Below are 44,620 nucleotides of genomic sequence, written 5' to 3' on the forward strand. Positions count from 1 at the left end.
AACGGATATTATGATCGTCACCGTCATCATTCTGGTCGTGATCGTTCAGGGCCTACAGTCCTTAGGAACTGCCCTAGCACGTAAACTTTCTCACTAAGTTCAGTAGTACCTGCACTCTCTCACACATACTTATCATTTTCTGCAAACATGGAAAAATCAAATTTTAGGAGGAAAAAAATATGTTCAAGCTTAAGAATCATCGTCTTTTTACCTTATCACTCGTTATCTTGGCTTCTCTCTCCCTTGGTCTTGCCGGGTGTGGAACTTCAACTGCCCCGAAAGCTACGTCTGATACTCCTGCTAAAACCGTACTCAAAGTTGGCGCGACCCCAATTCCCCACGCGGAAATCCTCGAATATGTTAAACCCGCCTTAGCTAAAGAAGGCATTGACCTAAAAATCGTCAGCTACACTGATTATGTCCGACCGAACTTAGACCTAGATTCGGGAGATATTGACGCCAACTTCTTTCAGCACACTCCTTACCTAGACTCCTTTAACAAAGACCATAACTTAAACCTAGTTTCCATCGCCAAAATACACATCGAACCAATGGGCGTCTACTCTAAGAAAATTACAAAAATTGGCCAGTTCAAAAATGGCGATACCATAGCTATCCCCAATGATCCTTCCAACGGCGGTCGGGCCTTAGCCTTACTAGCAAAAGCGGGTCTCCTCCAGTTAAAAGACGGGGTCGGGATCAAAGGAACGGTCAATGACATCGTAGGTAACCCTAAACAACTCAAAATCACCCCGATTGATGCCCCTCAACTTCCCCGTGTTCTTCAAGACCCCAAAGTCGTCGGTGCAGTAATCAACACGAACTACGCTTTAGAAGGTGGACTCAACCCGATTAAAGACTCCCTCTTTACGGAAGACAAAGACTCTCCCTATGCTAATATTTTAGTCGTCAAAGACAGTCGTAAGAGCGATCCAGCTTTGCAGAAGCTAGCGAAAGCTTTGACCTCTCCGGATGTCAAAAAATTCATTGAAGACAAGTACAAAGGATCGATCGTTCCTGCCTTCTAAAATAAAACCATTGCGTTTAATTAACTCTTTATACCCGACATAAATCAAAGAGGACGAAACTCCATGCATCAGGGGATTTCGTCCTCTTTGATTTATGTTCTGAAGACATTTTTGGCTCCATGCTTTAAAGGCCAATGGTTAAGCGTCAAAAAGAAAATCTCTTGGATATACCAAATAGACAAAGAAAAGTAGCAACAGTTATATAACACACTGCGAAACCCTTACAATCAGAACATAAAATAGCTCAATAGTCTAGCGGGTATCCATAGAGTTAATCGATTGTAACCATATCTAATGACTATAGACGCGATGCTTGTAGTAATGCTATTCTTCAATTGCAGGAAATTACAATCTGTTTCTGCAGTAGGCTCACGTTAATGCCAGAATCGGCGACTATCATACCGCCGTAACGTGTTGGTAGTAACCATAATTACTGAAAGGCGGGATTTGTTTTGTCCAGCTTAACACATAATAAAAATACACCTTTAGTTGAGAAGATGAAGAGGGAGTCGGGAGAAAGAACCTTTCCAATTTGGCTATTATTTAACCCCAAACATCCTGTTGTTCGCCACTATATTTGGACACTTGTTTTGACTGAAATTCAGGACAAATTATATAGAGAGCTGCATACAAGGATTGATACCACTAATATTTATATTCGGAACGCTGTTAGCGATAGCAGAATTGTTCCAAATACAGTAACTTGGTGGGGTGCCGAATTAACGACAGAAATAGCTGTGTTCAGGGAGATTGTTATTGAACATCAACCAAAGATTCTAATTTCTTTTGGTTCATTTCCATTTGAATTTGTGAGGCGCGTCTACGGGATCAAACCCGAAAAGGGGCCTAAGTATTGGTGTACTTCTAACTTGGGAGATGAATTTGGAAAATCAATTGAGGACTTTGATGTAACCAAAACCAATAGGATTCCCTTACTTCGCCGCGTGGTAGAGAGTGATAAGTTCATAGAAGATCAACGTTATTTTGAAAATTATTACCATTATGTAGGAACAAAGATAGCTGAAAAGATTATTGAGAACAAGGACAGTCTTAATATTTGGATTTAATAAATGAGATCTAACATTTATGCTCTCTCAAAGTTATAATCTTCCCTACTACAGCCGCTCACCTATCCTCATGTGCTGGAATGTCTCCACTTAAACAGGAAATTTTGCATACCAATCAGCGATATGTGCACGGAAGCAGGGTTCAAACCTGCTTCTTTGTTATTTAGCGTGTTTGAAGTGATATCTTACTACTTGTAAATTCGTTTTTAATGAAAATAGTTAATCACCTTGAGAAGGGACATTTCTGGTCCATTTTAAGGCCTAGTTAAGCGCAAATGAGAGAATCTCTCGAATTTATCGAAGAGACAAAGTGAATTAGTAAAAGCTATATAGCACACTACGAAATCCGTACAATAAGAACATTATATAGCTCAATAGTCTAGCGGAGATCCATAGAGTTAATTGATTGTGACCATATCTAATGACTATAGACGCGATGCTTGTTGTAATGCTAATCTTATATTTGTAAGTAATTTGCAATCTATTTCTGCAGTAGGCTCAAACCATTCTTCACTCCATTAACTGACAGAACTTTGGCTGGATTACGCCGGAGTCGGCGACTATTATACTGCCGTAGGTTATTGGTAGTAACCATAATTACTGAAAGGTGGGATTTGTTTGTCCAGCTCAAAACTTAATAAATATACACCTTTAGTTGACAAGATGAAGAGGGAGTCGGGAGAAAGAACTTTTCCGATTTGGCTATTATTTAATCCCAAACATCCTGTTGTTAGCCACTACATTTGGACACCTGTGTTAACAGAGATACAGGATATGGTATATAGGGAATTGCATACAAGGATTAATACTACTGATATTTATTTTCGAAATGTTGTTAGCGATAGCGCAATAGTTCCCAAAACAGCAAATTGGTGGGGTGCCCAAGTAGGTGCTGAAATAGAGCAGTTCAGAGAAATTGTTCTTGAGCATAATCCAAGAATTCTTATTTCTTTTGGTGCATTTCCATTTGAATTTGTGAGGCGTGTCTACGAGATCAAACCCGAAAAGGGGCCAAAGTCTTGGGGGAATTCTAACTTAGGGGATGAATTCAGAAAATCAATTGAGAACTTTGATATAAACAACACTAATAGGATTCCTTTACTTCGACGCATGGCTTCGAGTGGGAAATACAAAGAAGACCAGAATCAAAATTACTTCGAAAATTACATTCATTATGTGGGTACAAAGATAGCAGAAAAGATCATTGAGAATAAGAATAGCTTTAATATATGGATTTAATAAACGATATTCATTACTAACCGCAATATGCAGTCCCCAAGCCATTGATTTTCATCGATGGCTTTTTTTGACTATAATTATCAACTCTCATTAATTTTTTCAGAAAAACAACTTATCTCATAAAAAATCGACATTGCAATTATAAGTCTCGTTGCTTTAGTTAAAGTGAGATTACATGCCTAAAAGTCAGTATCTCTTTCGTTGTGAGGTTGAGGAGATTCCCTTTATAGAGACACTTGCATCCTTTTTTGCAGGACGAGGTTAATCGTTGACGACAAAATATTCAGAATAGTTTAACTTACGGAATCCGCATAATTAATACAGAAAAACTTAAGTTCTAACGAATATTCAATAGTATATCCTCATTGTGACCATAATTTATGACTATAGACACAAGGGTAGTACTAATGCTAACCTTCAATTGTAAAGAATTATAAACCGTTTTTGCAAGTCTCACACCCTATCAAATAGCGGAGGAGGGGAGCATGTCTGGAACTTAAACCTAATCGAACTTGTGCTATATTTCTCGAAATTAAAATCAATGAAGGAGGGAAAGGTTATGATGAAAAAGTTATACGAATCCATTATGCAAGCCTCGAGGGCGCATGCCCAGTGGGAGATTAAAACTTCTTTAAACATTCTAAAGAACCGGAAAAAACTATTAATACTGTTCGTGATGGCCCTACCCCTACTCATTCCGGCAATGGCCCATGCGGCATCCGTCCTACCGGCCGTTATCGGCGGCAAATCAGCCTACGGCCCGTCCTTTTTTTCAGCATCAACTTTTTATGGTTCCATTGCTGTGGGTGTCATAGCTGGTCTAATCACAGGCTGTATAGGGGCAGGCGGGGGCTTTGTCATCACCCCGGCACTGATGAGCCTTGGAGTAAAGGGTATCCTTGCGGTAGGTACCGACATGTTTCACATCTTTGCTAAGGCCATCATGGGCACAGTCCTCCACAAGAAAATGGGCAACGTCCATTACGGTTTAGCCTTGGCCTTCGTAATAGGCTCTGCAATTGGGGTCACTGGTGGAGGTCAGATAAATCGAGCGTTATTTAACTTCAACCCCGTTTTGAGTGATTTTGTAATAAGTGCTATATACGTGGTTCTGCTGGGATTCTTAGGATTTTTCGCACTAGGTGACTTTTTTAAAACCAGGAAAAGCGCTTCCAAGGACAGTTGCGATGCTCACGGCGGCCCAGTTGGCATGACCTCTCTGGGAGTTAAACTACAATCCATTAATCTTAAACCCATGATTAAGTTTGATCAGGATCTGGGAGGAAGGAAAATTTCGGGTGTGTTTGTAGCAGTTAGCGGAGCTATAGCGGGCTTTTGTGCCTCAATCCTGGGTGTGGGCGGCGGATTCGTAACGTTCCCAATGTTTGTATACGGATTAGGGATTTCCACCGCAACTACCGTGGGAACCGATATATTCCAAATAATTTTCTCAGCTGGTTACGGTTCTATAACGCAGTACGCTTTGTACGGTTATGTTTTCTACACCCTGGCCATGGGTTGTCTATTGGGTTCAATATTTGGCATCCAAATAGGTGCCATCACCACTATGGTGGTCCCTGGCCGGCAGATCAGAGCTTTCTACGCAATTGCAATTCTTGCGGGGTTTATCAATAGGCTCTCTGCTCTACCTGAAAAATTAGGGTCAATGGGTTACATCACCCTGGCCCCTGCCACTGGCGCCCTGATTAGCAATTTAGGAGTATGGATATTTTTCGGGTTGGTTGCCTTTTTCGCCATCTGGATTATCGGAACATTTATTGTTAACCTACCAAAACTTCGAGCCCAATCTGACCCTGAGTTTAAGGCAACTGAAGGAGGTGTTTCTCAATGATTAGAAACGCAAAATCCTTTGCCATCGGTCTTGTACTGCTTCTGAGCTTTGCACTGTGCTATATTGGCATGATGTCACCCAACTTCGGTAACGGAAGAAACGGCTTGAACTACGCCGATGATATGTTTAACTCTTTCTCCAAAGGCTCTTCCAACTTCATCAAAGAGTCCACAAAAATTGCTCAATCCCAAAATGGAACCAACATTAATCTCACTATTAAGGCATCATCAGCTGCCGACGCCGTAAAATGGGGTAAATTGTACACTGGAGCCGGTGCCACTGTAACCATTAAAGATTCCGCACTGACCATCAACGGGGATTTTGGTAGAATTCTAAACTCCGTCGTGACTGACAGCGAATCCATGTACAATAATGATGGTAAAGTAGTAGAAAAAAGATACGGTTACGACCCACGAGAAGCGATCAACAACTGGAACAATTCTTTCAAGAAAATAGATAGCGCACTGAAAACTAAATCGCAGTTTAAAGAAGAAGCTGCCTTGGCCAAAGTGGTTCAAAAAGCACTTGAACCTGGATATAATTACTACGGAGTGGAAATAAAGAAGGTAAGTGATAATAAAAGCAGTCTCGCCTTCCTGCTCAGCTTCTATCTTTTGTACACCGTGTGGTACGGGTTCGGACTCTACTATCTGTTTTCCGGTCTGGGTATAACCGTAACCAAACCGAAGAAGAAAGCCGAGGTTTAAATTGAGAAGGGCGAATAATTAACTTGACCTTTTGTGGCAACTAGTGATCCCGCTGGTGCACCACCAGTTGCCGCAAGAGGTTCCTCACTTAAAATCTAGTAATACAAACCTATGTAAAAAAGTGAAGTTTTGATATGATGTCGATAGGGCATAAACCGAAGCAGGATCAAGAGAGGAGGGTTTACAATGATCGAGGAATCTGCTGATTTTGGGGTCAGGTACACTCGGGGTAGATTTTTAACTGTAGAACCAGTACCAGTATCTCAACTAGAAGGTGAACGCCATTATAAGTTTGAACTATTTAACAATAGGGCTAGGACCAAACGTCCCGTAGCAACTCTTACCACAAGGGTCGGGACAGTTCTCCAAGTAGGCAATGTCAAACCATCATTTATCGGTACTTTGGAGATCAGACCGGATGTGCCATTTAGTCAGGAGGAGCTACAAATGTTACCGGCTGACGTCGCTACACTGATGTTTAGGGTTTTAGGGGGCAATCCAACCGAAGAAAAATTTATAGTTAAAATAACCTGTTCGGTCCTTGATGATCAAGACGAAGAGGAAGTTAAACTAATTTCCGAATCATGGATAGATGGGACAATAAATTTCAAACACTACTCAATTTTTACCGGTCGGTCTGTCATAATGCCTTCAGGATAGTAGTTTCGATTAATTCATCCCCACTTTAAATACCGCCAACAACGTCAGGGAGGACAAAATCCTGTTTATCTTAGATTTTCGTACTCCCTGATGCTCCATCACGAAGAGATGCATCATCCAACCATACAATGGACAGAAGTGTAATCGTTTCCTAGAATGAACTAGTGTTCAAGCCTTTAAATGTTGATTCAGAATCTAATATAGCACACGCAGCTGATTTCTTTGCGATAGCACTAGTTTCACAGTTTAGAACAGCTCTTGCTCTTGCTAACGCGTTGTTGGAAGAGGCGAAAATCTCATTTTCCGACATGAAAATGTTTTCAACATCAATATCAGAAACAAGATTTGAATTCTCAAGCATTGAGCTAAGATCCGACTTTACACCACTAATAATAAGGATTCCGCCTGCTTCCCTTACCATCCTGACAAAAACTTTCAAAGCATTAAGTGATGTCAAATCAATAGCTGAAACATATTTCATTCTTAAGATGAACACTTTGGATTTATCAACCAAGCCATCAAGTTTCTCTTCAAGATCAGATGCCGAACCGAAGTAAAGGTTTCCTTCCAATTGAATGATTAAGATATCTACCTTTTCCTTGACTGTGGTAATTTCTTGCTCAATAATTTGCGATTCTTTCCCTTGTGTCGGGATAAGAATTTTGACAGGTACCTTGTTTGTATCTTTCAGGTACAAGGCAATTGAAAGCGCAATTCCCGTATAAATTGCATAATCAAGGTTAGGGAGCAAAATTGTTGCGATACAGGTTACCCACATGGCAATAGAATCAGATTTCAATTTACCTACTTTGACTACTTTCCTAATTTCCTTTTGGTCGATCAAGTTATATCCAGTCAATATTAGTACTCCCGCGAGGCATGGACTGGGAATATATTTGGCATAAGGAGCAAAGAATACGAGAACTAAGGCAACGGCCACGCCTGATAGGATTCCTGAGAATCTGCTAATTGCCCCGTTGTGATAATTGATTGCAGATCGCGTAAAGGAACCCGAGGCAGGAAAACACTGGAAGAAAGATCCCCCTATATTTGCTATACCCTGTCCGATAAATTCCTGATTAGCATCGATTTTCTGCCTTGAAGTGCTGGCAATGGATTTTGCGATCGATATGGCCTCTACTAATCCTATGACGGCAATCGCAAAAGCCCCACTGAACATATTTTGCATCGAACCAAGGCTGAATTGAACCATCTTGAAGGGGGGCAGGGAGGAAGGAATCGCGCCTGTAAGTTTTACACCCTTCTTTTCTAAAGCAAAAAATATAATGAATATTATAGGAACAGTTATTCCAATTAATGCGCCCGGCAGGTTTTTGTTAATCCTTTTACAAATTAATATAATCGCAATCGTCATAAGCCCCAATCCGAGTGCATATAAGTTAGTTTGGCTTAAATGGGTTATGACGTAATATAATTTTTCCATAGTTGACATATTTGCCGAATTTTTGATTGATATGCTCAATATTGTATTCAGCTGTCCGAGCGCAATCAATACACCCGCCCCGGCAGTAAAGCCTACAATTACAGTATGGGAAACGAAATTTATTACCTTACCCAGCCTAATGACTCCGAAAATGATTTGAAAGAAGCCAACAAGAAACGTCATTAGAAAGAGCAATTGATAGGCGTTTTCAAGTCCCATATAATTCCTCATTGACCCTGCCACAAGTAAACATATCGCATTGGTCGGTCCGGTAACGAGTTGGTTTGAACTTCCAAATATCGAACCGAGAATGGTTGATACTATACCCGTATATAGACCATAAACCGGGTTAACACCCGCGATTAGTGCATAGGCCATACACTGTGGAATTGCCACGACTGCCACAGTCAAGGCCGCAATCAAGTCTTTACTAACATATTCCTTTTTATACTCTCTTATAGTTTCAACGATGGGTATATATTTACTGAGTGTTAAGCTTGACAAACCAATCCCACCTTTCGGTATTATCGTTACTGTTGCCAAGGATCAAATTTCTTAGCTCCTTTCAAGGCAGCTTTTTTTATTCTCCTGATATCATGCAAATCATCGACCGTATTTTGGCCTTTCCAGGAGCCTCGGCCCATTCAGAGAGCAAAACTGAGGTTTGCTTTCCGGCATACGGATCAACTTGTTTTGACATGTTCTCGTCCTCCTTCTCTCGTTTAGAGTAATGTGTGATTTTACTCACAAATAAAGGGTATCACTGTGTAAGCATCATGTCGATAGCATATCAATATGACCATAATCATTTTGCGTTATGGCCAATTCGTTGAAGATTGAGCTAATATAGCGAAATTTGGCCGATCTTATCGTTTCAGATTGGTCTTTGATTTCTTCTCAATGTCCAAGAACATTGTGTAACCCCAAATTCCTCTCTTCTGAGCTCATATAAGAAGGTTTTTAATAGATTTGTGATTGTTGCATCAAAAATGCCAATATTGTAATCTTTGATTATACACAATAGCCCTCGGACACCAAAAAATCCCGAAGAGTGTTTTCTCTCTTCGGGACTTACTAACTTCCTATACAATGATAAATTTCGATTAAGGCTTGTGAATTTAATCATATTCCGAATCTTAGAATGTTCATGGATCTTCGCCGATCAATGGAAACACTCGATAACTCGCAATTAGACCGAGCGGTCGCCCTTCTAAACCATGATTTCACAGAGAAAATCTTAACCCATGAAAAACTTAATCCCCTTAAAATTGCCAGTCTCCTTCTTAGACCATGGGTATCCTTAAAACAGAAAACTACTCGTCGCCAAGTAAAACGGTGACCTTTTTCAATCCCACACCGTTTTGGCGATTGCTAATTCTTGACCCATTTCATCGAGTATTACGTGCCCAAACTCAGGATTTATTTGCTCTAAGCCCTTTACATAGCATTTCGAGCGAATACTCGATCCATACGTTGTTTCCTTCTTGTATATGATCTCAAGGGAGGCAAGATGATTATTCTTGTAGACGTCTTCAGGAATGACTTCGAGCATCCATTGAAGATAATTAGCGTTATTGACATGCCCATTAGTATCAATATCACTGCGTCTGACCAAAAAAGCCTGTTCCCCTTTACTTCCGCCCTCTCCTTCTTTCACAGCGTGTAGCTGATTAAAGTGGTCTTCAATCGCCCGTACTGCGTCCAATCCATAAGCATCACGGAATTCAAGGCCAATTCTTAAAGGTCGCTTTGTCTGGGTATTAATAAATATCCACAAGGACGTCGCTCTACCAATAATCTCCTGTTTGTGATTTCTTATTATAAATTCCCTCGTGGCATAAAAGCGTTCAAAATTAGAAGGCCAGGTTTCAATTATGACCTTTTCTCCATAGATAGGATACCGTTCGATTTGGAGGTTCCAACGATTTAAGATCCAAGCTCGTTGTTCGGTTTTTAAACGTCCTACCCCATATCCGACTGCCTCAGAATGGGCTATGGCTGCGTCCTCCAAATAATGGAGCATAGTTAGGGGCGTGGCCTCCTCAAGAGGGTTGACTTCATGATAATGGACCTCAAATTCAATTCTAAATTTCTGATTACCCACTGTTAAACCACCTACTTTATAACTTGTATTTAGTTTGACTTTATCTGCACTTTAAACTGTGTCTCATAGATCATTCTATAGAGACCGTCTTTTTTAATTAATTCCACATGTTTTCCACATTCCGCCACAGTTCCATTTTCGATCACCAAAATTTGATCCGCTGCTAGAATTGTTGACAATCTATGCGCGATCACAAAACTTGTGCGATCCTTTAACAACGGAACCATGGCTTTTTGAATATACATCTCAGATACAGAATCTAAAGATGAAGTGGCTTCATCAAGAATAATAATTCTCGGGTTTTTTAAAATCACCCTCGCAATAGACACTCTTTGCTTTTCTCCGCCCGACAGCTTAATGCCTCTATTCCCCACCAAGGTTTTATAGTTATCCGGTAACGTCATGATAAAATCATGAATATGCGCTGCTTGACATGCCTTAATGATTTCTTCCTCCGAGGCATCTTTTTTCCCGTATTTCAAATTTTCTTCGATTGTATCATTAAAAAGATAGGGTTCTTGCATAACAGTTCCTATCTGCTTTCGAAGGGACTCCAAGGTTACATCTCTTATATCCTGACCATCTATTTTTATGCTTCCTTTTTCTACTTCATATAGTCTGGGAATTAAATTGGTAATGGTGGTTTTCCCTGCGCCGCTGGAACCCACTAAAGCCACCATAGTTCCTGGATTTACTGAAAAACTAATATCCTCTAAAACTCTAATCTGACGGTTGTAAGAGAAATAAACCTTTTCAAAGTCAACCTTGCCCTTTATCAACTCTAAACTAGTAGAACCCAGCCTATTTTCAATCTCCTGTTTCTGATCGAAATACTCAAAAATTCTTTGAAATAAGGCCAAAGACCTTGTTACATCAATATGAATATTTGAAAGTTGTGAGACGGGCAGATAAAGTCTGCCGAGTAGCGCTACAAAGGCGATGATGCTACCTATTGTTATCTCGCCTTTAATATATAAATACCCACCATAAAAGTAGATAAGCATCGGTCCAATGGAAATAAATGTGGTTATCGTCATTCTAAACCATCTACCTACAACAGACTCCCTAATTTGCAGGCTGATAACCTCTTCGTTTGTCTTTTCGAATTTCTCATATTCGTCCTTTTCTTTGGTAAACACTTTGGTAAGTATGGTTCCACTGATACTAAGGGTCTCCTGAATAATCTGGTTAAGTTCGCTTATTTTTTCTTGACTCTTTGTGGCTATTTTCCATTTTACTTTTCCTACTTTTCTCGTAGGGATTATAAACGTTGGTAGGATGATCATGCCAACGATGGCGAGCTTCCAGTTCATCATTATTAAGACAACAGCCGTAGAAAAAAGAACAAAAAGACTACTAAGAGCATTGACCACAGTTGAGTTGAAAATATCCTGAATTCCATCGACATCGTTCGTTATTCTAGTAATAATCTCCCCAGGCTTGGCAGCGGAATAAAAATTCAAGGACATATGCTGCAAATGGGAGTACATTTGATTTTTCATGTTTAATACTATATGTTTTGAAATCCAAATGCTTAAGTAGGACTGTGCTACTTGCAAGAGTCCAAGGAGTATCGTGATAACTATTGAAATAACAATATAGAACGTCAAGATTTTTAAATCTTTTTGTGGTAAGGCTCTGTCTATTATTGTTTTAATCAATATCGGAGGGACAAGCCCAAGTACGGAAGTTGCTATTATTGAGCCAATGACCAGAAGCATTTGTATCCAATAGGGAGTAAAATACCTCAATATTCTGGCTAACATTTTTTTCGTAACCTTAGGCATTTCTACTTTTTCATCAGCAAATCTCATTCTGCCGATCCCTTGTTTCATATAATCAGCTCCTATAACCTTGACAACTGCTAAGCTTCAATAATTATATCATAGTTGCAGACTTATGGAATTGCATGATAAAGGTCATAAAGAAAACTTGGCTGGCGCCAAGCCTTAGCGAAGGCGGCCGCCTTAGTTGCACTGATGCGCTGGCCAAGGATGGCGAGAGGGGACCCACCCGAAACTTATGCTTTCTGACTGGTATGAAAAATGCCAACCCATTCATGGATTGGCATTTTTCTATATTAGTAACCCGACTTTTTACCCATCATCGAACTAATGCTCAATTTAAAAAGAGTGACCCCTGACAACGCGGCATCCTCAATGGCCGCCTTTTCATCCGTATAATGCTGCATGATGATTTTCATTCCCTCTCGCTTAGCATCTAAATCCTCTATGAACTCTACCTCGCCAAAACCAATGACACTCTGATACCGCATTGTCCAGTTACACGGCAGCTCATTGGGAACAATTTGGGTTTCAACCTCCACTTCAAAACAGGCTTGAGGGTTTTCTCGCAGGATCATTAATTTAAGGCCTGCTTGTGAGGAATGAAAATATAACGCTTTATTCTCGTATCCAAAACTCATTGGAACTATGTAGGGCATATTTTCATAGGATACGGCTAATCGACACACCTGAGCCTTCTTCATAATCTCATCGATGACTTCTTGTTCAGTGATTTCTTTATCTTTTCGTTGCATGTCTTTTCCCTCTTCTCAAATGGTTTGTCATGCCAAATTATGCATATATCAGATTTTTCTGTTTATTTATAGGGACGAGCAAAATTTCTAGGATAGAACCCCACAAATAACATAAACTACACCACAGAACACTCTAATCCTTATGCTACGGAGGAGGTGCCTTCGATGACTCACAGGGATCATAAAAAATCCACGCCGATATCTGTACATCCTGAACTGCGGCGCAACTTGCTTACCAATCCGACTCATGAATCTCTAAGCACGATTATTGAATATCAACTTTTTGATCAACCCTATCCACCTCTCGTGGACGATATTCTCTGCCTATTACCCTATTGGGAGCAGCAGGCCTGTGAAGGGAACGTGGTATTAGCTGCCTTGATTCAGTACCTGACACAACGCTCCCCCCACTTTATCAAAAACGAGCCCATGATTCAAGCAAATCTCCTACGAATTCGAATTTTAGCCTCAACACCAGGGATCTTCTCCTTTCCACCGTATGAAATTCAAGAACATCTCGTTCAATTCTTGCAAACGGCTGACGTCTTAGCCGACCTTCCAACCTTAGAGGTGGTGTCCTTTTCGTCCGCTGAAATTACTCCCCTCGCATCTGACCTAACCCGTTTTCGCCTAACTCCTCACAGCCGACGCTATATACAGAACTTATTTCATGCTGAACGACGTGAAGCCGTACTATCTGTTCTAGCCCATATTGCGAAACTATATCCCATAATTTCTACCTGTCGAAAAGCCTATGCCCTCATGCTTTCACTCGATAATCCCGACATCTGGGGTAAACACCCCTTCTGCCTACGCCTCATCGCCAATCGTTTCTGGGACTATCAATTAGATGAATGCAAATGAAATTGGCGTCACTTCCCCCCCGCTACTTCAAATAAATACTACGTTCCATACTGGGAATATAAGGGGACCACTCATCATCTGGATGGTTCTCTTTAGCATGTTGAAACTGAAAGAATTCAGCATCCATGAGATCCGCGTAATGGATCACAAAAGCTTCCATCAATTTCGGTCGTTTAGGGGATTGCCATTCATATCTTCCATGATGGCTTGTTATAAGGTGCAGTAACTTTGAGCGCAGCTGACGCGGAAAATCTGGAATCTTAGCAATTTCCTCAGTAACGAGTTCAATTCCTAAGACTATGTGCCCCAACAGCCGCCCTTCCGTTGTAAACTTAATTCCCCGCTCATACGAATACTCAGCAATCTTTCCCACATCATGCAAAAGCGCCCCCGTCATGACCAAGTCGCGATCCATTTCAGGATAGTGCCCGGCAATCCCATCCGCAAGCTCTGCCACTCTAACGCTGTGTTCCCAGAGTCCACGCAGATAGGCCTGATGGACTTTCATGGCTGCAGGGGCTTGCCGATAAGCTTTTCCCCATTCCGGATGGGCTAAAAGTTGTTGCAGCAAGGCCCTTAATTCCGGTTGCCTGATCCGCTCTAAAATCGTCGTTAATCGCTTTTCCAACTCATCCGCTGTGACCGGTGAACTCGGCAATAGATCGGACAAGTCCACATCTTCCACGGGAATCACGCGAATCGTTTCAATAGTTAGATCCAATGTTCCACGATACTCGGAAGCAACCCCTTTGACGCGAAAGATATCCTGATCTTTTAACCAAGCAAGAACTTGCGGACTATAATCCCACATTTTCCCTTGAATTATACCCGATCGGTCTTGGCACGATAAGGAAAGATAAGCTCCAGGCTTTTGCCGAAAGGGGACTTCTTTCCACTCATTGACCAGTAAAGTTCCTTCAAACCGTTCACCATTTTTACAATCTTTCAGCACTAAGCTCATCCTCTCTTTAGCGGACCTTTTATGAATAGTGTAACAGAGTATGGAGACGTTTCGATGAATAGTTCTTTAACGTTTCTCGAACCCGCTCAAGAATAAGTCCGCGAAGTTCTTCCGGCTCTAAAATTTCAGCTGCCGATCCGAACCCTAAAACCCAAGTAATAAATTCGTTGACCCCAATGATGTTATCTTCAAAGAGAAGCGAACCGTCATCTAATGTTGTTAATTCACTTACGCGATGAGCTACGTCTTTACGTACTTTCTCAAGGGTTTGCGAACGGTTGATAAAGCGTACTTTGACCCGGATTAAATCTCCATATTCCATCCCCCAACGTGGCCCAAACCAAGCCTTAAGGGAAAAACCTTCCGGATAGATAAACAATTCATTGGTTTCCTTCACTTCTTGAATGTTGTTCATATGAAAGGTTTTAATAATATCTCCGTGCCGGGCAACCAAATACCAATTTCTTAAACGTGAATAGTAGACAATACCCAAGGGATCCATAGTAATTTCACGACCATTAAATACTATTTTCAGGCGCTGGTTATTACGAGTTGCGGTTTCAATCAGGGGAAATGTTTTCCCCTGAATAGGTTGTATGGGGGTGAATTCCCCTTTAATATAGCGATAGGTTTCTTCCTCTTCCAACTCAAATCCAGACAAAATTTTCTCCCTTAACCCTTCTTTTAGAGCATTCTCTTCTTGAAGAAAATCGAGTGTACCCAAGACCCCGACCGCCTCGCGTACGTTCAGGTGAATGGGAGTGTAACGTTTTTCCGCAGCAGCCATAAACCATTTAACCTCAGGCTGAAACAGCTCCTCCCCATATTCATCGCTTTCTTCATCGTGATCCGTAAACAAGGGAATCGAATTTTCAATCGAAAAAGCCAACATTTTTAAATCCTGCTTCATAGTCCCCCAAGGAACACCGCAAGCATCCGCTAAGGCTCTCCCGGATACCCCGTCAGGATGGGACTCAATGAAGGCTAGAATCTTTTCCATACGTTCAATCGAGTTCAAGCGATCCACCCCCATACATTTGTTGGAGTCGCATAAATTCCTCCACTACCTTTTTGCGGAGTGCCGAAGGTTCAATAACCTCTGCCCCCGCGCCGAACCCTCGAAGCCAAACCGCTAACTCATCAAGTCCTTCAACTTGATCTCTCATCAACAGACCGTCTTCATCCTCTGTTAAGATACAGGTTTCTCGATTGGTTAATTCCGCTCGTACACGACTTAAGGTTGAATAATGATCATAAAAACGTATAACTACAGGTACTGGTTTTTGATCCCGATAAACTCCCCAAGCATATTGGTACCATGTATGTAAATCAAACCCTTCCACTGCAGGGAATAACTCCGTCAACAGGGTAACATCCAAAATTCGATTTACCAAATACGTTTTAATCATTTGATCTTGTTCGTCCTGAGCAACAAGATACCAATTATCTAGGACCCAATAATAGACGATCCCCAATGGGTAAAGTCTAAGTTGGCGCGCTGGTTCCTCTTCTTTGCGATAGAGGATATTGACTTTACATTTATTGCGCGCCGCTTCTTCAAGTTGAAAACAACACTGGCTGCGATGGATGTCTTGGATCGGTGTTCTCCCGTGAACAAACATAGTTTCACGAGTATTGGCATCCTCCCCAATCGATAGTTTCAATTTTGCTTCGAGGGATTTCATTTCGTCTGGGATGGGAGCTAAGGCCCGTGCGACGTTTAGCGCTTCGAACAGAAGTGTTTTTTCTCGATCCTCTAACTGAAGAGGAGGGAGTATGAGTTCCGATCGAACCACATACTCTTCCCCCTTTCGTGTGATGAGGTTCTTCTTCTCCAGATCTTTCATAGCCCGTTCCAATGTTTTGCGGCTAATTTCTTCTTCATCCCCGCGATTAAACCGCTTATAGATTTCTGTAATGTTTAACCCTCGAAAGGCGGAGGTTAACATCCGCAAGATTTCCATTTGCCGAAGCGTCGCCGACTTTACAGGCATAACCCCATTCCAGCCGCTCGAATGCAGATAAAGCATCCCTTGTGAATCTTGTTTAAAATGAAAGCCGTTGTCCTTCATCTCGTCAAAATCCCTCAAAATCGTAACTAGGCCGATCTCAAGGCTCTTTGCCAGGCTAAGGCAAGAATGTACCCATGGTTCTGTCGCAATATCTTTGACGATTTTGCGTTGACGCATTAATTTATCCAAACTGAATACCCCCAAATCACTTGCAACCGAAAGCAGACATGTTAAAATGAGATAAAGTTAAACGATCGAGGAGATGAACCCATCGTGGATCTTGACCTTAAAGCGAACATGAAGATGAAGATTAACATTACACAGAGGGCCATGGAATTCCTTCAAAGGACTAAAAAAGTTGAACTTTACGTCGAAAACATAGTCGTTTCACAGTGCTGTATTCCCCTGTCTACTCCCCCAAGTGTACGTAAAGGACGCCCTCGCAAACCAGAGGATTTTTACGCATATGACGTAGAGGGTATTACTGTGTATTATGACCGTAATCTCATCAACAAGTCGGAACTTACCATTGATGCTCAAGGATACGGATTTGTCAGAGGGCTTTTCGTTTCAGATTGGGTTATAAAATACTAAAGTCGGCCTTCAGGCCGACTTTTCAACGTCATAAGAACGTAACGTTCTTTCGCTTATTATTACTCCAAGACTTGCAAACTCATCTTATACTCGTAAATCAACTCGTTGTATTCCTCCGGCGAATTAGATTCGCAGATTAACATCTGTGCTTTTTGCAACAAACGTTTATGTACTTCTTCCCTAGTGATCAGAAAATTAATCATCCGCTTCATATTTGGATCCGTGGTCATCTCCAGATGTTGACGATATAGTTGGCTAGCCCTAGTTTCTGCCTGTACATCCACCTGCAGCATGTCGATAGAATCAATACTTTGATCAATATAGTTGATCACCCATGGGGCCCCTTGAGAATTTATACAGGTAAGCGGTGGCCCTCCTAATTTAAGAATCGCTACAGATATTAGTTCCATATGTCCTAGTTCTTCTGCAGCGATTAACCCAAGTAATTCTCGAATATATCGATTTGACATATTGGATCGATGGTTTAAGTACTGAATTGACGATGATAATTCACTATTTCTACCCGCATAATGTTCGAGTAACACCTTGGCAAATATCGGATCCTGACGTTCAACATATATTGGATAGAATAAATGCTTGCGATAATTAAACACGTTTATCCCTCCTCGTATAATAAAATTAGTTCCTCTTATAAGGCGTATCCTGCCTTTATTATATGAAAATGGGATTCCAGTGGTCACAACTATCACGTCACACTTCTCATCCATCGCTCATAAACTACTTTGAGGATGTGAACGAGAGTGATGTTGCGTTGTCCAAATTGCCAGAGCCTAGACCATTTAAGCAAGTGGATTCAATATACGGCTCAAACCTTAAAAATGAATATTATTCTAGCCGCCAATAGCGCAATTTATGTCTGTCCGAAATGCCTTAATTCATCTCCAAGTAAAGTCCTCCCCCGTATCGATCATTAAAGGTAGGCAAATTTAAACTTCACGCGGAAAACATAAAACTAGAGGCTTTTCAGAAATTCAATGAATTAATGAGAAGCCTCTAGTTTTTAAAACCAATGTGTTCAAGCAAAGCAAGAATATTTTTAGTTTAAAGCCCTTTAACTCCAATATCTCGACGATAATGAGCCTTGGGAAAATCAACTTGATCCACGATTGCATATACCTTTTCCCGTGCCTGCTGGAGCGTTGTCCCTTCAGAAGTTATCCCTAGCACCCGACCACCACTGCTCAGAATCTGTCCCTCACTTATTTCCGTTCCGGCATGGAAGATGACCGAGTCCTGATCTTGGAGCTCAGGTAGGTGAATGGGGACTCCCTTAGCATAAGCCGAGGGATAACCAGGAGCCGCCATGACAACACAAACGGCCACTTCCTCTTTCCACTCCAGCTGAACCTCGGACAAACGTCCCTCCGTACAGGCCCAAAGAATAGGCAAGAGATCGGATTTTAGTCGTTTCATCACAACTTGCGTCTCCGGATCACCAAACCGAACATTGTATTCCAATATTTTCGGGCCCTTCTGAGTCAACATTAGTCCCAGAAAAAGCACGCCTTGAAACGGAGCCCCTCGTTCTCGCATAACCTTTAAGGTCGGGGAAACAAGGTCGTGCATGACGATATCTTCAAGTTCAGACGTCCAAATTGGAGGAGGACTATAAGTTCCCATTCCCCCAGTGTTAAGCCCCAGATCGCCATCTAAGGCCCGTTTGTGGTCTTGAACTGGAACCATAGGACGCGCCGTTACTCCGTCTGAAAAACAAAGCAAACTGATTTCTTCCCCTTCCAGAAACTCTTCAATGACCAGCTTCCTGCCTGCCGAGCCAAAGCCACCCTCCATGATTTCATCCACTGCCTGGAGAGCTGTTTCTAAATCCATTGCCACAATAACACCCTTGCCAGCGGCTAACCCATCCGCCTTTAAAACGCAAGGTGCTCCGATGGTTCTCACGTAAGTCTTCGCTTGCTCTGGATCTTCAAACATTTCCCACTCTGCAGTTGGGAGCTTCGCACTTTTCATAATGGTTTTAGCAAAAGACTTACTCCCCTCAAGCTGAGCTGCCGCCTGGGTCGGCCCGAAAATTCTCAGACCTGCCTTTTGAAAGGCATCCACAATCCCTAAGCTCAAGGGGTCTTCTGGTCCGACAAGAGTTAAATCAATCCTCTTTTGGAGTGCAAAGTCCACTAACGCTGAAATGTCATGAGCAGAGATTGGAACATTCCATAAAGTGGTTCCTGCGTTCCCCGGCGCAACAAAGAGAGATTCTAGTTCGGGGCTTTGCGCCAACTTCCAAGCTAGAGCATGTTCCCGTCCTCCGCTGCCTACGATTAACACGCGTTTGTTGCCCACTGCCTCACCTCGTTTCCCCATCGATGTTTAATGTTGAAAATGTCGTCGATGCGTAAAGACCATGATCATTTTCAGCCGATTAGCAGCTTCAATGACCGAAGCATCGTGAATGGATCCGCCCGGTTGAACGATTGCCCGAATCCCGGCCTTGGCCGCCTCTTCAACAGAGTCAGGGAAGGGGAAGAACGCATCGGAGGCTAAATAACCCCCTTTAACCTTATCTCCTGCTTGTTCAATGGCAATCTTAACCGATCCCACCCGATTCATCTGTCCAGCCCCTACACCCAGGGTCTGTTCATGATTTGTAACCACAATGGCGTTCGACTTGACATGTTTTACAACCCGCCAAGCGAAATCAAGCGCTGATAGATCCTCTTCAGTAGGTTTAGTGTCTGTCACAATGTCCCATTCGCTGACTGGGGTTGTCCCTCGATCAACTTCTTGAACGAGATATCCCCCGTCAATACTTTTAAGCATCCAGCCTTGCTTCGTTTTTTCAGTGTCTCCTCTTCTAACCACAAAGAGCCTAAGATTTGTTTTTGCGCTCAGTATTTCTCGGGCTTCGGGACTGAACTCCGGTGCAATGATAACTTCATAGAAACACTCTTTAATCTGATCTGCACAATCCCCGTCAACCACCCTGTTAAAGGCAATTATCCCTCCGAAAGCGGAAACCGGATCAGCTGCAAAGGCACTCTGATAGGCCTCGAGAGGGGTCTTGCCCAAAGCGACTCCGCATGGGTTAGAGTGTTTAATAATCGTGGCCGCACACGCTTCAAACTCCTTCACAATCTTCCAAGCGGCATCCATATCGGCCCAATTATTGTAAGACAGTTCTTTACCTTGAAGCTGATGCCCACTGGCCAAGCTTCCTTCTGGAGCTTCCGAATTGATATAAAAGGCTGCCTTTTGCTGTGGATTTTCTCCATAACGCAGCTCTTGTACTTTTTGAGCCGTTAGACGCAGAGTTGTCGGGAAACCATCTAGGGTCTGAAGCTGTCGTTCTAAGTACCCCGCGATGAGTCGATCATACTCCGCCGTGTGAGCAAACGCTTCGGCAGCGAGTCGCTTGCGCATACCCGCCGAAACAGTTCCCGTTTCTCTCAGCACGTTCAGAACTTCTCCATAGGATTTTGGATTAACCAGAACAGTAACCCGTCCATGATTTTTGGCTGCGGCACGAACCATCGTCGGCCCGCCCACGTCAATATTTTCAATCGCCTCTTCGAAGCTTACCCCAGGTTTAGCGATCGTCTCCCGAAACGGATAAAGATTAACCACCACTAAATCGATAAAACCAATTCCGTTTTTCTCCATTTGTTCACGATGTTCCACACTGTCCCGTGCTAAAATCCCCCCGTGAATCAAAGGGTGGAGCGTCTTAACTCGGCCGTCCAAGACTTCTGGGAATCCCGTAACCTCACTGACATATTTCACGGGAACATTGGCCTCATCCAGTGCTTTATACGTTCCCCCAGTTGAAATCAATTCAAACCCTAATTCCACCAGCCCACTCGCAAAAGCAACAAGTCCCGTCTTATCTGAAACACTTATGATCGCTCTTCGTTTCATGCCAACCCCTCTTTCTGCAAAATCTGAACCCGGCGCCCAGTCCTCTCCACTTTTCCTAAAACCAAAAGACGGACAGCCTCCGGATAAATACGATGCTCCACAACTAAGATTCTCTGAGCTAAACTCTCTTCCGTATCCCCTGGTAGCACAGGTACCGCTTCCTGTAAAATAATCGGGCCGCTATCCAAACCTTCATCCACTAAATGCACCGTACACCCGCTCACCTTGACCCCATACTCAACGGCCTGGCGCTGGGCATGGAGACCTGGGAAAGCTGGAAGAAGCGAAGGATGGATATTCACAACTGGAAAATTGGCTTGACGAATAAACTCTGAACCCAAGACCCTCATATACCCCGCCAAAAGTAATAGTTCCACCCGATTTTCCCTCATCCAGATCAAGAGATCCTCCTCTTGGGCTTGTCGATGAGGATAATCCCTAACTAGAAAAACGCGGGTAGGGATTCCTGCCGCCTCGGCTCGTTTGAGCGCGCCAGTCTCTAATTGATCCGATCCCACAGCCACGATTTCGATCGGGAGACTACCATTTTGGCAGGCCTCAATTAAGGCCTGAAGATTACTCCCTCGACCCGAGGCCAGTATTGCGGTTCTCAATAGGATACACCTTCTCCTAGTACGACACTCCCTATCACAAAGCTTTTTTCTCCTAAATCAGCAAGCTTTCGGCTCACTGCACCCACATCTTCTGGGCGGACTATAAGGACAAAACCAATACCCATATTAAAGGTCCGATACATTTCCGGCCAGTCCACTTCTCCTAAACGTTGCAGCAAGGTGAAAATTGGAGGACGATCCCATGCTGAGGTGTCAATCTTAACTCCAAGACCAGCTGGCAAAACCCGGGGGACGTTATCCGTTAACCCTCCCCCCGTAATATGGGCCATGCCTAGAACTTCTCCCTCTTGAAGAAGCGGCAAAATCGATTGCACATAAATTCGCGTCGGACGAAGTAAGGCCTCTCCCAACGGTTCACCTAACTCTGGAAACACTTCCTCCAAAGAATAGGGTTCAAATACTTTCCGAGCCAAGGAATACCCATTACTGTGAAGCCCTGTAGAAGGTAAGCCCATGAGCACATCCCCAACTCGAATCTTTGAGCCATCAATTAACTGATTCCGATTCACGACGCCCACTGAAAACCCTGCAATATCATACTCATCCTCGGCATAGAAACCTGGCATTTCGGCCGTTTCTCCCCCAATCAATGCGCAGCCGGCCATTTCACACCCTCTCGCAACCCCACCTACAACCTTAGCGACCCGTTCAGGCGCCACTTTTCCCACAGCAAGATAATCGAGAAAAAACAAAGGCTCTGCTCCTTGAACCAAGATATCATTGACACACATAGCCACCGCATCTTGACCAATGCTATCATGCCGATTCATTTGAAAAGCCAGGCGCAACTTTGTTCCCACGCCATCCGTTCCAGAGACAAGAACTGGGTCCGGATATTTGCCCAGATCCAGTTTAAAGAGTCCACCAAACCCTCCAAGCCCACCGAGAACTTCCGGACGAAGTGTCCGAGCAACCGCTGGTTTGATGCGTTCCACGACTTCATTTCCTGCTTGAATGTCAACGCCCGCATCTCGGTATGAGTATCCCAACGTTTATATCCCCCTTACTTTCCGTCTTGTCCTCAACATTATTATTGAATCTATATCATCAGAAGTTTAGTTGAACGTTTCAAAATTGTTTTTACCCTGCTTTAGGCTTGAAATAGGAATAGGATACGTACCATTAAAACAGGCTAAACAAACGGTTGTCGTGCCAAGCGCCCTCAGCAAGCCTTCCTCAGAGATATAGTGCAGTGAATCAGCCCCCACGAACTCCCGTATTCCCTCAACATCGAATTGATTGGCAATGAGCTTTTCCCGTTCTGCCGTATCTATCCCATAGAAACACGGATAGGCGACTGGAGGAGAACTAATTAAGAAATGAACCTCCTTAGCCCCCGCGTTCTTGACCATCTCGACCAACTTGGAACTAGTGGTTCCACGAACAATCGAATCATCAATCATGACAACACGCTTATCTTTCAAGACACTAGTGTTCGCATTAAGTTTTAGCCGAACCCCCACTTCTCTCATGGCCTGGGTCGGTTGAATAAAGGTTCGACCGACATAACGGTTTTTAATAAGCCCTTCGCCAAAGGGAATCCCGAGCGCCGTAGCATATCCCAGGGCAGAAGCGGTCCCAGAGTCTGGAACTGCCATCACAAGATCAGCCTCTATCGGACATTCACGAGCCAGTTCTATACCCATCCTACGCCGACTCTCGGAGACGTTTAACTGATCGATTGTGCTATCCGGTCGAGCAAAATAAATATATTCGAAAGCACAAAATGCATGCTCAACTTTGGCAAGTCCCGGACGCGAGTGTAGTCCCTCTTCATCAATCACGACAATTTCGCCTGGTTCTACATCCCTCACAAACTCTGCGCCAATGGTATCCAGGGCACAGCTTTCCGAAGCCAAACAATACCGATCTCCCATCTTCCCAATACATAACGGGCGAACACCATGAGGATCTCGGATGCCAAAAAGCCTATCCTCTGCCAATATCACCAGAGCATACCCTCCCCTTAGATCCATCATGGTCTTGACTAATGCATCTTCTAAGGAATCTCGGCGATACCGAGTAACTAGGTTAATAATCACTTCACTATCAATCGTTGTTTGGAAAACCGCCCCGTTCTTTCCAAGTTCCTCCCTTAGTTCTAGAGCATTGGTCAAATTCCCATTATGTGCTAAGGCCATCATTCCTTTTTGATAGTGTACAACCAAGGGCTGGGCATTGGCAAGTAGACTTGACCCCGTGGTAGAGTACCGAACATGTCCAATCGCCATTTTCCCTTTCAAGCTTACTACATCTTGGTCAGAAAACACTTCTGACACCAAACCCATTCCTTTATGCAATGCAATGTTATGTCCATCTGAAACCGCGATTCCGGCACTTTCCTGTCCTCGATGTTGCAGAGCGTAGAGCCCGTAGTAAGTTAAACGGGCAACCTCCTGATTGGGAGCATAAATACCAAAGACACCGCATTCCTCTTTTGGTTTGTCCTCTCCAAATTCGAACATTATTGGCCTCCCTTTTTCCCGTGTTTGACACTTACGACTAAATACGTTCACAACATTCTGACGATCTTTGCAACAATGTCTTTCTTGCCCATTCATTCTTTACTTTAGGCCTGAGTGAGGACCTCTTTTACCCGACGAAAAACTTCCTGATACGCTTCCTCAACTCCTCCAAGATCACGACGGAAGCGGTCTTTATCTAACTTCTCCCGTGTTTCAATATCCCAATAACGGCAAGTATCAGGGGATATTTCATCCCCAAGGTAGACCTTTCCATTTGCGAGACCAAATTCTAGTTTAAAGTCGATCAGTTGAATTCCTGCCTTTACTAAGATGCCCTGTAATAGTTCATTAATCTTCAAACCCAAAGCCTGAATTTCTTTGGCATCTGCCATACTTGCCCAACCCATCGCAGCAACATGAGATTCATTGACCAGAGGGTCTCCTAATTCATCATCTTTATAATACAATTCAACAACGGGTTGGGAGAGAACAAGACCCTCTTCCACACCGAGGCGCTTCGCTAAACTTCCAGCTGCAATGTTGCGAACAACCACTTCAAGAGGGATCATGTCTAGACGACGCACGAGCATGTCTCGATCACTTAACAGTCGCACATAATGTGTCAAAATGCCTGCTTTTTCTATCTCCTCAAAGAAGAGTGCCGATAATTGATTATTGACCTCTCCCTTATCCGCAATTTGTCCTTTTTTCTCTCCATTGAAAGCGGTTGCGTCATCTTTGTAGGCCACCCAAAAATACTCACTCTGATCTGTGTCATAAACCTTTTTCGCTTTTCCCTCATATCGTAATCCTAACTTTTCCATAATCTTACCCCTTCCTTATTCCACAGAATTTAAATTTCTTTTCTCGTCAAGCCAATGAACGAGCAGTTCCGGGTGCTTTGGTGAACGTGCAATTCATTTCATTCATTTCTTCTAAACAAGTCCTAACCGCTCAAAAATATCTGCTACATGCTTAGTATGGTACGAGTAATCAAACAGCCCGCTTATCTCTTCTTCGCCTAAATATTCACGTATACTAGAGTCTCTCAAGATTAGGCTTTGAAATTGTTCTTTGGTATTCCAGGCTTCCATGGCATTGCGTTGAACCCGAGCGTAGGCCGTTTCCCGACTGACGCCTTTCTCAACTAAGGCAAGCATCACGCGTTGCGAAAAAATCAAGCCACATCCCTTATCGATATTTGCTTTCATTTGTTCAGGGAAGACTTGCAGTCGGTCAATAAGCTGGGTCATTTTGTAAAGCATATAGTCAAGCGCAATCGTGCTATCTGGTAAAATCATACGTTCAGCAGAGGAATGAGAAATATCCCGTTCGTGCCATAAGGCCACATTTTCTAAAGCAACTTGGGCATTTGCCCGAACCACTCGAGCCATACCACAAATACGTTCTGGCGTGATAGGATTTTTCTTGTGGGGCATTGCTGAGGATCCTTTTTGCCCCTTTCCAAAGGCTTCTTCTACTTCATGTACATCGGTTCGTTGTAAATTACGTAGCTCTGTGGCCATTTTATCCAGGGAACTGGCGATACCAGCAAGGGTTGTCATAAAGCAGGCATGCCGATCGCGTTGAAGTATTTGAGTCGATATTAGAGCAGGCTCTAAGTGGAGGACTTGGCAAACATGCGCTTCAACTCGAGGATCTACGTTGGCAAACGTCCCAACTGCGCCAGAAATCTTGCCCACCCTTATCTCCTCACGGGCAAAGGCTAAGCGTCTCTTTTGACGCCTAATTTCGTCGTACCATAAAGCAAATTTCAGTCCTAAAGTAATGGGTTCAGCGTGAATCCCATGTGTTCGACCCATCATAAGGGTGTCCCGATGTTCTAACGATCTACGGCGCAGGACCTCTTCCAGCCCTTTCAGTTTAGCCAGCAAAATATCGGACGCTTCAACCAATTGCAGGGACAAGGCTGTATCAAGGACATCCGAAGAAGTAAGACCTAGGTGAATGTGTTTTGCTTCATCTCCCACATTTTCGGCAACATTGGTCAAAAAAGCCAACACATCATGTTGGGTCACTTCTTCAAGGGCTTGTACCCTTTCCCAAGAAAAAGAAGCCTTTTCTCGAATGACCTCAACGGCTTCATTCGGAACCTTTCCCAGTTTAGCCCACCCTTCGCAAGCTGCAATTTCTATTTTTAACCATAACGTGAGGCGATGCTCGTCAGTCCAAATTCCTCCCATTTCAGGTAGTGTGTACCGTTCAATCAAGTGGAAGTCCCCTTTCTATCAATTATAATTCCCATCACTCAAGCGTTTCTGTAACGCTTCATCCTTCGCCTCGATATCCTTCAGCATTTGGGCTCGAAAGTCTTTAACTTTCATACTAAGGGCTTCATCCTGAATGGCTAGGATCTGTACCGCTAGCAACGCCGCATTGCGTGCCGCACCAATGCCTACGGTTGCAACCGGAATTCCTGGGGGCATTTGCACGATGGAGTAAAGGGCATCGATTCCTTCCATGGCTCCACTACTCAATGGAACACCGATCACTGGTAAAATTGTTGCCCCGGCTACAACTCCTGGCAAATGGGCCGCTAACCCTGCTGCCGCAATGATAAGTTTTCCGCCTTGGGCTTCAAAATCCTTCACCCACTCTACAGTTCTTTCTAATGTCCTATGAGCGGAAGAAATCTTGACTTCAAAATCAAGTTCAAATTGACGGAGAACTTTCATGGCTTCCTCCATGATTTTGTAGTCTGAATCACTTCCCATAATGACCCCAATCAGCCCCATATTAAGTTTGCCCCTCTCCTTTATTCTTGAGTAAACAGAAACCCAGGCAGGCAAATCCCACCCAAAAAATAGAGTGAAACCTACCCGCCTGGGCTTTTATCCCTTCGGTGTAATTTGATCTTTCGATCAAACCTGTACCACTCGGACAAAGAAGTACAAATCATTTGCCCTAGGTACACTTTCGCTCATAGTCAGGCCATTTACGGTAGCCTGGTAGAAACTTGCGGACCATATTTCCGCGGTTATATGAACTCGCTTATGAATTTTATTAAGTTCATTTTACAAGAAGGCGTTATGAAGGTCAATAGAAAATCGAACATTAATATATGTATTACTAAAAACGTTCGGTTAGTCTCAGAAATTTTAGATCCTTGTTGATCCCATTTGCTTGCAATCTCTTATCATGCAGGGATATATTAAAACCGATTTGGTCCTATCTTTCCCGTTTATGTAAAATAATTTCATTAAATTTTTAACTATCATCTTTATAAGTCCATTAAACCCTGGCTTTGATGGTTTTTATAATCCAAAATAGCCCCGCAGAAATGCCTAGTTCTGCTGGGCTTTGCTAACCTATTTTCTTATTTTAACCGTTTCATAAGGACGAGTTCTTCGCCCTAGGCTGTGAGACGGCTGTCAATTTTCTTAATGTCTATGAGATCAACCTCTCCACAACCAGCACTCCTTACGTTGAAGTCAGCGAGGGTGGGGTTTGGGGTATGCAATGTATTAGATATTGGAAACGACTACATCTCTGACTGGTCTTCTGGGGCTGGGGAGCACTTCTATCGTTTGATAGCCCATTCGAAACTGAATTATACTGTGCCATCCTGAAGTCCCTAAGATTTCGCGTAGCTTATCTCCGAATCGTGATGTCAAGTTGATTGAACACCTACACCTCAAAAAACACCAAAATCAGGCATGAGGTCTGATTTTGGTGTTTTAAGTGTGTTTTAGGTGTTTTTTTAACTTCATTTCACAATTCTTCACGGAAATGTCTCTCCTGATTGGACTTCTCTGATCGCCAATTATCATGGCTCTGTCAAATGCAATACGCTTCTTTAAATCTGCCACAAAATCGTTCGAGTTTGGAACAGTGATTGGGCCATTGTTTTTGAAAACATGAAGTATCTCGGTATCCACTTTTAAACAAGACCGGATATATTACGGGATAAATCGATATGTTTTCGAGAAGATGTACCTCTGGCACTTGTTTTTGAGTAAATTTACCTTGTGAAAAGAATTTAAGAAAATAAACAACCCCATCCAAATACACGTCAGATCTCGAATTATTATGATTCTCTTGCCAAAATCTCATTTATCTCTTTTTCGGTTGCTTTAACCAGAGTCTCTACCTGCTCCTCCGTATACTGTCCCCCAGCCTCCAACGACACTAAAGTATTATCAAATAGGTTGACCAACAAGCCATTTATTTTTGTATATCGTTCCTGGGCATTCTCAGGCTCTATAACCTTTCCGCCCCAAATCCCAGCCATACGATCGAAAAGGAAATTAGTAATTCTCCTCATGATCATGGCTAAAACCGCAATTTTAGGATCTGTCAGAGCCACAACGCTTTCATAAGTCGATGCTTGGACCTCCAGACGCCCAGCACTCTGTAGATCTCGGTGGGCCTTCGTTCCTTTCAAAACAATCAGGTGGTGATAGAGCAGGTTAGCAGTTATCGCAAGATTCTTTAATAAGTCATTTCGCTTTAGAAATTCGAAGTTGACCCGGATATCCTCCAGGGATGAATCAGGCTCAAACATGATAAACCCAATATTGGGTTCGATCCCATATTTGCGGAGGATTCTAATAGCCCTTTCATTCTGGGCAACCGTCGTCATCTTATTTATCCGCTTCAGCGAACGGTCACTACCGCTCTCCAGTCCTATGAGAATATGGCGCAGGCCTACTTCTACAAGCGCACTTACGGTTTCGTCATGAATATCATTAACCCGGGCCTCGATGCCAAACCGGATGTTCCTGGATTTAAGGAGAGTCGCCAAGCGCAAGGCCCGTTGCTGCCCTCTTTCACCCGGACCGAAAAAGTTCGGATCTGTAAAATAAAAATCCTCTATTTTATGTTTGGCAATTAAGTCATCAATTTCCGCTATGATATTTTCCGGAGTTCGCCCACGCCACTGTGAGCCCTGACCATAAAAAGGGTTGATATAGCAAAAAGTACATCCCCCATAGCATCCCCTACTTCCCTGCAGGTTTACTTCAGGCAGACGGAACAGGGCTTCTGTTCGTACGGGAAAAGGAAGAGCGTTCAGATCACCCACCAGTTCGCGCCGTTGAGAAACGATCGCCCGCGAGTTATCCCTCTGGGCAAGACCGGGAAAATCTTCAAGACTAGCTTGGCAAGTTAAAGCTTTTGCAACCTCAGCAAAGGTCAGTTCTGGTTCGCCCAGGATCACAGAATCAATATCCTGACACTGCTTTAAGATGTCTTCGAAGTCAGTGGTCGGATAATACCCGTAAGCCGTGATATAAGAGGATAGTTGTTCAGCCTTAACCTTGTGGAGAAAATCGTACAAGGCCGAATCCGTCTGCCAATGGTAGACCATATGAATTCCCAGCATGTCGGGTTGCATAGCTTTTACCCTGCGTTCAATTTCCTGGTAGTCGAGCCCATCCAGGAATCCTTCAATGATTTCGACATCATGCCCTTCACTTGTGAGCATACCGGCAATATAACCAGAATGGAGACAAGAGGAAAGGGGAGTATTGGCGATGTCGTTACATCGTTCAGGGCAGACGGTTCGTGGGTGCTCTAATAATAGTATCTTCATTTTACTACTCAACTCCCTGCCACATGAATACGTTTCTGCACTGCTGAATTGTTTCCAGCTTGTATCTGAAGGTATTAAACGGTTTAGGGTTGTAATAGGTCGGATAGAGCAGATCCGTTTCTGCATCGATGACTCCGTTCGCCCTGGCCATCCCTTCGATCGCTGTGCCTGGTAGAATGCGAATATTATTCAAAATGATGGTTCCCAGATTCTTTTTCCTGCTGTGCAATTCATACAGCCGTTCGACAAACTGGATACTTTTTTCACAGGTTTTTTCCGTCTCTCCAGGTACATTGACCATAAAATGATAGACACTGACTACGTCCGTTTGAGCGACGAGACTTGCTGCTCTTAAAATCTGTGCTTCACTAAGATTTTTACCTAAGACATCCAGTGATTCCTGGCACAAACCGTCGGGGGAGAAGGAAAAACATTCACACCCGGCCCGTTCAAACAAAGCGACATTCTTTTCATTAAGCTGGTCTTCCCGCATGAAACCGTCCCACCGAATCTTAAGCTTTCTGCGCAGTATCTCCTCACAGATTCCCTCAAGGTGACCGCGGGGAACGTTGAGTACAGGATCGGTAAAATGAAAACTCTCAATGCCATAGTCTTTGTGCAGGAGTTCCATCTCATCCACAACGGCCGCGGTCGGGCGGCACCGCAATCGCTTCCCTTGCAGTTGAGGATAGACACAATAAGCACAGTTGAGCGCACAGCCCCTTTTTGCCTCAATTCCAATGGTGGGAACGTAGTTGTTAAGCCCTTTATAAAGCACAGGATTCAGTAATAACCTATTAGCAGGGACATAATCCGCCATGTCAAAATTAGTTGCAGGCGGTGAAATTCGAACCTTCAGGCCCTCCCGTCGGCAGAGCCCTGGCAAAGGCGGTGGATTGTCTATAGAACGGAGAAGAGCTGGGAAGGTTACTTCTGCTTCACCTACGATTCCATAATCAAGTTCCGGCAAATCCAGCATCAGTCGTTCCGGAAAAAGGGAAAAACCGGTTCCGCCCACAATCAACCAGGCTTGGGGCAGAACAGCGGCGATCATTCGAACCGTGACAATAAAGGGAGAAATAAGCGAGCTGGTTTTATTACCCAGAGGATCAATATTTCGTAGGGATAACCCAATCCCCTCAGGTTGGAATGTCAAAAGCTTCTCCTTCAGCGCTCCGTAAGGGTCTCTTTCCAGGTTCATGTCCAAAATACTCACCTCATGGCCATAGCCTTGAAGGCGTCCGGCCAGGAGGACAATCCCGATAGGATACACTCTTTCCTGAGAAATGTCTTCTACGGAAGGGGTTTGGATCATTAGAACACGCACGATAATTCACTCCAATAGCAACAGGGCAAAATATCTGACGAATTCGCCCTTGTCACGCAAAATTCGAAGGTTAAGTCCCGCCCGTCGGACGGTTTCATAGACATCGATACCTGCTCCCTCCATTGAAGGCCTGGCATCCCGTGTATTGCGACATGTCCCGTCAGGAGTGTTAGCCACGCAGGTAGCACAAAGAACGCATGGACCGGCCCAATAAGCGAATGCTTTATGGAAGCCCGCCAAAAAAGCCTCTCTTTCGGCGTCCAAAACCCGGGTCTGGAACATTTTGCCCGGGGGCTCCCCCTCCAGAAGTAGAGCGTATGAAAAGTCTTGCAAAACGTCCCTTGTTTTTTGGGGAGAGGGACTATTGGGTGGGCAGTGGCCATGTCCGTAACGATCACAGCCATACTGGCAGCGGAGATCCGTCCAGTCAGCAACATGGACTTTCTCCGTGGCAATAGGAAGAACTTCCCCAAATCCCATCGCTTTAATCCTGGCAATCAGACGGGTTCTCTCATCCAGGTGGAGATTCGCCAGATTCTTTTCGTCTCTCGCGGCGAAGATTAGAGCTGTGTCCGTCGCTAAAGGGATGAGCTCGGTTGTGTACAGTTTTGACATGGCTAATTGTTCTCGGACCCAAGTTCCGGAAAAGATCCTGCCATTATAGGTATTAATAAACATATTTAAATCAAGCAGAGCAGCCTTGGCAGAACAGTGCTCAGGGAAGAAATCATGGATGACCAGGAATCCTCCTGGCTTGAGACAATTTGCAGCTCGGTCCAAGATCAGAGGAATCTCTTCTTCTGAATAGGCGTGGATAATATTTGAGAGAATGACAAGGTCAAATCCTTCCTTAGCTACGGACCAGGGTTCCAAAATATTGGTTGGTATGTAGGAAACCCGTTTTCCAAACCCCTTCTTGTCCATCAACTCCCGTGTATAGTTGAGGACTTCCTGAATGTCCACTAAAGTTGCCGATAGAAAAGGGAAATTCTCCAGAAAACCGCCGGCAATCGCCCCAGAGCCTGTCCCTACATCGAGTAGCTCCCCCTTCAGGTCAAGTCCCTCGAAAAAGGGTAGAATTTCCTCTACTTTGGTTCTGGCTACATTATCCATAGCGTTGATATACCTACGGATCCGCCGGGCTAACTGCTCTGGACCCTCTTCTTCCACTGGAAAATTCACTCTGCCGCCGGCCTTAAGGCACTCGGCAAGATCCTGCCACCCTTCCCGTAGGCCTTTACGCCAGAGAATCGAATCTCCTTGGTACTCACTCTTGCCTGCCACAAGATAGTCACTGGCCAATTTGGTATTAAAAAAACGTTCACCATCGCGAACCACTAGGCCTATGGCGCCAAGGGCCTGAAGAAAACGCTCCAGACCAGACGGAGGCATATCCAGTGCACCAGCAATTTCGGCAGTCGTCATGCCTTCAGACTCCAGCAAAGTAAAGACTTCCAGTTCAACGGCCGTAAACAGTGCCTCGGAAAACCAGTACCCTGTTGCCAAGTCTTCCAAATACTGAGGTCCTACATCCTGGGGATTATGCCGGAATAAGGGTGTTAATCCCATCTTTTATTACCTCCCCGTAGGATTTCCAATTGGGTTCACTAAATTTTATCAAAATCGTTTGCCCCCCGATCAAGTTAAAACCGGAATGGGATACGCTCCGTTAAAACAAGCTAAGCAAACGCAGTCCGTCCCAAGTGCTCGCAGCAAGCCCCCCTCAGAGATGTAGTGCAGCGAGTCCGCCCCAACAAACTCACGAATTTCCTCTATTCCCATTTGATTGGCAATGAGTTTTTCTCGTTTTACCGTGTCAATCCCAAAGAAGCACGGATAGGCTACTGGAGGAGAACTGATTAGAAAATGCACTTCTTTGGCCCCTGCTTTTCTGACCATTTCCACCAGTTTCGAACTGGTGGTTCCTTGGACAATCGAATCATCAATCATCACGACACGCTTATTTTTCAGGACGCTCGCATTAGCATTGAGCTTCAGTCGAACGTCCATTTCTCGCATTTCCTGTGTCGGTTGAATAAAGGTTCGATGAACATAACAGTTTTTTATAACCCCATCTCCAAAGGGAAGCCCCAGTTCAGAGGCATACCCCAGGGCAGAAGCGGTCCCTGAGTCTGGGACCGCAATCACAAGATCCGCATCAACTGGATATTCACGGGCCAGTTCAATGCCCATCCGACGTCGGCTTTCCGATACACTCAGCTGATCGATTGTACTGTCCGGCCGGGCAATATGGATATATTCAAAGGCACAAGACGTGCGTTCAATTTCAGAAAATCCCTGGTGTGAGTGTAGCCCATCTTCATCGATCACCACAATTTCACCGGGTTCCACATCCCTCACAAACTCTGCACCCGTGGTATCGAGAACACAACTTTCTGAGGCCAAGCAATACCCATCGCCCATCCGCCCAATACATAAGGGACGAACGCCATGAGGATCCCTGAGTCCAATGAGTTTATCCTCCGCCAAAATAACCAAGGCATACGCTCCACGTAGATCCAGCATGGTCTTAACAAGCGCATCTTCCAAGGACTCCTGGCGATAGCGAGTAATGAGGTTAATAATGACTTCGCTATCAATCGTGGTTTGGAAAACTGCCCCGTTTTTTCCCAATTCCTCGCGTAGTTCTAAAGCATTGGTTAAACTTCCATTATGAGCCAAGGCCATCATGCCTTTTTGGTAGTGTACCACCAAGGGCTGAGCATTCGTGAGCAGGCCTGAACCCGTGGGGGAGTAACGAACATGTCCGATTGCCATTTTTCCCTTCAAACAATCCACAACACGGTCTGAAAACACTTCCGACACCAAGCCCATTCCTTTATGCACATCAATGCTTCGTCCATCCGAAACCGCGATTCCAGCACTTTCCTGCCCTCGGTGCTGCAGAGCATAGAGCCCGTAGTAAGTTAGACGGGCAACCTCCTGAGTGGGGGCATAAATTCCAAAGACACCGCATTCCTCTTTTGGTTTGTCCTCTCCAAATTCGAACACGTTCGCCCCCCTCTCCTTCATTCAGTGCTTAATCCTCAATTTTCTTCACTTAAACGTTTCTGCAACGCTTCGTCCTTCGCCTCGATATCCTGCAGCATCTGAGTTCGATAGTCTTTAACCTTAATACTCAAAGCACTGTCTTGACTCATCAGAATCTGCACTGCAAGCAACGCTGCATTCCGTGCAGCACCGATACCTACGGTCGCAACTGGAATTCCCGGGGGCATTTGTACGATGGAGTAAAGGGCGTCGATTCCTTCCAGGGCGCCGCTATTGATCGGAACACCGATCACAGGTAAAATCGTTGCTCCCGCTACTACCCCCGGCAAATGTGCAGCTAAACCTGCTGCCGCGATAATGAGTTTTCCACCTTGGGCTTCAAAACCTTTCACCCAATCGACAGTTCGTTTCAATGTCCTTTGGGGGGAAGAAATTATAACTTCAAAAGGAACTTCAAATTGGTGGAGAATTTTCAGAGCTTCCTCCATGATTTTGTAATCTGAATCACTTCCCATAATGACCCCAATCTGACTCAATTGCTTCACCCTCCTTAGCAAGTACCACCCGTTTTTCCAAGGTGTTCTCCAACTAATTTCATAGCGCAGAAACCACCACACATAGAACAGGCTTCAGCCCCTTCTTCATTACGCTCTCCACGGATTCTACGAGCCGTCGGGGGATCGATTGACAGTTCAATTTGTTTGTTCCAATCTAATGCTTTACGAGCATGAGCCATGGCTAAGTCCCATTCCCGTGCACCCTTTACTTTATTAACTATATCTGCGGCATGCGTGGCAATGCGCGTAGCAATTACCCCGGCGTGTACATCTTCTGCAGTTGGTAACCTAAGGTGTTCCGCTGGAGTGACATAGCAAATGAAGTTTGCACCTGCCATAGCTGCAGCTGTAGCACCGATGGCTCCTGTGATATGGTCATAGCCCGGCGCAATATCCGTGACCAAATTGCCAAGTATATAGTACGGAACATGATGACAGAGTTGTTTTTGGAGCAAGATCGTTGCTGGGATTTGGTCCACCGGTACATGGCCCGGGCCTTCTACCATCACTTGAACGCCAGCTTCCAGTGCGCGTTGCACCAATTCTCCAGCCACAATCACACCTTGGACTTGGGCGCGGTCAAGAGAATCTTCGATACAACCGGGTCGAATCGCATCTCCAACACTAAGCGTCACATCATATTTTTTACAAATCTCGAGTACGCGATCAAATTGAGTATAGAGAGGATTCTCTTGCTCGTTGTGGAACATCCAGCCCGTTAAAAAGGCCCCTCCACGGCTCACAATATCTGTGATTCGTCCTTGATTTTTTAACCTTTCAACGATAGACATGTTTAACGCAGCATGAATGGCCATAAAATCAATGCCACGCTCTGCCTGGCGTTCAATCATCTCGAACATATCCTCAGCTGTCATATCAACAACGCTTCCGTGCTTAGCAATACTTTCCATTCCTGTTTGATAGGTTGGGACTGAACCGACGGGTAATGTAAAGGTATCGAGCACCTGACGGTGGAAAGCATCAACATCTCCGCCAATGCTTAATTCCATTATGGAATCCGCACCAGCCGCTACGGCGACCCTTATTTTATGAAGCTCATCCGAGAAGTCCACACAATCCGGTGACGTCCCGATGTTGGCATTTACTTTGGTTCGAAGTCCTTCCCCTACCGCGATCGCGATCGAGTTCTTGCGTTGTTTGTTCTTTAAGATGACCACTCGACCCTGCGCTACCTTCTCGCATAACTCTTCCGCTGTAAGCCCTTCTACTTTAGCTAATCTTTCTACCTCAGGAGTAATAATTCCTTGTCTCGCTTTAATAAGTTGTGTCATTTGAATCTCTCCATTCTTAATTATATTTATTCTTTAGGCACGATGCATCGTGCTCCTGCCTAAATGTGCTATGTGCGTTATTGAACCTCGGACTTCGTACCTCGAACCTCGATTTAGCACTCCCACGGTAGTTCTTGAAAGTACTCACCGGCAACTGCCATGGCGCAACCCTTTTCACATTTTTTGCAGAAGGGTTTTTCGTTCGAGTGGAAATCCGAAAGTCTTTCCTGATCTAACGCTAACGTTTTCTGGGCTTCTAGATTCTGATCCCGTCGTGCTTGACTCATTTTTCGGTCCCAGTACTCTGCTCCTGGATACCCTTTTGCTAGATCGGCCACGTGAGCCGCAATACGTGAAGCCACTACTCCCCGATAGACATCCTGCGCATTTGGCAACCCTATATGTTCTGCTGGTGTTACGTAGCAGAGCAGATCTGCTCCAGCAGAACCGGCCATGGCTCCACCGATAGCAGCCGTAATTTCGTCATAGCCTGGTGCTACATCCGTTGATACCGGACCGAAGACAAAATATGGAGCACCCTGACATACTTGTTTTTCTAACTGAATGGTCGTAGCAATTTGATTTGGTGGGGTGTGACCGGGTCCCTTAATCATGATTTGAACTCCTGCTTGTCTGCTACGCTTAACCAACTCACCTAAAATGACAAGCTCTTCTATCTGCGAACGACACATTGAATCGGCCCCTGCACCGGGTCGCATAGCATCTGCCAAACTTAAAGTAACTTCGTATTTTTTAGCAATTTCAAGGATGCGGTCAAACATTGTGTATAAAAAATTTTCCTTGCCATGATAAAGCATCCAGCCAATGAGTAAAGACCCGCCTCGGCTCACCAAATTAAGTATCCGCTGATCATCCTTGGCGGTTGTTAATAATCCAGAATGCAGGGCACAATGCAAACCCATAAAATCCACTCCATCAGCGGCTTGACGTTCCATAACCCGAAAAAAATCTTCTGGTTCAAGTGCTAAGGCGGAACCTTTCGTGCGAACAGCTTCTGCAAATGCCTGATAAATGGGTAGAGAACCCATGGGTAACGGTACTTTTTTGATAATTGCCCTCCGTGCCTCGTCCATATCACCGGCTGTGCTCAAATCCATGATGGCATGGGTTCCTGCCCTGATGGCCTCATCTACTTTAAATAGTTCATCATCTAATCTATCCTCGTCAGCGGCTAGGCCAAGACTGGCACTAACCTTCGTACTTAGGCCGAGCCCAAATCCTTGTGGTTTTGTGGGCTGGTGATGGTTGTTATAGGGTATAACAATTTGGCCAGTGGCAACCCGTTCCATGAGAAGCTGGACGTTCATCCGTTCATTTTGGGCAACCATTGTAAAAAGTGGGATTTCTCGACCCTTTTGGGCCATTTCCATTAATGTCAACACCATTACTCTCCTTTCTCTATTTGAAGTCATTACCTTGAAAAGAACATTCTGCAGTGGTAAAAATAAAAAAAGTCTCTAATCACACAGTGACTAGAGACTTTTCCATGATCTCATCCACGCTACTCTTGGTTCTTCGACAAGGTAGGCTTGGGCTTAACTACAGGCAGGTCTCCTGGCTTACGGATCAACATCATCTGAAGCACCTTCCGGGAACTACCCCGTGGTTATACTTCTTGCTCCCCGTTTACAGTGGCGGGACCGCGCCGGACTTACACCGACTTCCCTATTCTCCTCTTAAGTGAGGCACCTGTAATTTTAAATTTTCTAGGCATAGTATAAACAATTAGCGCGTATTTGGCAAGCTTTTTTGTATACTAGCTTATTGATTTATTAAAAGCTTGCCATTGAGCAAGTTTCATCTCCGCGACAGTAGTAATTTCCAATTGACAATATAGCGCCAAGTTGGTAGTCTGATAAAGGTTTTCATCTAAGTTCCACTTTAGCATATTAAAGCATTAAACGACAGAGGGGTATGTATCAACATGGGAGACAAAAAATTAGGTTTTTGGTTATTAACCGCTTTAGTTGCCGGGAACATGGTCGGTTCCGCCATCTTCATGCTCCCCCAATCTTTGGCAAATGTTGCGTCGCCAGCTGGAGCCATGCTGGCCTGGCTCTTAACCGGATTCGGTGTTCTCATGCTTGCGCTTGTCTTTGGGCAATTATCAGAACGCAAACCTGATTTGCTAGGTGGCCCGCCCAGTTACACCCGTGAATTGTTTAACAACAAGACGAAACTCGGGCAAATTATGGGCTTTGAAATTTCTTGGGGTTATTGGACTTCCAACTCCCCCGGAAATGCTGCTATTTTAATTACACTGATTGGGTATCTTACGTATTTTCTTCCGGTAATTCAAAGTAAACAACTCATGGTTAGCTTCGGTTCCTTTGATCTTCTCCTAGGAAACTTCCTGACATTTATCATTTCGTCCGCCATACTCTGGATAATACACTTTTTAATGTACCGCGGAACTCATGAGGTTAGCAAAATTAATTTTGTAGCAACCGTTGCCAAAATTGTAGGCTTTGTCTTTTTCATCGCAGTGGTCTTAATCGTCTTCCAAACACAATATTTACACCCTTTTGTAGCAGAAAAAATACTCAAGACTGGGGAACACCTTGGGCTTTACGAACAAATGAACCAAGGTGCACTGCTTACTTTGTGGGCCTTCGTCGGAATTGAATCTGCTGTTTGGCTATCTGGCCGAGCCAAAAACCTTCATGATGTTAAACGTGCAACCATAGTTGGACTCTTTATTAGTTTAGCCATCTATTTACTGATTACGATCTTTGCCATGGGTGCTTTACCTCAACAAGAACTCATGACCGCCGACAAACCGCTTGTCGATGTCCTGACTCATATCATTGGACCAACAGGGTCCTTCGTCATGGCCGTCTTAGGTGTCTTGTCCATGATCGGAGCTGCAGTGGGCTGGATCTTATTAAGTGTGGAAGTGCCTTATCAATCGGCAAAACTTAATCTTTTCCCCCTCTGGTTTGTAAAAGAAAATAAAAATGGTGCCCCTGTACGTGCTGCCTGGGTCACCAATGGATTAACACAGATATTCTTAATTTCTACCCTTTCGGATTCGATTGCCAACGCCTTTAACACCATGATTGTCATAGCCACTCTAGCTAATCTAGTTCCGTATTTATTTGCAGCGATCTATTCCTTAGTGCTCACCCTTAAAGGAGAAAGTTACGAAAGGGTCAGTACATCCAAACGGTTTACCGAAGGCCTCATTGCAGCACTCGCCGCTGGTTATTCCATCTGGGTTCTTAAATCTGGCCTAACAGACTTGAAAACTCTGGGATTAGGAATGCTCCTTATTCTATCTGGGCTCATCTTTGTTCCGCTGTTGCCGAAACTCAAACCTGATTCCCACCGATAGAACTTCAACTAAACTAGCTCACATCTCAAATCCTACTCTGACACTTCATCCCTTTTATTAATAGCATTGATGGAAACAATACTATACTCACCGTTTTTATTTGTGATTCTTGAAACATGCCGTATGGGAATATTACACTCTGTACAGAAACCAAACGCAAAATACTTTTTAGTTTTGGTTACTTCCTCATGTTTCTGTACCAATCCCTCACATTCTGGACACCGCATATCCGATTGAGTTAGTAAACTCTTGAGCTCTATAATTTTTAACTCATTTTCAATTTGCACTTTTTCCCAGTTAATGATTGCATCAGTCCTATCATCATAGACCTTTCGGAAGATGTCACATGTGTAGACGGCATCACTTAAGGCATCGTGAAAGGGTAAACTCTTTTCAATCTCTAGGCCTTCCACTGCACTTTCTAAACTCGGTTGCTTGGTTAGGCCTCTAAACTTCATATAAATTTGTTGAATATTAATAAACTTGTCAAAGAATAAAGCATCAAAACCAAAAAATAAACAATTTTCTCTTAGTCCTAAAATGTCGTCCTGTCCCCAAGAGCATAAAACCGCGTCATTTCCCATCCATGTATTAAAGCTCTTAATTGTTTCCACAAAAGGTCTTCTCGGGACAACCTGACTCGTATTTATATTAGTTTTTCTCTTAACATAGGGATTCAATCTCTTATAAATAACGGGCTTTATTAGAGAATTGAATTCACTAATGGTCTCTAATTTATCATTTAATTTTACTGCTCCTATCTGAATTATTTCGTTTTTCAGATCGGGATTAGCTAAATCACCTTCTTTAAATCGAAAAAACATATTAAATTCTAAATCAAATATAATATAGTTCATTATTATTACCCCCTAAACCATTCCTCTATTATAATCCCTGGATCAAATAAAAGCACATACAGTCCCTTAAGATACATAAAAAAGTGGTACGATTTACCCAAAAATTAGGTAAAATCGTACCACTACGTCGTTGCGCCACTATATGGGTCTCTTACCAAAAGCTTAGTTGTTGATAAGAAACAAGCCTCTGATATTGGTTAAGTAAACTATCCAACTGCTGGCTAACCTCAACAACCTCACTATCAATAAGGTCCCGAGTTAGAGCAAATTTATTGAGTTTCTTACGTAACTCCTCTATTCTTTTCAAAAGTTTCTTTTCCACTGGTATTCCTCCTGATATGTCATTCTCAAGAAGAATTTTATTGCTTTCTTGCTGAAATGGCAAGAAGAAATTATCCATTAATAGGTAAATATTTGTCGAATATGGAAGTTAGATCTTCTTTATCAAGAATACTTCGTTGCCCTTGGCGTTATATATAACTTTGTCACAAAACATTCTCATAAGCAGAATTCCACGTCCTCCTTCAGCCTCCAACAGTTCATCATACTCTTCTTCATGCCTGTCCTTTTTTAGTTGGGCGTTAACAGCAATCACATTAAAACCCGGGCCATCGTCTTTAACCCTAATGATAAGCTTCGCACCCATCCGCCTTATTTTGACGTGAACTCGCCAACTCGAATATAAACCATTGTTCATCGCTTCGTTGATGGCAACCTCTAGCGTGAGTGCGTGGATTGGCACGTTCCGTTCCAAAAATTCACTAATAATTGCGTGAGCACGTCCAAGATCCCCATCATTTTGTATATCCAGCACGGTTGTCTCCTTGTTTTCCTGGAGGATCTCTATGCAAACAACGGAAAAATCATCCTTCCTTTCAGGACATTCCGCCAATTTCGCAAGCCAATTCATATATTCCGTAAAACTTCCCTGCTTACTTATTCCATGTAATTCTATTAAATCAGAAGCCCCATCACTCATCATGCAATATATTTCTCCTGCTTTAAGTGGTATTGTCACCATTTCAATATCAGGATCATCAATTAGACCGAGATAGCAACCAGATATAGGGACTAAGGAACACTCATGCGATTTAGCAGCTAAAAATAAAGTTATACCCGCGGAAATAAGTTTAAGCACGGAAGCTTGTAGATCAAATTCGAAGTACAGCAGGGCTACAAAAGAACCTTCATATAAATATTGCATGATTTTCTGGTTTATTATCTCAAGGGTGCCCTCTTCGATCTTCTCCCCAGTAAGTAGAACGTTATCCAGCATCATTTTAAATGTAGAGGTTTGCATGGCTGTAGCTACACCATGTCCACACACATCAATAATGTATCCGCACAGTTTATTTTGCCCTTCAAACCACTTGTAGTTGAAGAGGTCCCCGCTGACAATACTATAGGGCTCAAAGATCGTACTAACACGCACCTTGTCTCCAACAAAAGGATGGGGTAGGGAATCCTGCTGCACCCGCGCCGCCAACAAAAGCTCTATCTGGGTTTGTCTCTCTCTCCCGGAGCTTGTTTTCAATCTTCTTCCGGTCGGTTATATCAACGATACTAGTCGCTTTCAGCGGGCTATTGTTCGCTTCATCCTTTACAGGATAGCTCTGAAGCCAAAGCCACCGCATTTCTCCATCTAGTCTAATAATTCTAAACTCCTCGTTTGTAGCTTCGTTCACATTCCGAAAACTCTGGGGAAAAGAAGTACGCATCCTCTTACGATCAACCGGATGAACTAACTCGACCAATGCATGGGGATTATCCAGCAGACTCTGACAAGACATACCACTGATTCTTTCATAGGCCGGACTGACGTAGACAATTTTTTTCCATGTCAGTAATGAGGAAAATCTCATTGATCGTTTCAGCAAGCTGCCTGAATTTCTCTTCGCTCGCTCGCAGCTTTGCGTTTAACTGTTTGCTTTCGGTAATATCCATCATTACCGAAAGCAAAGCCTTTTAGCGTTCATAGGTTATCTCTGTACCCTTTAAAAGCACATTGATAATTTCACCAGACTTTTTAATAAGTTCTATTTCACAGGAGAGACAAGCGTCTCCCCTTATTTGTTCTATTAAAATTGCGTTAACGCACCCAAACAAATCTTTTGTCGTAAAACCCTTCATATGGCGATCTATGAATTCATCTTCTTTATACCCCAAAACTTCTATGCCGACATCATTCACAAATTCAACAATACCCTTTCTATGAATAACTACGATCTGGGGAGCATTATTTACAATTGCAGCATACCCTTCTTTACTTTCCCTAAGCTCTGCCTCCATATCAATCATCCCTGTAATATCTTCAAAACACTCCATTCTCTCGCTAATTTTACCGAGCTCATCTTTTAGTACAGCTACACTCTTTAAAACATGCCTGATTTGACCATCTTTCGTTATAACTTCACACTTCTCATTGATCAATGGTGAGTCGATAACCTTGAGACACATCGCGCAACCAGCCTCACCTACTCCATGCAATACCATTGAGCATTCTTTTTCCATAATTTCTGCTGCAGTATAACCCGTTATCTCCTCGGCTATTTTATTCCATCTAAATATCTTTCGATACTTATCTACTGAAAGGACAGCACTGGGGACAGTTCTAAAAAGCAATTCTGCGTATTCCACCTGCGGGAGTCTCCGCTTGAAAGCCTGAATACAGCTCGATGGAAACCGTCCCAATCTTAACAATGATCGGAACTTCCTTGACGGAGGGTTGCTTCAACTCAATAAAGGCTTCTTGTTTAAGGTCAGCTTTGTCCTCGCGGTTGCACTTAGTCAACCAGTATCGGAGTGTATTGATGCTTAGGTTGTTTTCTGAGCACCATGCAGCAGCCGTTTGGCCGGAAGCACGGTAAGCGTTTACCTGCTGGCGTCTGATCCTGGACTGCTCGTCAAGAGTCATGGATAATTCCTCCTCAATTAGTCTTGAGGTTATTATCCCAGTTCTAAACAGGTATTGCTATGTGCAGAGTTTTTGACAATTACTGTCCAATAGCTGTGTTTAAGCGATTTTTGATAAATGTTATGACGGGCTATAATGTCCACATTTTCATATTTTCAGGTTAAAAAGGGGGCTGACGGCCTGATTTGGCCATTTTACCACACTATTTGGACATTGACGGTCGACTTGCCGCAAGGTGTAGCTACTGTCTTCGAAGCCACGTGTATACACGCTTGTCAATGACAAGCCGTTTAAATGCCTTAGAAAGAGAAGAAGACCGACTGACGGACTGACAATCATACTTTGGTCTCTCTGTCTGTCAAATCCAGGACATTCTCATCGTCAAGATATGGACATTATGGGGTAGTAGAAACATTATTAACCAATTCATCGATCGAGATATCTAGCCCAGCCGCTAATTGCACAAGCTCATTTATACGAGGGATTTTTGATCCAGCTTCTATTTTTAGGAGATGTTTGAGGTTCATTCCAACATTAGTAGCTAACTCAACTTGGGTTAACTTACGTTTTTGTCTGTTATAGGCTATTTGTTTGCAGACGGTCTCATTAATTAAGATCAAGTTATTCCTCGCCTCACTTCTTGCACATCTGACAATTTATTTCATTTTAACTGATTTACTGGTTTTCTTGACTAAGATAAAACTCGTTAATCAATATGTAAAGCTTTTCGCTAACCCTTACGTACAATCGGACAAAGGTTTCATTCGGTTTTTGAGTGAGGCAAAAGCCCTCTATTCCAATTTCAGAGAGGGCTTTTGCTATTAGCTTCTAATCAAAAGTGTGGTCGTAATTATGAATATAATATATACCATCAGAAAAATGCCTATAACCACTAGAATTCTTTTTAAGAGAGTATTACCCATATGATTTATCATCCCCAATTAGACATGTAAAAACTATTCTGTATCCGACATTTCCCCCTGTGGTAGCACAGAGACAGATCACACAAAAAATCAATAAAATTATCACTTAATTGATTTTTTTGTCAGATAGTTGATTGTGACATTTTATTAGTTCATCCATTTTTTGTAATAGTTCTTTATCATGTAAGTCTTTACGTTTTAAAAACCGTATAGCATTTACCATGAAGTAAGCAAGGAATGCAAAACATCCAATGTAAAAGATCATCGGGAAAACAAGAGAGAAATCGTAGATCATTGAGCTTCCTGTCATTATTCAAACTACCTCCCAACCCTATACCCGCATGGTTGAAGAACATCTTTTTAAGGCATATACGTCATTTTTCACTTACCCGAACCTGAATAAAAAGATACTTTCAAAAATACTCACACTATTGTTTGAAGACCACCTTTTGAAGAGATGGTCTTCATGATTTAGAAAGGCGTGTCGCTTCCTATGGTATGCGATTTACAGTGCTTACATTCGAAACTATCAGATCCGGAAATCTGTCATGCCCAACTGGAAGTGCCAAAATGCAAAAAGTAAGAATCTATAATACTTTAATAACTGTTAATTTGAATTAAATGTAGTCCAAGATGAAGTATCTCTAACAAAACCCGATAAAGTGCATGTGTAAGTTTGATGGAAGGGAATATAAACTGTTAACGAATATTTCATAAATGACGAAGCAGGAGTAGTTCCACTTTGTTGATAATTACTAATTTGT

39 protein-coding genes, 1 pseudogene and 2 riboswitches are annotated in these 44,620 nt (G+C 43.4%); of the genes and pseudogenes, 10 read left to right on the forward strand and 30 right to left on the reverse strand.

Translation table 11 applies throughout. The features are described 5' to 3' along the window. The 7 genes and pseudogenes from DSOL_RS29025 to DSOL_RS18235 all read left to right on the forward strand — a co-directional run. Positions 1-97, forward strand: a pseudogene (locus DSOL_RS29025) (methionine ABC transporter permease); the annotation flags it as partial. 82 nt (positions 98-179) lie between these two features. Continuing rightward, a complete protein-coding gene (locus tag DSOL_RS18210) occupies positions 180-1,028 on the forward strand; it encodes a MetQ/NlpA family ABC transporter substrate-binding protein (protein WP_075366239.1) in 849 nt (282 codons plus the stop codon). 452 nt (positions 1,029-1,480) lie between these two features. Then, positions 1,481-2,095, forward strand: coding sequence for a hypothetical protein (locus DSOL_RS18215; RefSeq protein ID WP_083642727.1), 615 nt, complete (start codon positions 1,481-1,483; stop codon positions 2,093-2,095). 618 nt (positions 2,096-2,713) lie between these two features. After that, positions 2,714-3,334, forward strand: a complete 621-nt coding sequence (locus tag DSOL_RS18220; RefSeq protein ID WP_427854431.1) for a hypothetical protein — start codon at positions 2,714-2,716, stop codon at positions 3,332-3,334. A gap of 562 nt (positions 3,335-3,896) precedes the next feature. Further along, positions 3,897-5,186 (forward strand): sulfite exporter TauE/SafE family protein, encoded by a 1,290-nt coding sequence (locus tag DSOL_RS18225; protein WP_075366275.1) that lies wholly within the window; start codon positions 3,897-3,899, stop codon positions 5,184-5,186. Beyond that, positions 5,183-5,893, forward strand: a complete 711-nt coding sequence (locus tag DSOL_RS18230) for a hypothetical protein (protein WP_075366240.1) — start codon at positions 5,183-5,185, stop codon at positions 5,891-5,893. The genes DSOL_RS18225 and DSOL_RS18230 overlap by 4 nt, the downstream gene beginning before the upstream one ends. A gap of 186 nt (positions 5,894-6,079) precedes the next feature. After that, positions 6,080-6,553 (forward strand): hypothetical protein, encoded by a 474-nt coding sequence (locus DSOL_RS18235; RefSeq protein WP_075366241.1) that lies wholly within the window; start codon positions 6,080-6,082, stop codon positions 6,551-6,553. 151 nt (positions 6,554-6,704) lie between these two features. On the opposite strand, the gene DSOL_RS18240 is transcribed toward DSOL_RS18235, so the two are convergent. From DSOL_RS18240 to DSOL_RS18255, 4 genes are all read right to left on the reverse strand, one after another. Beyond that, on the reverse strand, positions 6,705-8,501 hold the full coding sequence (locus tag DSOL_RS18240; protein ID WP_235838885.1) for a SulP family inorganic anion transporter: 1,797 nt from the start codon (positions 8,499-8,501) through the stop codon (positions 6,705-6,707). Positions 8,502-9,342: 841 nt separating this feature from the next. After that, positions 9,343-10,101 (reverse strand): acyl-[acyl-carrier-protein] thioesterase, encoded by a 759-nt coding sequence (locus DSOL_RS18245; RefSeq protein WP_075366242.1) that lies wholly within the window; start codon positions 10,099-10,101, stop codon positions 9,343-9,345. A 29-nt stretch (positions 10,102-10,130) separates the two neighbouring features. Next, the gene (locus DSOL_RS18250; protein ID WP_075366243.1) at positions 10,131-11,936 is read right to left on the reverse strand and encodes an ABC transporter ATP-binding protein; all 1,806 of its coding nucleotides are present in this window, start codon (positions 11,934-11,936) and stop codon (positions 10,131-10,133) included. 245 nt (positions 11,937-12,181) lie between these two features. Beyond that, complete coding sequence (locus DSOL_RS18255; RefSeq protein ID WP_075366244.1) at positions 12,182-12,640, reverse strand: pyridoxamine 5'-phosphate oxidase family protein; 459 nt, start codon at positions 12,638-12,640, stop codon at positions 12,182-12,184. Between the two features lie 165 nt (positions 12,641-12,805). On the opposite strand from DSOL_RS18255, the gene DSOL_RS18260 reads away from it, so the two are divergent. Next, entirely contained in the window at positions 12,806-13,504 is a 699-nt protein-coding gene (locus DSOL_RS18260) for a hypothetical protein (RefSeq protein ID WP_075366245.1), read from the forward strand. A gap of 22 nt (positions 13,505-13,526) precedes the next feature. On the opposite strand, the gene DSOL_RS18265 is transcribed toward DSOL_RS18260, so the two are convergent. The 3 genes from DSOL_RS18265 to DSOL_RS18275 are packed head-to-tail and all read right to left on the reverse strand — an operon-like array spanning position 13,527 to position 16,666. Continuing rightward, positions 13,527-14,465 (reverse strand): 3'-5' exoribonuclease YhaM family protein, encoded by a 939-nt coding sequence (locus tag DSOL_RS18265; RefSeq protein ID WP_083642730.1) that lies wholly within the window; start codon positions 14,463-14,465, stop codon positions 13,527-13,529. Between the two features lie 19 nt (positions 14,466-14,484). After that, positions 14,485-15,483, reverse strand: a complete 999-nt coding sequence (locus tag DSOL_RS18270; protein WP_075366247.1) for a helix-turn-helix transcriptional regulator — start codon at positions 15,481-15,483, stop codon at positions 14,485-14,487. Beyond that, positions 15,470-16,666, reverse strand: a complete 1,197-nt coding sequence (locus DSOL_RS18275) for a helix-turn-helix transcriptional regulator (protein WP_075366248.1) — start codon at positions 16,664-16,666, stop codon at positions 15,470-15,472. The genes DSOL_RS18270 and DSOL_RS18275 overlap by 14 nt, the downstream gene beginning before the upstream one ends. 84 nt (positions 16,667-16,750) lie before the next feature. Here DSOL_RS18275 and DSOL_RS18280 point away from each other — a divergent pair, with 84 nt between their 5' ends. After that, on the forward strand, positions 16,751-17,071 hold the full coding sequence (locus tag DSOL_RS18280; RefSeq protein ID WP_075366249.1) for a CC/Se motif family (seleno)protein: 321 nt from the start codon (positions 16,751-16,753) through the stop codon (positions 17,069-17,071). A gap of 59 nt (positions 17,072-17,130) precedes the next feature. Here the strand turns inward: DSOL_RS18280 and DSOL_RS18285 are convergent, their stop codons facing one another. The 16 genes from DSOL_RS18285 to thiC form a co-directional block, all read right to left on the reverse strand. Next, positions 17,131-17,685 (reverse strand): manganese catalase family protein, encoded by a 555-nt coding sequence (locus DSOL_RS18285; RefSeq protein ID WP_075366250.1) that lies wholly within the window; start codon positions 17,683-17,685, stop codon positions 17,131-17,133. Between the two features lie 448 nt (positions 17,686-18,133). Beyond that, on the reverse strand, positions 18,134-19,414 hold the full coding sequence (gene purD, locus DSOL_RS18290) for a phosphoribosylamine--glycine ligase (protein WP_075366251.1): 1,281 nt from the start codon (positions 19,412-19,414) through the stop codon (positions 18,134-18,136). Between the two features lie 6 nt (positions 19,415-19,420). Then, complete coding sequence (gene purH / locus DSOL_RS18295; RefSeq protein ID WP_075366252.1) at positions 19,421-20,965, reverse strand: bifunctional phosphoribosylaminoimidazolecarboxamide formyltransferase/IMP cyclohydrolase; 1,545 nt, start codon at positions 20,963-20,965, stop codon at positions 19,421-19,423. After that, positions 20,962-21,579 (reverse strand): phosphoribosylglycinamide formyltransferase, encoded by a 618-nt coding sequence (gene purN / locus DSOL_RS18300; RefSeq protein WP_075366253.1) that lies wholly within the window; start codon positions 21,577-21,579, stop codon positions 20,962-20,964. The genes purH and purN overlap by 4 nt, the downstream gene beginning before the upstream one ends. Further along, a complete protein-coding gene (gene purM, locus DSOL_RS18305) occupies positions 21,576-22,589 on the reverse strand; it encodes a phosphoribosylformylglycinamidine cyclo-ligase (protein ID WP_075366254.1) in 1,014 nt (337 codons plus the stop codon). The genes purN and purM overlap by 4 nt, the downstream gene beginning before the upstream one ends. Positions 22,590-22,655: 66 nt before the next feature. Continuing rightward, on the reverse strand, positions 22,656-24,065 hold the full coding sequence (purF, locus tag DSOL_RS18310) for an amidophosphoribosyltransferase (RefSeq protein WP_075366255.1): 1,410 nt from the start codon (positions 24,063-24,065) through the stop codon (positions 22,656-22,658). Positions 24,066-24,169: 104 nt separating this feature from the next. Continuing rightward, positions 24,170-24,889 (reverse strand): phosphoribosylaminoimidazolesuccinocarboxamide synthase, encoded by a 720-nt coding sequence (gene purC / locus DSOL_RS18315; RefSeq protein ID WP_075366256.1) that lies wholly within the window; start codon positions 24,887-24,889, stop codon positions 24,170-24,172. 111 nt (positions 24,890-25,000) lie between these two features. After that, the gene (gene purB, locus DSOL_RS18320; RefSeq protein WP_075366257.1) at positions 25,001-26,296 is read right to left on the reverse strand and encodes an adenylosuccinate lyase; all 1,296 of its coding nucleotides are present in this window, start codon (positions 26,294-26,296) and stop codon (positions 25,001-25,003) included. Positions 26,297-26,314: 18 nt separating this feature from the next. Continuing rightward, positions 26,315-26,821: a 5-(carboxyamino)imidazole ribonucleotide mutase gene (purE, locus tag DSOL_RS18325; protein WP_075366258.1), complete on the reverse strand. Its 507-nt coding sequence runs from the start codon at positions 26,819-26,821 to the stop codon at positions 26,315-26,317. A 168-nt stretch (positions 26,822-26,989) separates the two neighbouring features. Continuing rightward, positions 26,990-27,091: riboswitch (purine riboswitch) on the reverse strand. A gap of 1,022 nt (positions 27,092-28,113) precedes the next feature. Then, positions 28,114-29,619: a B12-binding domain-containing radical SAM protein gene (locus DSOL_RS18330; RefSeq protein ID WP_075366259.1), complete on the reverse strand. Its 1,506-nt coding sequence runs from the start codon at positions 29,617-29,619 to the stop codon at positions 28,114-28,116. A 4-nt stretch (positions 29,620-29,623) separates the two neighbouring features. After that, positions 29,624-30,946: a B12 lower ligand biosynthesis radical SAM protein BzaD gene (bzaD, locus tag DSOL_RS18335; protein ID WP_075366260.1), complete on the reverse strand. Its 1,323-nt coding sequence runs from the start codon at positions 30,944-30,946 to the stop codon at positions 29,624-29,626. 6 nt (positions 30,947-30,952) lie between these two features. Then, positions 30,953-32,515, reverse strand: coding sequence for a DUF2284 domain-containing protein (locus DSOL_RS18340; protein ID WP_075366261.1), 1,563 nt, complete (start codon positions 32,513-32,515; stop codon positions 30,953-30,955). A 69-nt stretch (positions 32,516-32,584) separates the two neighbouring features. Next, positions 32,585-33,958, reverse strand: a complete 1,374-nt coding sequence (gene purF, locus DSOL_RS18345) for an amidophosphoribosyltransferase (protein ID WP_075366262.1) — start codon at positions 33,956-33,958, stop codon at positions 32,585-32,587. Positions 33,959-33,993: 35 nt separating this feature from the next. Further along, positions 33,994-34,494, reverse strand: coding sequence for a 5-(carboxyamino)imidazole ribonucleotide mutase (gene purE, locus DSOL_RS18350; protein ID WP_139314520.1), 501 nt, complete (start codon positions 34,492-34,494; stop codon positions 33,994-33,996). A gap of 14 nt (positions 34,495-34,508) precedes the next feature. Beyond that, the gene (gene bzaB / locus DSOL_RS18355) at positions 34,509-35,807 is read right to left on the reverse strand and encodes a B12 lower ligand biosynthesis ThiC-like protein BzaB (protein ID WP_075366263.1); all 1,299 of its coding nucleotides are present in this window, start codon (positions 35,805-35,807) and stop codon (positions 34,509-34,511) included. A gap of 113 nt (positions 35,808-35,920) precedes the next feature. Next, positions 35,921-37,198, reverse strand: coding sequence for a phosphomethylpyrimidine synthase ThiC (thiC, locus tag DSOL_RS18360; RefSeq protein ID WP_235838886.1), 1,278 nt, complete (start codon positions 37,196-37,198; stop codon positions 35,921-35,923). Between the two features lie 157 nt (positions 37,199-37,355). Further along, a riboswitch (cobalamin riboswitch) is annotated at positions 37,356-37,536 on the reverse strand. A gap of 216 nt (positions 37,537-37,752) precedes the next feature. Between thiC and DSOL_RS18365 the strand changes: the two genes are divergently transcribed. Beyond that, the gene (locus DSOL_RS18365) at positions 37,753-39,162 is read left to right on the forward strand and encodes an amino acid permease (protein WP_075366264.1); all 1,410 of its coding nucleotides are present in this window, start codon (positions 37,753-37,755) and stop codon (positions 39,160-39,162) included. Positions 39,163-39,194: 32 nt separating this feature from the next. Here the strand turns inward: DSOL_RS18365 and DSOL_RS18370 are convergent, their stop codons facing one another. The 7 genes from DSOL_RS18370 to DSOL_RS18400 form a co-directional block, all read right to left on the reverse strand. Further along, positions 39,195-40,019: a 3'-5' exonuclease gene (locus DSOL_RS18370; RefSeq protein WP_075366265.1), complete on the reverse strand. Its 825-nt coding sequence runs from the start codon at positions 40,017-40,019 to the stop codon at positions 39,195-39,197. A gap of 151 nt (positions 40,020-40,170) precedes the next feature. After that, complete coding sequence (locus DSOL_RS18375) at positions 40,171-40,341, reverse strand: aspartyl-phosphate phosphatase Spo0E family protein (RefSeq protein ID WP_075366266.1); 171 nt, start codon at positions 40,339-40,341, stop codon at positions 40,171-40,173. A gap of 108 nt (positions 40,342-40,449) precedes the next feature. Continuing rightward, positions 40,450-41,493, reverse strand: coding sequence for an ATP-binding SpoIIE family protein phosphatase (locus DSOL_RS18380; RefSeq protein ID WP_170871554.1), 1,044 nt, complete (start codon positions 41,491-41,493; stop codon positions 40,450-40,452). Further along, a complete protein-coding gene (locus DSOL_RS18385) occupies positions 41,441-41,896 on the reverse strand; it encodes a PAS domain-containing protein (RefSeq protein WP_075366268.1) in 456 nt (151 codons plus the stop codon). Before DSOL_RS18385 ends, DSOL_RS18380 begins: the two co-directional genes overlap by 53 nt. Positions 41,897-41,984: 88 nt before the next feature. Next, complete coding sequence (locus DSOL_RS18390; protein ID WP_170871555.1) at positions 41,985-42,656, reverse strand: PAS domain-containing protein; 672 nt, start codon at positions 42,654-42,656, stop codon at positions 41,985-41,987. Further along, positions 42,631-42,933 carry an IS66 family insertion sequence element accessory protein TnpA gene (gene tnpA, locus DSOL_RS28085; protein ID WP_075366270.1) on the reverse strand — a complete coding sequence of 101 codons (303 nt, stop codon included), beginning with the start codon at positions 42,931-42,933 and terminating at the stop codon, positions 42,631-42,633. The genes DSOL_RS18390 and tnpA overlap by 26 nt, the downstream gene beginning before the upstream one ends. Positions 42,934-43,328: 395 nt before the next feature. Further along, complete coding sequence (locus DSOL_RS18400; RefSeq protein ID WP_075366271.1) at positions 43,329-43,553, reverse strand: helix-turn-helix domain-containing protein; 225 nt, start codon at positions 43,551-43,553, stop codon at positions 43,329-43,331. Positions 43,554-44,620 lie beyond the last annotated feature (1,067 nt).

It is taken from the genome of Desulfosporosinus metallidurans, from assembly GCF_001936615.1.
In the GTDB taxonomy this organism is placed as follows: domain Bacteria; phylum Bacillota; class Desulfitobacteriia; order Desulfitobacteriales; family Desulfitobacteriaceae; genus Desulfosporosinus; species Desulfosporosinus metallidurans.

Bases quoted from the DNA above. Each gene is read 5' to 3' on its own strand.
- DSOL_RS18210 (WP_075366239.1), top strand. From the start codon at position 180: ATGTTCAAGCTTAAGAATCATCGTCTTTTTACCTTATCACTCGTTATC.
- DSOL_RS18225 (WP_075366275.1), top strand. From the start codon at position 3,897: ATGAAAAAGTTATACGAATCCATTATGCAAGCCTCGAGGGCGCATGCC.
- DSOL_RS18230 (WP_075366240.1), top strand. From the start codon at position 5,183: ATGATTAGAAACGCAAAATCCTTTGCCATCGGTCTTGTACTGCTTCTG.
- DSOL_RS18235 (WP_075366241.1), top strand. From the start codon at position 6,080: ATGATCGAGGAATCTGCTGATTTTGGGGTCAGGTACACTCGGGGTAGA.
- DSOL_RS18250 (WP_075366243.1), bottom strand. From the start codon at position 11,936: ATGAAACAAGGGATCGGCAGAATGAGATTTGCTGATGAAAAAGTAGAA.
- DSOL_RS18255 (WP_075366244.1), bottom strand. From the start codon at position 12,640: ATGCAACGAAAAGATAAAGAAATCACTGAACAAGAAGTCATCGATGAG.
- DSOL_RS18260 (WP_075366245.1), top strand. From the start codon at position 12,806: ATGACTCACAGGGATCATAAAAAATCCACGCCGATATCTGTACATCCT.
- DSOL_RS18265 (WP_083642730.1), bottom strand. From the start codon at position 14,465: ATGAGCTTAGTGCTGAAAGATTGTAAAAATGGTGAACGGTTTGAAGGA.
- purD (WP_075366251.1), bottom strand. From the start codon at position 19,414: ATGGGGAAACGAGGTGAGGCAGTGGGCAACAAACGCGTGTTAATCGTA.
- purH (WP_075366252.1), bottom strand. From the start codon at position 20,965: ATGAAACGAAGAGCGATCATAAGTGTTTCAGATAAGACGGGACTTGTT.
- purF (WP_075366255.1), bottom strand. From the start codon at position 24,065: ATGTTCGAATTTGGAGAGGACAAACCAAAAGAGGAATGCGGTGTCTTT.
- purC (WP_075366256.1), bottom strand. From the start codon at position 24,889: ATGGAAAAGTTAGGATTACGATATGAGGGAAAAGCGAAAAAGGTTTAT.
- purE (WP_075366258.1), bottom strand. From the start codon at position 26,821: ATGGGGCTGATTGGGGTCATTATGGGAAGTGATTCAGACTACAAAATC.
- DSOL_RS18330 (WP_075366259.1), bottom strand. From the start codon at position 29,619: ATGAAGATACTATTATTAGAGCACCCACGAACCGTCTGCCCTGAACGA.
- DSOL_RS18340 (WP_075366261.1), bottom strand. From the start codon at position 32,515: ATGGGATTAACACCCTTATTCCGGCATAATCCCCAGGATGTAGGACCT.
- bzaB (WP_075366263.1), bottom strand. From the start codon at position 35,807: ATGACACAACTTATTAAAGCGAGACAAGGAATTATTACTCCTGAGGTA.
- thiC (WP_235838886.1), bottom strand. From the start codon at position 37,198: ATGGAAATGGCCCAAAAGGGTCGAGAAATCCCACTTTTTACAATGGTT.
- DSOL_RS18365 (WP_075366264.1), top strand. From the start codon at position 37,753: ATGGGAGACAAAAAATTAGGTTTTTGGTTATTAACCGCTTTAGTTGCC.
- DSOL_RS18370 (WP_075366265.1), bottom strand. From the start codon at position 40,019: ATGAACTATATTATATTTGATTTAGAATTTAATATGTTTTTTCGATTT.
- tnpA (WP_075366270.1), bottom strand. From the start codon at position 42,933: ATGACTCTTGACGAGCAGTCCAGGATCAGACGCCAGCAGGTAAACGCT.